General features: G+C 61.4%; 56 protein-coding genes and 1 tRNA gene (2 of these 57 running past the window's edge). 35 read left to right on the forward strand and 22 right to left on the reverse strand.

From position 1 onward, the window contains the following. Positions 1–599, forward strand: partial view of a permease gene (locus tag ACR0FC_RS09645; protein ID WP_170340182.1) — the end only. 667 nt of this gene lie to the left of the window's left edge; 599 of the gene's 1,266 nt are visible here — the last part of the coding sequence; the start codon falls outside the window, past its left edge; it ends in the stop codon at positions 597–599. A 21-nt stretch (positions 600–620) separates the two neighbouring features. Here ACR0FC_RS09645 and ACR0FC_RS09650 read toward each other — a convergent pair whose 3' ends face one another. After that, entirely contained in the window at positions 621–1,505 is an 885-nt protein-coding gene (locus ACR0FC_RS09650; protein WP_170340184.1) for a LysR family transcriptional regulator ArgP, read from the reverse strand. A gap of 84 nt (positions 1,506–1,589) precedes the next feature. On the opposite strand from ACR0FC_RS09650, the gene ACR0FC_RS09655 reads away from it, so the two are divergent. The 6 genes from ACR0FC_RS09655 (at position 1,590) to ACR0FC_RS09680 (ending at position 7,422) form a co-directional block, all read left to right on the forward strand. After that, complete coding sequence (locus ACR0FC_RS09655) at positions 1,590–2,189, forward strand: LysE/ArgO family amino acid transporter (protein ID WP_093964771.1); 600 nt, start codon at positions 1,590–1,592, stop codon at positions 2,187–2,189. A 40-nt stretch (positions 2,190–2,229) separates the two neighbouring features. Further along, positions 2,230–3,138: a DMT family transporter gene (locus tag ACR0FC_RS09660; RefSeq protein WP_170340185.1), complete on the forward strand. Its 909-nt coding sequence runs from the start codon at positions 2,230–2,232 to the stop codon at positions 3,136–3,138. 94 nt (positions 3,139–3,232) lie between these two features. Then, entirely contained in the window at positions 3,233–3,805 is a 573-nt protein-coding gene (betI, locus tag ACR0FC_RS09665) for a choline-binding transcriptional repressor BetI (protein ID WP_170340187.1), read from the forward strand. Beyond that, positions 3,802–5,310 carry a choline-sulfatase gene (betC, locus tag ACR0FC_RS09670; RefSeq protein ID WP_170340189.1) on the forward strand — a complete coding sequence of 503 codons (1,509 nt, stop codon included), beginning with the start codon at positions 3,802–3,804 and terminating at the stop codon, positions 5,308–5,310. The genes betI and betC overlap by 4 nt, the downstream gene beginning before the upstream one ends. 86 nt (positions 5,311–5,396) lie before the next feature. After that, the gene (gene betA, locus ACR0FC_RS09675; RefSeq protein WP_170340191.1) at positions 5,397–7,055 is read left to right on the forward strand and encodes a choline dehydrogenase; all 1,659 of its coding nucleotides are present in this window, start codon (positions 5,397–5,399) and stop codon (positions 7,053–7,055) included. 127 nt (positions 7,056–7,182) lie between these two features. Further along, the gene (locus tag ACR0FC_RS09680; protein WP_093964776.1) at positions 7,183–7,422 is read left to right on the forward strand and encodes an HP1242/YdcH family protein; all 240 of its coding nucleotides are present in this window, start codon (positions 7,183–7,185) and stop codon (positions 7,420–7,422) included. A 46-nt stretch (positions 7,423–7,468) separates the two neighbouring features. Here the strand turns inward: ACR0FC_RS09680 and ACR0FC_RS09685 are convergent, their stop codons facing one another. Both ACR0FC_RS09685 and ACR0FC_RS09690 read right to left on the reverse strand, forming a co-directional pair. Then, positions 7,469–8,869, reverse strand: coding sequence for a helix-turn-helix domain-containing protein (locus ACR0FC_RS09685; protein ID WP_093964777.1), 1,401 nt, complete (start codon positions 8,867–8,869; stop codon positions 7,469–7,471). 65 nt (positions 8,870–8,934) lie between these two features. Further along, positions 8,935–10,140 carry a multidrug effflux MFS transporter gene (locus tag ACR0FC_RS09690; RefSeq protein WP_170340193.1) on the reverse strand — a complete coding sequence of 402 codons (1,206 nt, stop codon included), beginning with the start codon at positions 10,138–10,140 and terminating at the stop codon, positions 8,935–8,937. 172 nt (positions 10,141–10,312) lie between these two features. On the opposite strand from ACR0FC_RS09690, the gene ACR0FC_RS09695 reads away from it, so the two are divergent. From ACR0FC_RS09695 to ACR0FC_RS09715, 5 genes are all read left to right on the forward strand, one after another. Then, complete coding sequence (locus ACR0FC_RS09695) at positions 10,313–11,845, forward strand: acyl-CoA carboxylase subunit beta (RefSeq protein WP_170340194.1); 1,533 nt, start codon at positions 10,313–10,315, stop codon at positions 11,843–11,845. Between the two features lie 70 nt (positions 11,846–11,915). Continuing rightward, a complete protein-coding gene (locus ACR0FC_RS09700; protein ID WP_170340196.1) occupies positions 11,916–12,401 on the forward strand; it encodes a DUF6497 family protein in 486 nt (161 codons plus the stop codon). Between the two features lie 127 nt (positions 12,402–12,528). Continuing rightward, positions 12,529–12,882, forward strand: coding sequence for a hypothetical protein (locus ACR0FC_RS09705; RefSeq protein WP_170340198.1), 354 nt, complete (start codon positions 12,529–12,531; stop codon positions 12,880–12,882). A gap of 485 nt (positions 12,883–13,367) precedes the next feature. Beyond that, entirely contained in the window at positions 13,368–13,571 is a 204-nt protein-coding gene (locus tag ACR0FC_RS09710) for a hypothetical protein (RefSeq protein ID WP_093964781.1), read from the forward strand. 117 nt (positions 13,572–13,688) lie between these two features. Continuing rightward, positions 13,689–15,734 (forward strand): acetyl-CoA carboxylase biotin carboxylase subunit, encoded by a 2,046-nt coding sequence (locus tag ACR0FC_RS09715; protein ID WP_170340200.1) that lies wholly within the window; start codon positions 13,689–13,691, stop codon positions 15,732–15,734. A gap of 115 nt (positions 15,735–15,849) precedes the next feature. Here the strand turns inward: ACR0FC_RS09715 and ACR0FC_RS09720 are convergent, their stop codons facing one another. Next, positions 15,850–16,287: a DUF4174 domain-containing protein gene (locus ACR0FC_RS09720; protein WP_170340202.1), complete on the reverse strand. Its 438-nt coding sequence runs from the start codon at positions 16,285–16,287 to the stop codon at positions 15,850–15,852. Between the two features lie 144 nt (positions 16,288–16,431). Between ACR0FC_RS09720 and scpA the strand changes: the two genes are divergently transcribed. The 6 genes from scpA to ACR0FC_RS09750 all read left to right on the forward strand — a co-directional run bounded on the left by scpA (position 16,432) and on the right by ACR0FC_RS09750 (position 21,996). Next, positions 16,432–18,597, forward strand: a complete 2,166-nt coding sequence (scpA, locus tag ACR0FC_RS09725; RefSeq protein ID WP_170340204.1) for a methylmalonyl-CoA mutase — start codon at positions 16,432–16,434, stop codon at positions 18,595–18,597. A gap of 156 nt (positions 18,598–18,753) precedes the next feature. Then, the gene (locus ACR0FC_RS09730) at positions 18,754–19,356 is read left to right on the forward strand and encodes a VOC family protein (RefSeq protein ID WP_170340205.1); all 603 of its coding nucleotides are present in this window, start codon (positions 18,754–18,756) and stop codon (positions 19,354–19,356) included. After that, positions 19,353–19,841, forward strand: coding sequence for a GNAT family N-acetyltransferase (locus tag ACR0FC_RS09735; protein WP_170340207.1), 489 nt, complete (start codon positions 19,353–19,355; stop codon positions 19,839–19,841). Before ACR0FC_RS09730 ends, ACR0FC_RS09735 begins: the two co-directional genes overlap by 4 nt. Positions 19,842–19,886: 45 nt before the next feature. After that, the gene (locus ACR0FC_RS09740; RefSeq protein WP_170340209.1) at positions 19,887–20,567 is read left to right on the forward strand and encodes a molecular chaperone DjiA; all 681 of its coding nucleotides are present in this window, start codon (positions 19,887–19,889) and stop codon (positions 20,565–20,567) included. Between the two features lie 4 nt (positions 20,568–20,571). Then, positions 20,572–21,585 carry an endonuclease/exonuclease/phosphatase family protein gene (locus ACR0FC_RS09745; RefSeq protein WP_170340536.1) on the forward strand — a complete coding sequence of 338 codons (1,014 nt, stop codon included), beginning with the start codon at positions 20,572–20,574 and terminating at the stop codon, positions 21,583–21,585. Between the two features lie 51 nt (positions 21,586–21,636). Further along, positions 21,637–21,996, forward strand: a complete 360-nt coding sequence (locus tag ACR0FC_RS09750; RefSeq protein ID WP_254432848.1) for a hypothetical protein — start codon at positions 21,637–21,639, stop codon at positions 21,994–21,996. A gap of 15 nt (positions 21,997–22,011) precedes the next feature. Here ACR0FC_RS09750 and ACR0FC_RS09755 read toward each other — a convergent pair whose 3' ends face one another. The 5 genes from ACR0FC_RS09755 to ACR0FC_RS09775 form a co-directional block, all read right to left on the reverse strand. After that, a complete protein-coding gene (locus tag ACR0FC_RS09755) occupies positions 22,012–23,547 on the reverse strand; it encodes a Ppx/GppA family phosphatase (protein ID WP_170340212.1) in 1,536 nt (511 codons plus the stop codon). Between the two features lie 49 nt (positions 23,548–23,596). Beyond that, positions 23,597–24,286: an HdaA/DnaA family protein gene (locus ACR0FC_RS09760; protein ID WP_170340214.1), complete on the reverse strand. Its 690-nt coding sequence runs from the start codon at positions 24,284–24,286 to the stop codon at positions 23,597–23,599. After that, positions 24,287–25,360 carry an AI-2E family transporter gene (locus ACR0FC_RS09765; protein WP_170340216.1) on the reverse strand — a complete coding sequence of 358 codons (1,074 nt, stop codon included), beginning with the start codon at positions 25,358–25,360 and terminating at the stop codon, positions 24,287–24,289. It lies immediately after the preceding gene. 87 nt (positions 25,361–25,447) lie between these two features. Beyond that, the gene (locus tag ACR0FC_RS09770) at positions 25,448–26,422 is read right to left on the reverse strand and encodes an isopenicillin N synthase family dioxygenase (protein ID WP_170340218.1); all 975 of its coding nucleotides are present in this window, start codon (positions 26,420–26,422) and stop codon (positions 25,448–25,450) included. Next, on the reverse strand, positions 26,422–27,786 hold the full coding sequence (locus tag ACR0FC_RS09775) for an FAD-dependent oxidoreductase (protein ID WP_170340220.1): 1,365 nt from the start codon (positions 27,784–27,786) through the stop codon (positions 26,422–26,424). The genes ACR0FC_RS09770 and ACR0FC_RS09775 overlap by 1 nt, the downstream gene beginning before the upstream one ends. Before the next feature lie 165 nt (positions 27,787–27,951). On the opposite strand from ACR0FC_RS09775, the gene proS reads away from it, so the two are divergent. Genes proS through ACR0FC_RS09790 form a run of 3 tightly spaced genes read left to right on the forward strand, consistent with a single transcriptional unit; the run spans position 27,952 to position 31,123 of the window. Continuing rightward, on the forward strand, positions 27,952–29,292 hold the full coding sequence (gene proS / locus ACR0FC_RS09780; protein ID WP_170340222.1) for a proline--tRNA ligase: 1,341 nt from the start codon (positions 27,952–27,954) through the stop codon (positions 29,290–29,292). Further along, on the forward strand, positions 29,276–30,184 hold the full coding sequence (locus tag ACR0FC_RS09785; protein WP_170340223.1) for a glycosyltransferase family 2 protein: 909 nt from the start codon (positions 29,276–29,278) through the stop codon (positions 30,182–30,184). Before proS ends, ACR0FC_RS09785 begins: the two co-directional genes overlap by 17 nt. A gap of 30 nt (positions 30,185–30,214) precedes the next feature. Next, positions 30,215–31,123, forward strand: a complete 909-nt coding sequence (locus ACR0FC_RS09790) for an O-fucosyltransferase family protein (protein ID WP_170340225.1) — start codon at positions 30,215–30,217, stop codon at positions 31,121–31,123. Positions 31,124–31,173: 50 nt separating this feature from the next. On the opposite strand, the gene ACR0FC_RS09795 is transcribed toward ACR0FC_RS09790, so the two are convergent. Then, positions 31,174–31,539, reverse strand: a complete 366-nt coding sequence (locus ACR0FC_RS09795) for a hypothetical protein (RefSeq protein WP_170340227.1) — start codon at positions 31,537–31,539, stop codon at positions 31,174–31,176. A 362-nt stretch (positions 31,540–31,901) separates the two neighbouring features. Here ACR0FC_RS09795 and ACR0FC_RS09800 point away from each other — a divergent pair, with 362 nt between their 5' ends. Then, a complete protein-coding gene (locus tag ACR0FC_RS09800) occupies positions 31,902–33,188 on the forward strand; it encodes a lipoprotein-releasing ABC transporter permease subunit (RefSeq protein WP_170340228.1) in 1,287 nt (428 codons plus the stop codon). After that, positions 33,181–33,867, forward strand: coding sequence for an ABC transporter ATP-binding protein (locus ACR0FC_RS09805; RefSeq protein WP_170340230.1), 687 nt, complete (start codon positions 33,181–33,183; stop codon positions 33,865–33,867). Before ACR0FC_RS09800 ends, ACR0FC_RS09805 begins: the two co-directional genes overlap by 8 nt. On the opposite strand, the gene ACR0FC_RS09810 is transcribed toward ACR0FC_RS09805, so the two are convergent. Then, positions 33,851–34,288, reverse strand: coding sequence for a DMT family transporter (locus ACR0FC_RS09810; RefSeq protein ID WP_170340233.1), 438 nt, complete (start codon positions 34,286–34,288; stop codon positions 33,851–33,853). The two genes, ACR0FC_RS09805 and ACR0FC_RS09810, sit on opposite strands and share 17 nt — an antisense overlap. Positions 34,289–34,383: 95 nt before the next feature. Between ACR0FC_RS09810 and ACR0FC_RS09815 the strand changes: the two genes are divergently transcribed. Further along, positions 34,384–34,788, forward strand: coding sequence for a c-type cytochrome (locus tag ACR0FC_RS09815; RefSeq protein ID WP_170340235.1), 405 nt, complete (start codon positions 34,384–34,386; stop codon positions 34,786–34,788). A 3-nt stretch (positions 34,789–34,791) separates the two neighbouring features. Here ACR0FC_RS09815 and ACR0FC_RS09820 read toward each other — a convergent pair whose 3' ends face one another. Beyond that, complete coding sequence (locus ACR0FC_RS09820) at positions 34,792–35,478, reverse strand: hypothetical protein (RefSeq protein ID WP_170340237.1); 687 nt, start codon at positions 35,476–35,478, stop codon at positions 34,792–34,794. Between the two features lie 40 nt (positions 35,479–35,518). Then, positions 35,519–36,181 carry a DNA-3-methyladenine glycosylase I gene (locus ACR0FC_RS09825; protein WP_170340239.1) on the reverse strand — a complete coding sequence of 221 codons (663 nt, stop codon included), beginning with the start codon at positions 36,179–36,181 and terminating at the stop codon, positions 35,519–35,521. A 397-nt stretch (positions 36,182–36,578) separates the two neighbouring features. Here ACR0FC_RS09825 and ACR0FC_RS09830 point away from each other — a divergent pair, with 397 nt between their 5' ends. The 7 genes from ACR0FC_RS09830 to ACR0FC_RS09860 all read left to right on the forward strand — a co-directional run bounded on the left by ACR0FC_RS09830 (position 36,579) and on the right by ACR0FC_RS09860 (position 44,474). Further along, positions 36,579–37,529 carry an ABC transporter substrate-binding protein gene (locus tag ACR0FC_RS09830; protein WP_093964805.1) on the forward strand — a complete coding sequence of 317 codons (951 nt, stop codon included), beginning with the start codon at positions 36,579–36,581 and terminating at the stop codon, positions 37,527–37,529. A gap of 9 nt (positions 37,530–37,538) precedes the next feature. Continuing rightward, complete coding sequence (locus tag ACR0FC_RS09835) at positions 37,539–38,591, forward strand: quaternary amine ABC transporter ATP-binding protein (protein ID WP_093964806.1); 1,053 nt, start codon at positions 37,539–37,541, stop codon at positions 38,589–38,591. Further along, positions 38,588–40,654 (forward strand): ABC transporter permease, encoded by a 2,067-nt coding sequence (locus ACR0FC_RS09840; RefSeq protein WP_170340242.1) that lies wholly within the window; start codon positions 38,588–38,590, stop codon positions 40,652–40,654. The genes ACR0FC_RS09835 and ACR0FC_RS09840 overlap by 4 nt, the downstream gene beginning before the upstream one ends. A 105-nt stretch (positions 40,655–40,759) precedes the next feature. Further along, positions 40,760–41,425, forward strand: coding sequence for an NnrU family protein (locus ACR0FC_RS09845; protein WP_170340244.1), 666 nt, complete (start codon positions 40,760–40,762; stop codon positions 41,423–41,425). Between the two features lie 71 nt (positions 41,426–41,496). Further along, positions 41,497–42,018, forward strand: a complete 522-nt coding sequence (locus ACR0FC_RS09850; protein ID WP_170340538.1) for a DUF2478 domain-containing protein — start codon at positions 41,497–41,499, stop codon at positions 42,016–42,018. A 90-nt stretch (positions 42,019–42,108) separates the two neighbouring features. Continuing rightward, the gene (locus ACR0FC_RS09855) at positions 42,109–43,356 is read left to right on the forward strand and encodes a D-arabinono-1,4-lactone oxidase (protein WP_170340246.1); all 1,248 of its coding nucleotides are present in this window, start codon (positions 42,109–42,111) and stop codon (positions 43,354–43,356) included. Then, complete coding sequence (locus ACR0FC_RS09860; RefSeq protein ID WP_170340248.1) at positions 43,353–44,474, forward strand: alanine racemase; 1,122 nt, start codon at positions 43,353–43,355, stop codon at positions 44,472–44,474. The genes ACR0FC_RS09855 and ACR0FC_RS09860 overlap by 4 nt, the downstream gene beginning before the upstream one ends. A gap of 6 nt (positions 44,475–44,480) precedes the next feature. Here the strand turns inward: ACR0FC_RS09860 and ACR0FC_RS09865 are convergent, their stop codons facing one another. The 6 genes from ACR0FC_RS09865 to ACR0FC_RS09890 all read right to left on the reverse strand — a co-directional run bounded on the left by ACR0FC_RS09865 (position 44,481) and on the right by ACR0FC_RS09890 (position 50,219). Beyond that, complete coding sequence (locus ACR0FC_RS09865) at positions 44,481–45,236, reverse strand: ABC transporter ATP-binding protein (protein WP_093964811.1); 756 nt, start codon at positions 45,234–45,236, stop codon at positions 44,481–44,483. A 9-nt stretch (positions 45,237–45,245) separates the two neighbouring features. Next, positions 45,246–46,001, reverse strand: coding sequence for an ABC transporter ATP-binding protein (locus ACR0FC_RS09870; protein ID WP_093964812.1), 756 nt, complete (start codon positions 45,999–46,001; stop codon positions 45,246–45,248). Between the two features lie 12 nt (positions 46,002–46,013). Next, entirely contained in the window at positions 46,014–47,219 is a 1,206-nt protein-coding gene (locus tag ACR0FC_RS09875; protein WP_170340250.1) for a branched-chain amino acid ABC transporter permease, read from the reverse strand. A 3-nt stretch (positions 47,220–47,222) separates the two neighbouring features. After that, the gene (locus ACR0FC_RS09880) at positions 47,223–48,254 is read right to left on the reverse strand and encodes a branched-chain amino acid ABC transporter permease (protein ID WP_170340251.1); all 1,032 of its coding nucleotides are present in this window, start codon (positions 48,252–48,254) and stop codon (positions 47,223–47,225) included. A gap of 104 nt (positions 48,255–48,358) precedes the next feature. After that, positions 48,359–49,705 carry a substrate-binding protein gene (locus ACR0FC_RS09885; RefSeq protein ID WP_093964815.1) on the reverse strand — a complete coding sequence of 449 codons (1,347 nt, stop codon included), beginning with the start codon at positions 49,703–49,705 and terminating at the stop codon, positions 48,359–48,361. Between the two features lie 430 nt (positions 49,706–50,135). Continuing rightward, positions 50,136–50,219: transfer RNA gene (locus tag ACR0FC_RS09890), tRNA-Tyr, on the reverse strand. A 116-nt stretch (positions 50,220–50,335) separates the two neighbouring features. Between ACR0FC_RS09890 and rlmB the strand changes: the two genes are divergently transcribed. The 3 genes from rlmB (at position 50,336) to ACR0FC_RS09905 (ending at position 52,626) form a co-directional block, all read left to right on the forward strand. Further along, positions 50,336–51,109 (forward strand): 23S rRNA (guanosine(2251)-2'-O)-methyltransferase RlmB, encoded by a 774-nt coding sequence (rlmB, locus tag ACR0FC_RS09895; protein WP_170340253.1) that lies wholly within the window; start codon positions 50,336–50,338, stop codon positions 51,107–51,109. Positions 51,110–51,501: 392 nt separating this feature from the next. Next, a complete protein-coding gene (locus ACR0FC_RS09900; protein WP_170340255.1) occupies positions 51,502–51,954 on the forward strand; it encodes a YHS domain-containing (seleno)protein in 453 nt (150 codons plus the stop codon). A 201-nt stretch (positions 51,955–52,155) separates the two neighbouring features. After that, the gene (locus tag ACR0FC_RS09905; protein WP_093964819.1) at positions 52,156–52,626 is read left to right on the forward strand and encodes a CoA-binding protein; all 471 of its coding nucleotides are present in this window, start codon (positions 52,156–52,158) and stop codon (positions 52,624–52,626) included. A 4-nt stretch (positions 52,627–52,630) separates the two neighbouring features. On the opposite strand, the gene ACR0FC_RS09910 is transcribed toward ACR0FC_RS09905, so the two are convergent. The 3 genes from ACR0FC_RS09910 to hisF form a co-directional block, all read right to left on the reverse strand. After that, positions 52,631–53,206, reverse strand: coding sequence for a hypothetical protein (locus tag ACR0FC_RS09910; protein WP_254436584.1), 576 nt, complete (start codon positions 53,204–53,206; stop codon positions 52,631–52,633). A gap of 85 nt (positions 53,207–53,291) precedes the next feature. Then, positions 53,292–53,609 carry a phosphoribosyl-ATP diphosphatase gene (locus tag ACR0FC_RS09915; protein ID WP_170340257.1) on the reverse strand — a complete coding sequence of 106 codons (318 nt, stop codon included), beginning with the start codon at positions 53,607–53,609 and terminating at the stop codon, positions 53,292–53,294. After that, positions 53,606–54,367, reverse strand: coding sequence for an imidazole glycerol phosphate synthase subunit HisF (gene hisF / locus ACR0FC_RS09920; protein WP_170340259.1), 762 nt, complete (start codon positions 54,365–54,367; stop codon positions 53,606–53,608). The genes ACR0FC_RS09915 and hisF overlap by 4 nt, the downstream gene beginning before the upstream one ends. A 117-nt stretch (positions 54,368–54,484) precedes the next feature. Here hisF and ACR0FC_RS09925 point away from each other — a divergent pair, with 117 nt between their 5' ends. Continuing rightward, positions 54,485–54,835 carry the 5' portion of a DUF302 domain-containing protein gene (locus ACR0FC_RS09925; protein WP_390895973.1) on the forward strand. It continues 96 nt past the right edge of the window, so 351 of the gene's 447 nt are visible here — the first part of the coding sequence; it begins with the start codon at positions 54,485–54,487; the stop codon falls past the right edge of the window.

Consider the following 54,835-nt stretch of genomic DNA (forward strand, 5'->3'; position numbering starts at 1 on the left):
CTCGGGCCATGTTCGAATTCGCCTGGTTCCGGCGGTATCTGACCATGCGGCTGCCGCTGGTCGGGGTTTCTCTGTCGGTGCCGTTCTTTGCATTGATCGCAGCCGAGGCGCATCATGGATCGGCCAAGGGGCTGACGGCGTTGATCATTTCGTCGGCGACCGGCTATCTGGTCGCCGCGCCCCTGTGGCAGCTCGTGAACATGAAATCACACCGGGCGGTCATGGTGGCCGGGTCGTTGATGGTGGGGGTGACAGGCGTCGTTCTGGTTGCGGTTCACTATTTGCATCTTGACCACGACGTTCACCTGCATGCGATCGCCCTGTTCGTGGCGACCGTCGCGACAACCGGCATCGGCAGTGCGCGCAAGCTGTATTTCATCGACACCGCGCCCAAGGAACAGCGGGTCAAGGCGTCAGCCGCGATCAAGAGCATTTGCAGGCTCGTGGCGATTGTCGGGTCGGCCGGGTTGGCGGCGGTTGCGCATATGAACGAGGTCGCACTGGCGGTCGCTTTCCTCACCCTGTGCAGCTTCTGGTCGGCAATCGCATGCTATCGTCTGGTCACGCCGCAGCGGAAGGATGCGGAACGCGCCACCTGAGCCATCGATCACAGCGTGGTGTTACGGGTTTGCCAGCACTTGCGTCGCAACTTTCCGGACCGCTCGCGTCAACGGTGAAAGCGCCGGTGCAAGGATACGCCCGACCTGCCAGGTCAGAGGCACATCCAGCGGGGTGTCGGGCAAAAGCTCGCGCAGACGGCCATCCGCGATCGCGCTTTGAACCAGATGCGCGGGGTTCATCCCCCAACCCAAACCTGCGGCAGCAGCGGCTACGAACCCGTGAGACGAGGGTAGGAAGTGGGTCGGCGGCGACAGCCGGCTACCCGTTTGCGCATGGATCCAGGCCTTTTGCAGGGCATCCTTCCTGTTGAAGGTCAGGCAGGGTGCCTGCGACAGGCTCTGAGCATTCACTCCGCCAGGGAACCAACGAGCCATGAACTCGGGGCTTGCCGTCGGCAGGTATCTGAGCGTGCCGAGGGCAATGGAATCGCATCCCGGGACGGTTTGCCCGCCCACCGAGATGGCGGCGCTGACATCCCCGCGCCGCAGCCATTCAGCCGAGTGATCCTGATCGTCGATCACAAGGTCAAACAGCATATCATCAACGGCTGCCATCGCGTCTATGAACCAGGTGGACAGAACATCCGCCGGAACCGCGATCCTGACCCGGGTGGGGCCTGTGCCCTGTTCCAGCGAAAGCTCGCGATTGAGTTGCGCCTCAAGCAGGCCGATGTCTTCGGCATGGCGGGCAAGCCGCAAGCCAGCCGGGGTTCCGGTGCAGGGCGTGCCGCGGTGAATCAACGATACGCCGACCCGATCCTCCAGCGCTTTGATCCGTTGCGAAATCGCAGATGGCGTTACCGCCAGTTCCGCGGCGGCGGCGTCAAAGCTGCCATGCCGCAGAATAGCGGCCAACGCGGCCAAGTGATGTGGGTCCAAGTGCATTAGAGAATCTAATTATGGCTCATTGTCTTTAATTTGATACATGCGTATCGGTCGCGTAGTCAACGGACCTGAACAGGAGGGTCCATGTCTACATCCGTCATCGCCGGCTTTGCGCTTGGCTTCAGTTTGATCCTGGCAATCGGTGCTCAGAACGCGTTTGTCCTCAGGCAAGGGCTCAGGCGCGAGCATGTTTTTGTGTTGTGCCTGACATGCGCCGTGTCAGACGCCATTCTGATTGCCGCAGGTGTCGCGGGCTTCGGCAGCCTGGCAACTGCGGCGCCGTGGTTCGAGCCGATGATGCGATACGGCGGCGCGCTGTTCTTGACGTGGTACGGACTGCGCAGTCTGGCGTCAGCCTGGCGCGGCGGCGCAGCGCTTGAGGTCGGAGAGGCGAAGCGTACAAGTCTGCGCGCGGCCTTGCTGACCGTTCTGGCCTTCACCTGGCTCAATCCGCATGTCTATCTGGACACGGTGGTGCTGATTGGCTCGATTTCGGCGCAGTATGAAGACCGGATGGGTTTCGCCATCGGTGCCATGTCCGCCAGTTTCGTTTTCTTCTTCTCTCTGGGATATGGGTCCAGGGTGCTGTCTCCTATTTTCGCCCGACCCAGGGCATGGCAGGTGCTGGATGTGCTGATTGGTATCGTCATGTTGGCGATCGCCTGGAAGCTGGTCGCAATGTAGAGGCTTGTTCGTCGCCGGGTTTCGGTGTTCAACCGAACCCATGACAACGATCGCCACCCAATCCCGCCCGCTTGCCGGAATGTTCTGGATGTTCAGCGCTGGGTTGTCCTTTGTGGCGATGACAGCCTTGGTCAAATCTCTGGGTACCTCGATGGATCCGATTGAGGCTGCGTTCCTGCGGTATGCTTTGGGGCTGGTCTTTCTGCTGCCAGCCATGCGAGCGATCCTGACCACGCATTTGACCCGCCGGCATATCGCCTTGTTTGGACTGCGTGGGGCCATACACGCCGTCGGGGTCATGTTGTGGTTCTTTGCGATGACCCGTATCCCGCTGGCGGAAGTGACTGCGATGAACTATCTGACGCCGGTCTATGTGACATTGGGCGCCGCGCTTTTTCTGGGCGAGACGATGGCCTTTCGCCGTATCGCGGCCGTGCTTGTCGCCATCGTGGGCGCTGTGATCATTCTGCGGCCCGGGTTCCGCGAGATTTCGGCCGGGCACCTGGCGATGCTGGGCACCTCGCTGATGTTGGGGGGGTCGTACCTGCTGGCCAAAGCGATGGTGCAGGACGTGCGGCCTTCGGTCGTTGTGGCGCATCTGTCGATCTGGACGACGTTGTTTCTTATCCCTTTTGCAATCGCCGTCTGGACTCCGCCCAGCCTGCGCGACATCGGCGTGCTGTTCATGATCGCCAGTTTTGCAACGGCGGGGCACTACTTCATGACCTTGGCTTTGCAGGCTGCACCTGTCGCGGTGACCCAGCCGGTCACCTTCCTGCAGCTGATCTGGGCCACGCTTCTGGGTGCGCTTGTGTTTCAAGAGGGCATCGATATCTGGGTCGTGGCCGGGGGGGCGCTGATCCTCGCAGCGGTCAGTTTCATAACCTGGCGCGAGGCCGTTCTGAACCGCAGTGGCTTGACCCCTCCAAGCCTTGCCCCCAAGCTGTAAAAGCCCCGGAGCCTACAAGGGCAACGTTATTGATTGACGAGTCAATAAAAAGCCCTTAGCGTTTGTTCTGTTGAGACTAGGTTTGGGGGCGGTTATGCCAAAACTCGGAATGGAGCCGATCCGACGCGATGCGATCGTCAGGGCGACGATTGCCGAGTTGGGGTCCAAGAAGTCTCTGGATGTAACCGTTAGTCAGATCGCCAAGCGCGCCGGCATGTCCAGCGCCCTCGCGCACCATTACTTCGGGGGGAAAGACCAGATCTTTCTGGCGGCGATGCGGCGCATCCTTGGCGATTTCGGCGCCGAAGCCCGGGCTGAGTTGAAAGCCGCGGCGCCGGACCAGCGCGCCCAGGCCATCATCCGCGCCTGTTTCGCGCCGTCCTGCTTTACACCCGACGTGATCGCCGCGTGGATGACCTTTTACGTTCTGGCCCAGACCAACGATGACGCGCTGCGCCTGTGGCAGATCTATCAGGCGCGGATTCGGTCCAACCTGATCCACTCCTTGCGCCCGCTGATGAAGGACCCGGTCGAAGCGGCCGAGAACATGATCGCTCTGATCGACGGTCTGTACATCCGCGCCGCTTTGTCCGCGCCCGAGGAACCGCAACTGGCGGTTTCCCACGCCATGCGCGTCCTGACGACCTTGCTCGAGGCCGAAAAATGACACGACCCAACATTCTGATCCTGATGGTGGATCAGCTCAACGGTACCCTCTTTCCCGACGGTCCCGCCGAGTGGCTGCACGCGCCCAACCTCAAGAAACTGGCGGCGCGGTCAACGCGGTTTGCCAATGCCTATACGGCCTCGCCGCTGTGTGCGCCTGGGCGGGCCAGCTTCATGTCGGGCCAGTTGCCTTCGCGCACGGGGGTCTATGACAACGCGGCCGAGTTCCGCAGCGACATCCCCACCTATGCCCATCACCTGCGCCGCGCGGGCTATTACACCTGCCTGTCGGGCAAGATGCATTTCGTCGGCCCCGACCAGCTGCACGGGTTCGAGGACCGCCTGACCACCGACATCTATCCGGCCGATTTCGGCTGGACCCCGGATTACCGCAAACCGGGCGAGCGCATCGACTGGTGGTATCATAACATGGGTTCGGTCACCGGGGCCGGCGTGGCCGAGATCACCAACCAGATGGAGTATGACGACGAGGTCGCCTATCACGCCAAGGCCAAGCTCTATGATCTGGCCCGCGGCAAGGATGACCGCCCGTGGTGCGTGACCGTCAGCTTCACCCACCCGCATGACCCCTATGTGGCGCGGCGCAGATACTGGGACCTGTACGAGGAATGCGAGCACCTGCTGCCGCCGGTCACGGATCTGGGGTACGACAATCAGGATCCACATTCCCAGCGCATCTTCGACGCCAATGACTGGCGCAGTTTTGACATCACCGAAGAAGACATCCGTCGCTCGCGCCGGGCCTATTTCGCGAATATCTCGTACCTTGACGACAAGATCGGTGAGATCCTCGACGTGCTGGAAACCACCCGGCAAGAGGCGATCATCCTCTTCGTTTCCGACCACGGAGACATGCTGGGCGAGCGGGGTCTTTGGTTCAAGATGAACTTCTACGAAGGCTCGGCCCGAGTGCCGCTTATGATCTCGGCGCCGGACCTGCCGACGGGCCGCATCGACACCCCGGTTTCGACCATAGACGTGACCCCGACGCTGGGCGCGCTGGCGGGTATCGACATGTCGGAGATTGCCCCATGGACGGACGGGCAGGACCTTGTGCCGCTGGCCAACGGCACCGAGCGCACCGCGCCGGTTCTGATGGAATACGCGGCCGAGGCGTCTTATGCGCCCTTGGTGTCGATGCGCTATGGCAAGTGGAAATACAACCGCTGCGCGCTGGACCCCGATCAGCTGTTCGACCTCGAGGCCGACCCGCACGAGTTGGAGAACCTGGCCGACAAGCCCGAGCACGCCGGCACGCTGCAAACCCTGCGCGCCAAGTCCGAGGCGCGCTGGGATCTGGACCGGTTCGACGCCGAGGTGCGCGCCAGCCAGGCGCGGCGCTGGGTCGTGTACGAGGCGCTGCGGCAGGGCGGCTATTACCCGTGGGATTATCAGCCGCTGCAGCAAGCGTCTGAGCGCTACATGCGCAACCACATGAATCTGGACAACCTCGAGGAAAACCAGCGCTTCCCGCGCGGCGAATGACCTCTTTCACATTTTGAAGATACGCCCACCGGTGGCAACGCACGGGACATCCCGCGCCACCGGTCGGGGCCAATGGAGACACGACCATGGAAGCAGATTTCGTCATCGTCGGCGCCGGATCCGCCGGATGTGCGATGGCCTATCGTCTGAGCGAAGCGGGGGCCTCGGTTTTGGTGATCGAGCATGGCGGCACCGATGCAGGGCCGTTCATCCAGATGCCGGCGGCGCTGAGTTATCCGATGAACATGCCGATCTATGACTGGGGCTATCAGTCCGAGCCCGAACCCCACCTGAACAACCGGCGGCTGGCCTGCCCGCGCGGAAAGGTGATCGGAGGGTCGTCCTCGATCAATGGGATGGTCTATGTGCGCGGCCATGCGCGCGACTTTGACACCTGGGCCGATATGGGCGCGGATGGCTGGTCCTTTGCGGATGTTCTGCCCTATTTCAAACGGATGGAAAGCTGGCACGACGGCGGCCATGGTGGTGACCCCAAATGGCGCGGTACCAACGGCCCGCTGCATGTGTCGCGGGGGCCGCGCAAGAACCCTCTGTTCAAGGCCTTCGTCGAGGCCGGGCGGCAGGCCGGCTACGAGCTGACCGATGACTACAACGGCGAGAAACAGGAAGGCTTCGGCCCGATGGAGCAGACCGTCTGGAAAGGGCGGCGCTGGTCGGCGGCCAATGCCTATCTGAAGCCCGCGCTGAAACGCCCGAACTGCGATATCGTACGGGGCCTTGCCACGCGCGTGGTGATCGAGGAGGGCCGCGCAACCGGGGTCGAACTGATCCGTGGTGGCCGAACGCAGATCGTGCGCGCCCGGCGCGAGGTGGTGCTGGCGGCCTCGTCGATCAACTCGCCCAAGCTTCTGATGTTGTCGGGGATCGGACCCGCCGCGCATCTGGCCGAGCACGGCATCGACGTGGTCGCCGACCGGCCCGGCGTGGGCGCGAACCTGCAGGATCACCTGGAACTGTATATCCAGCAGGCCTCGCTGCAGCCGATCACGCTGTACAAATACTGGAACCTGTTCGGCAAGGGCCTGATCGGGGCGCAGTGGCTGTTCACCAAGACCGGCCTTGGCGCGTCGAACCAGTTTGAAAGCGCGGCGTTCATCCGGTCGAAGCCGGGGGTCGAGTACCCGGATATCCAGTACCACTTCCTGCCCATCGCTGTGCGCTATGACGGCAAGGCCGCAGCCGAGGGGCACGGCTTCCAGGCGCATGTGGGGCCGATGCGCTCCCCCTCGCGCGGGGCTGTGACGCTGCGCTCTGCCAAGCCCGAGGACGCGCCGGTGATCCGCTTCAACTACATGAGCACCGAGCAGGACTGGGAGGATTTCCGCACCTGCATCCGCCTGACCCGCGAGATTTTCGGCCAGGACGCGTTCAAGCCCTATGCTGGCAAGGAGATCCAGCCCGGAGCGGACGTGCAGACCGACGAAGAACTGAACGCGTTCATCGCCGAACATGCCGAGAGCGCCTACCATCCCTGCGGCACCTGCCGGATGGGGCGGGCGGACGATCCGAACGCGGTCGTCGACCCGCAGGGCCGAGTCATCGGGGTGGATGGGCTGCGCGTGGCGGACAGCTCGGTGTTTCCGCAGATCACCAACGGCAACCTGAACGCGCCGTCGATCATGGTGGGCGAAAAGATGTCGGATCATTTGCTGGGCAAAGACCCGCTGCCCCGGGCCAATGGCCGGCCATGGATTCACCCCAAATGGGCTGAGGCACAGCGTTGAAGGCATTGCCGGGGAGGGGAACGCGACCGCGAAGATAACATTCCCCTTTCAATTGATCCGAGTCAAAGTCAGCTTTGGTATTAGGGTCTAGCTGTAGTGCGAAACCAAACTGAAGGAGCGAGCAGGAATGTCCCATACCCCGCATGAACTGGCCGAGGAATTCCCGGACAAGGTTGAACTGATGAGCCAGCTCAAGCAGACCGATGCCCATTTCGCCCGGCTTGCGGACGAATATCACGAACTCAACCGTATGGTGCATCGGGCGGAAACCAATGTTGAGCCGATGGAAGACCTGGCCGAGGGCGAACTGCGCAAAAAGCGGGCCGCGCTCAAGGATCAGATCTGGTCGATCCTGAGCAAAGCGTGAACCAAAAAAGGGCGGGAACTGATCCTGCCCTTTTCCGTTTTTCAGCTCAGGTGACTTCGTAGGGCAGCGTGCCGCGCGTATGGGCGTCGATCTTCAGTCGGCGCTCCAGCGGTGGCACGGACCGTTGGTGGCAGGTCTGGCGTTCGCAGATGCGGCAGGAAATCCCGATCGGTTCGTAGGCGCTGGTGTTGTTGATGTCCAAATTGTCGGCATAGACCAGTGCTTCGGCGTGCCGGACCTCGCACCCGAGGGCGATGGCATAGCGGCGCACTGGCGCACCGAAGGACCCGCCAGACTTTGAAACGTCGCGCGCGATTGAGATATAACGAACCCCGTCGGGTGTTTCTGCCAATTGCAGCAGGAAATGACCAGGCGTTTCAAAGGCCCGGTGCACGTTCCAAAGCGGGCAGGCCCCGCCGAACCGCGCAAATTGCAGCCGTGTGGCCGAATGGCGTTTGGTGATCGTGCCCGCCTGATCGACCCGCACAAAGAAGAACGGGATGCCCTTGGCGCCCGGTCGCTGCAGCGTGGACAACCGGTGGGCGACTTGTTCGATCGAAGCGCCGAACCGGTTGCTCAGCAATTCAAGATCGTGCCGGTCTTCCTGCGCTGCTGACAGAAAGGCGGTGTAGGGCATCAGTGACGCGCCAGCGAAGTAGTTTGCGAGGCCGATCTTGGCGATCGAGCGGGCTTCGTCGCTTTGAAACTTGGCAAAGTCCAGCGTGGCCTCGAGCAGTTTGTCCTGGCTGATCAGCGCGACCTGCAGCAGCAGTTGAAACACTTGGGTCTGCGGCGCTGCGCGCGAAGACAGGCGCAATGTTTTTGTAGCGTTGTCATAGCTGCGCAGGGCCGGAATGTCTTCGAACATCACCTGAACCCCGCGTTCCTTCAGGCTGTCCAGTGCTGCCTGTCGGATGCCTCCCGGTCCTTCGGCGCGGGCGGCGAACCGTTCAGCGGCTCGATCGACCGCGTCAATGTAGTTGTCGCAATAGTGAAAGAAATCGCGAACCTCTTCCCACGGGCTGGCCTGGATGCGGGCATCCTCGCGTCCGAGGGCCTCGTCCAGCGAGGCGAGCCTCTCATGGGTCTGGCGGTAGGCTTTGTGCAGCTCGATGAAGGACCGCGCCAATGCGGGGGCATTGGACGCCGTTAGCCGCAGGTCCGCCAGAGGGGGGATGGCATCCGCGAAGACAGGATCGGCCAACGCCTCGCGCATGTCCGAGACCAGACGCTCGCTATCGCCGGTGCTCAGCTCGGTTACATCCATGCCGAATTCCTGCGCCAGCGCCAGAACAACCGTGGTCGAGATCGGCCGGTTGTTGTTCTCCATCTGGTTCAGATAGGGCAGGGAAACACCCAGCTTGGCGGCAAATTCCTTTTGCGTCAGCGTCAGACGCGTCCGCATTTCGCGCAGCTTTGCACCGGCGTAGAGTTTCTGAGTGGCCATCGGGTTTTCTTTGCAGTTATTCCGCCTGCGCAGGCTAACTTTGCAAAGTCCCGGGTGCAAGGTGGCTAGATGCCGAGTTGACGTTCCCGCCAGATCACGCTGCTGATCGCGACTATGGCCAGGACCGATGTGGCCAACATCAACCACAACAGCGGCATGGCGCCGGTTTCATTGGTCAGCATTGCACCGGCTAGGGCGCTGAGAGCTGCGCCGCCGCCCAGCATGATCGCGCCGCTTAGCCCGGATGCGGTCGCAGCCAGATGTGGTCGCACGGACAGCGATCCGGCGGTTGCATTCGGGATCGACATGCCGTTGCCCAAGCCGACGAATGTCATGAACCCGAAAAAGCTGAGCGCCGAGCCCCAACCCGCCAGAAACAGAACCGCGGACAACGCGACGCCGATTGCGTTCAGCCAGCAGCCCCAGCGCACCATCCGGTTGACGCCATAACGCACCGAGTACCGGCCGCTGATGAAGTTTCCGAAGAAGTAACCGACGGCAGGGGCGCCGAAATAGATTCCGACTTCGGCGGCGGTTAGGCCAAAGATCTCGGTGCCGATGAAAGGCGCGCCACCCAGATAGGCGAAGAACGCGCCAGACGACAACGCGGATGACAGCGAATACCCCCAGAATCGCGGAGAGGTCAGCAGTTCGGGATACTCCCGAAACTGTTGGATCAGGGTTTTGCCGCTCTTGGCCGAGGTTTCTCCGAAGTCATGATAGGTCAGCGCCAGCGCGAAGGCGGCCAGTCCGAAAGGCAGCCAGAAATTGGCCTTCCAGCCAAAGCTTTCCTCCAGAATACCCCCGATGGCCGGTCCGATCATCGGCACGACGGCCATGCCCATGGTGACATAACCGATCATGGATGCGGCCTGATCCTGGTCATACATGTCGCGCACCGCTGCGCGGCTGAGGACGATCCCCACGACGATAACGGCCTGCCCCATGCGAAAGGCAAGAAATGTCTCGACGTTTGGGGCGTAGATGCACCCCAGCGTTGCCAGCAGAAACAGCACCAGCCCCCACAGCAGCACCGGCCGCCGCCCGGCCTTGTCGGCGATCGGACCGATCAGGATCTGCAGAACGGCGTTGATCAGCAGATACAACGCAATCGACAGCTGCATGACCTTGTAGTCGGCCTCAAAATAGGCTGCCATGAAAGGCAGGCTGGGAAGGAACAGGTTCATGCTGAGCGCCGACAGTCCCGACAGCAGGACAAGCGTTAGCAGCTTGGGTGGAGAGCGGTGCGTAGACGTGGAACTGAACTGCATGGTTCACTCATAATTCCGGTATTCGGGAAAGGCCATGCCGATGCACAAACATTAACTGATTTGCAATTCTCAGAAATGTAATTGCCAAAAATTTGCAAATTTGCCGAAAAGGCCTTTGGGTGATGCGGAGCAATCTATATTGTCGCGACAAATTTGACAGGGGAAAATCGTGATGAAGGACATCCTTGCCGAGCTTGAGAACCGCCGTGAGGACGCGCGCCTGGGTGGCGGGCAAAAACGGATCGATGCGCAACATGCGCGGGGCAAGCTGACGGCGCGCGAGCGGATCGAGCTTCTGGTCGATGAGGGCAGCTTTGAAGAGTTCGACATGTTCGTGACCCATCGCTGCACCGATTTCGGCATGGAAAAACAGAAACCTGCGGGCGACGGTGTCGTGACCGGATGGGGCACGATCAACGGCCGCATGGTCTATGTGTTCAGCCAGGACTTTACCGTGTTTGGCGGATCTCTGTCGGAAACGCATGCGCAGAAGATCTGCAAGATCATGGATATGGCCATGCAAAACGGCGCGCCGGTGATCGGCATCAACGACTCGGGCGGGGCGCGAATCCAAGAAGGTGTCGCCTCGCTGGCGGGCTATGCTGAGGTGTTCCAGCGCAACATCATGGCCTCGGGCGTGGTGCCGCAGATCTCGGTGATCATGGGCCCCTGTGCCGGTGGCGCGGTCTACAGCCCGGCGATGACCGACTTCATCTTCATGGTCAAGGACACGTCGTACATGTTCGTGACCGGCCCCGACGTGGTGAAGACGGTCACCAACGAGGTCGTCACCGCCGAGGAACTGGGCGGTGCGTCGACCCATACCAAGAAGTCCAGTGTGGCTGATGGCGCATTCGAAAACGATGTCGAGGCGCTGGCCGAGGTGCGGCGGCTGGTCGACTTCCTGCCGCTCAACAACCGGGAAAAGCCGCCCGTGCGCCCGTTCTTTGACGAGCCGGGGCGGATCGAGACTTCTCTGGACACGCTGGTCCCGGAAAACCCCAACACCCCCTACGACATGAAGGAACTGATCACCAAGGTAGCCGATGAGGGTGATTTCTATGAAATCCAGGAGGATTTCGCGAAAAACATCATCACCGGCTTCATCCGGCTTGAGGGGCAGACCGTCGGCGTGGTGGCCAACCAGCCGATGGTTCTGGCGGGGTGTCTGGACATTGACAGCAGCCGCAAGGCCGCACGGTTTGTACGGTTCTGCGACTGTTTTGAGATTCCGATCCTGACCCTGGTGGACGTTCCCGGCTTTTTGCCCGGCACCAGCCAGGAATATGGCGGTGTCATCAAACATGGCGCCAAACTGTTGTTTGCCTATGGCGAAGCAACTGTGCCCAAGGTGACCGTGATCACTCGCAAGGCTTACGGCGGCGCCTATGACGTCATGGCGTCAAAGCACCTGCGCGGTGATTTCAACTATGCCTGGCCAACCGCCGAAATCGCGGTGATGGGCGCGAAGGGTGCAACCGAAATCATCCACCGCGCCGATCTGGGAGACCCGGATAAGATCGCGAAGCACACTCAGGACTATGAGGATCGGTTCGCCAACCCGTTTGTCGCGGCCGAACGCGGCTTCATCGACGAGGTGATCATGCCGCACTCGACGCGCCGCCGTGTGTCGCGGGCCTTTGCCAGCCTGCGCAACAAGCAGCTGAAGAACCCTTGGAAGAAACACGACAACATTCCGCTGTAATCCGCCGGGGCGCTTTGCCCCGGTTCGATCCACGAATGTTCCTGATTGACCGCTGACACAAAACCGTTTCATGATCCCAGCCACCAGATACGGAACAGCGCAGGAGATGATCCTGGCGCCTGCGACCCCGGAAGGAGGAGCCTGCCCGTGGCGGGTCCGGGGTCGCGATCTTGTTCTGGCTTTCATGTGTTTTGGATCGCCCGGTGTCGCGCAGGACGGGAACCTGTTGCCGGTTCCATCCGGCCAGCCGGTGACACTTGAGGACGTTCTGGTCGATACCAACCCGGGCGAACTCTGGCTGCGGTTTCGATTTGTCGCGCCCAAGATTGGCGATGAGGTGGGCGGTATCGGCTATGACGTGGCCGCGACCGACATGGAGCATCTGTGTCAGACACTGGCCATTCCTTATGTCGCGCACCATCAACTCAGCCCGGCGCGGGTCGTGATCTCGCTGTCCGACCGCCCGGTGGAATTCGGCAACTCGTCTCCGGATGCGACGCAGTATTTTGAAGCCTACCGGTTGGAGCAATCCGCATGTATCTGGGAGGGACTCTGAACATGATTTCCCGATCTCATGTCGTCGGAGCATTCCGAGAAACTGATGCGGCTTTGGAGATACGCATGACACATTCATCCCTGCGCGGGTGCCCGTCGCGGACCGGTTTTTTGAACGAGGTGCCGGCATGTTGAAGCACCGTGGCTTCCCCGGACGGCTGCCGGGAACCGATTTCCAGTTCACGATCCGCCGGGCAAACCCCAAGGGCGTGACGCCATTGACCCGCCGTGAACGCTTTCGGGACCGAAAAGCCGCTGACAAGCGTGCCGATACGGCATTCCTCGAAGCTCTGTGGGAGCATTTCGGTGATCAGCCGTTTGAACGCGGAAATCTGGACGCTGGCCGCCTCAGCTGGCTGTTTGGGCGCGAGGTCGTGCCTGCCGAGGATCCGTTCGATCCGGCCAGCTATGATGCGTTGCTGAAGATCGACTTTGAGACCGCGCGGCAATCCTTCCCCGATATCTTCGGTGGGGAGGCATAGTTCGGCATGAGCCTTCAGCCAAATATCATGGGTTCATCTGCTTGGAGCGCGATCCGGCGGCGACCGGATATGCGGTCCAGTCGGCGCCCAGTGATGGCTGAAGTCTGTGCCGGAACCCGTTGCAAACCGGGCTCTTTCGGCACGAACCTGCGCGCCGTTTCTGGGAATGGGCAATTTCCAGCCGGAATTTCCGGCGTTGCAATTGATCCGTTGGCGGCCGCATTTTTGCTGTGCAAGGTGAACGGGCCGTGCGGCTCGACTTTGCCTGCGCCGCACATGCACCTACTATTCCGTACCCCTTCCTTCCGCGGGCAGGACCGTGTTTCCAACACAGACCTGCCCGCGCTTTTCTTTGCCCGAACTGCGGAGCCAGGGCGGCAAAAACCTGCGCAAAGCCCTGTTTCACCCCGTTTGATATTGAATAACAAAGCCCGATTCAGGCATTTGCTGTTCAATTCGACAAGAAACCAAAAGGGGCAGTATACATGCGAATCTCACGAGTTTTCCTTGCGCTCGCAACCTGCGGCGGGTTGGCAGCCTGCGGTGATTCAACCGGGGAACAGGCGCTGCTCGGCGGCGGTGTCGGGGCTGTCGGGGCTGCGGTTCTCAGCGCGGACCCGATCCTTGGGGCTGCGGTCGGTGCGGCCGGCAACGTGCTGTATTGCAAGACGCAAAACAACTGTAACTGATACCGGTTTTCCGGGGCGCGCGCCGTCCCGGCCATCATTTGACGGAACGCCGTTGCGGGGCATCAGCCCGGCAGCGGCGTTTTCGTTTGTCCAGAACACAAAGACAGAGGACGTTCCATGTTCAACAAGATCCTGATCGCCAACCGAGGCGAGATTGCCTGTCGGGTCATTAAGACCGCTCGGAAAATGGGAATCGGCACTGTCGCCATCTACTCGGATGCCGACAAGCACGCGTTGCATGTGGAAATGGCCGACGAGGCGGTTCACATCGGCCCCCCGCCGGCGAACCAGTCCTACATCGTGATCGACAAGGTGATGGACGCCATCCGCCAGACGGGCGCGCAGGCGGTGCATCCGGGCTATGGCTTCCTGTCCGAAAACGCGAAATTCGCCGAAGCGCTTGAGGCCGAAGGCGTCGTGTTCGTGGGCCCCCCGAAAGGGGCGATCGAAGCCATGGGTGACAAGATCACCTCGAAGAAGATCGCGCAGGAGGCCGATGTCAGCACCGTTCCCGGATACATGGGCCTGATCGAGGATGCGGACGAGGCGGTGAAGATCAGCCAGCAGATCGGCTATCCGGTGATGATCAAGGCCAGCGCCGGCGGGGGCGGCAAAGGCATGCGCATCGCCTGGAACGACGAGGAGGCGCGCGAGGGTTTTCAAAGCTCGAAGAACGAGGCAGCGAATTCGTTCGGGGATGACCGGATCTTCATCGAGAAATTCGTGACGCAACCGCGCCACATCGAGATTCAGGTTCTGTGCGACACGCATGGCAACGGCATCTACCTGGGCGAGCGGGAATGCTCGATCCAGCGCCGCAACCAGAAAGTGGTGGAAGAGGCCCCGTCGCCCTTCCTCGACGAGGCGACCCGCCGCGCGATGGGCGAACAGGCCGTGGCGCTGGCCAAGGCCGTGGGCTATGCCAGCGCGGGCACGGTGGAATTCATCGTGGATGGCGACAAGAATTTCTACTTCCTGGAAATGAACACCCGCCTCCAGGTGGAACACCCGGTGACCGAGCTGATCACCGGTGTCGATCTGGTCGAACAGATGATCCGCGTCGCCGCAGGCGAGCCGCTGTCGATCACCCAGGACGACGTAAAGCTGACCGGCTGGGCGATCGAGAACCGGCTGTATGCCGAGGATCCTTATCGCAACTTCCTGCCCTCAATCGGGCGGCTGACCCGCTATCGTCCGCCGCAGGAGGTGGCCGCGGGGCCGCTGCTGGAAAACGGCAAATGGCAGGGCGATGCGCCTAGTGGCGAGACAGCCGTGCGCAACGATACAGGCGTCTATGAAGGCGGCGAGATCAGCATGTACTACGACCCGATGATCGCCAAGCTGTGCACCTGGGCGCCGACCCGCGAACAGGCGATCGAAGCGATGCGCGTGGCGCTGGACAGTTTCGAGGTCGAAGGCATCGGCCACAACCTGCCGTTCCTGTCGGCGGTGATGGATCATCCGAAATTCGTCAGTGGTGATATGACCACCGCCTTCATCGCCGAGGAATATCCCGATGGGTTCAACGGTGTCGAACTGCCCGAAGGCGACCTGCGCCGCATCGCGGCCTCGTGTGCGGCGATGCACAGGGTGGCCGAGATCCGCCGCACCCGTGTGTCGGGCCGGATGGACAATCACGAGCGAAAAGTCGGCAAGCGTTGGGTGGTCACGCTGCAGGGGCAGGAATATACGGTGCAGGTGAATGCAGACCGCGACGGTGCCACGGTCAAGTTCGAGGACGGCGCCGCCCTGCGCGTCAGCTCGGACTGGACGCCAGGTGACCAGTTGGCGGTTCTGGACGTGGACGGCAGCCCGCTTGTGCTGAAGGTCGGCAAGATCTCGGGCGGGTTCCGCATCCGTAACCGGGGGGCGGACCTGAAGGTGCATGTGCGCCGGCCGCGCGCTGCCGAACTGGCCAAGCTGATGCCCGAGAAACTGCCGCCAGACACCTCGAAGATGCTGCTGTGCCCGATGCCGGGCCTGATCGTGAAGATCGATGTCGAGGTCGGCCAAGAGGTGCAGGAAGGTCAGGCGCTGTGCACGGTCGAGGCGATGAAGATGGAGAACATCCTGCGCGCCGAGCGCCGAGGCGTTGTCTCCAAGATCAACGCCGGTCCGGGCGACAGCCTGGCCGTCGATGACGTGATCATGGAGTTCGAATAACGCCCATGTGTGCCTGCCCGGAAAATGTGGGTTTTGCCCGTTCGGCCGCCATCTGCACCTTCGGTGCGGATGAGGCGGGCGTGGCAGACCCCCTCCGCCGGGCGGATTGCGGTCGTCAGCGCCGCTCGCGGACTTCGCGCTCGCGCAGGGGGGTCTTGTCGATGGAGCGGCTGATCTCGCGCACGCTCCACGGCGTGGGTTTGCGCAGTTTCACCACCCCGTCCTTGTCGACGAAGACCATCGCGAACCCGCGCGGGCGCAGTTGCGTCCGGATCGGGGAGCGCGCCGAAGGGTCGGTGTCGGTCAGAACGATGACGTCCCGGTCACGCATCATGTCTTCGCCCTCCAGCAACATGTCGATCTGCTGCTGGAATCTGGGGTCGGCTGGCGTATCGGCGAACACCACTATGGGGCGGTGTGTCCACAGAAACTCGTTCAGATCGCTGTCTCCGGCTGGCCGGATATACGCGGTTTCATCCGAGGCCGCACCGTCGGCGGCGACGGCGGCCACAGGCAAAAAAGCTGACAAAACAAGGGCAAGCGTGCGGGTCATGTGGTCTCCTGTTCCTTTGAATATAGACCCAGTTGCCGCGAATGCGACCGGCGAAATGCGTGCGACTATCAAAAAAATGAATGATCGGATCTGCCGTGCGTCTGGTCGGCCCCTTCATACACATACCCAGCCCCTCGGCGTGCCATGCGGGCCCGCGACGGGAACAGACAAGAGGATTACGCTATGACCAACACGAAGGATTGGCGCGCCCTGGCCGAAAAGGAGCTGCGTGGGCGCTCTGTCGAAGACCTCTCCAAGACGACGCTGGAGGGGATCGAGGTCAAGCCGCTGTACACGCAGGACGACATCGAGAACCTGCCGCATATCGGGTCGTTGCCCGGCTTCGGGCCTTTCACACGCGGTGTGAAGGCCACGATGTATGCAGGGCGTCCGTGGACCATCCGCCAATATGCAGGTTTTTCCACTGCCGAAGAATCGAATGCCTTCTACCGCCGCAACCTTGCGGCCGGTCAGCAGGGCGTTTCGGTGGCTTTCGATCTGGCCACGCACCGCGGCTATGACAGCGACCACCCGCGCGTGGTGGGCGATGTGGGCAAGGCCGGGGTGGCCATCGACAGCGTCGAGGACATGAAGATCCTGTTCGACGGCATTCCGCTAGATCAGGTCTCGGTCTCGATGACGATGAACGGCGCGGTGATTCCGATCCTGGCCAATTTCATCGTCACCGGCGAAGAGCAGGGCCACGACAAATCGGTTCTTGCGGGTACCATTCAGAACGACATTCTGAAGGAATTCATGGTCCGCAACACCTATATCTACCCGCCTGAGCCTTCCATGCGGATCATCTCGGACATCATCGAATATACCTCGAACGAGATGCCCAAGTTCAACTCGATCTCGATCTCGGGCTACCACATGCAAGAGGCCGGGGCGAACCTGGTGCAGGAACTGGCCTATACTCTGGCCGACGGGCGCGAATATGTGCGCGCAGCCATCGACGCGGGAATGGACGTGGACAAGTTCGCTGGCCGTCTGTCGTTCTTCTTTGCCATCGGCATGAACTTTTTCATGGAGATCGCCAAGCTGCGCGCCGCGCGTACGCTGTGGCACCGGGTGATGACCGAATTCGGGGCCAAGTCGGACCGCTCGAAGATGCTGCGCACCCACTGCCAGACTTCGGGCGTGTCGTTGCAGGAACAGGACCCCTACAACAACGTGATCCGCACGGCATATGAGGCAATGAGCGCGGTGCTGGGCGGTACACAGTCGCTGCATACCAACGCGCTGGACGAGGCGATTGCTCTGCCCACCGATTTCTCGGCCCGCATTGCCCGGAATACACAGTTGGTATTGCAGGAAGAAACCGGCGTTACCGATGTGGTCGATCCGTTGGCTGGCTCCTACTATGTGGAAAGCCTGACCAATGAACTGGTCGAAAAAGCCTGGGCCCTGATGGAAGAGGTCGAGGAGATGGGCGGCATGACCAAGGCCGTGGCCAGCGGCATGCCCAAGCTACGGATCGAGGAAAGCGCCGCGCGCCGTCAGGCCATGATCGACCGCGGCGAAGAGGTGATCGTCGGGGTCAACAAGTACCGCAAGGAAAAGGAAGACCCGATCGAAATCCTCGAGGTCGACAACCAGGCTGTCCGCGAGGCGCAGATCGCCCGGCTGGAGCGTATCCGCGCGACCCGGGACGAGGCATCCTGTCAGGCTGCGCTGGACCAACTGACCCGGCGCGCGAAAGAGGGGGGCAACCTGCTGGAAGCCGCCGTCGAGGCCGCGCGTGCCCGCGCAACCGTAGGAGAGATCAGCATGGCAATGGAAAAGGAATTCGGCCGTCATCGGGCCGAAGTGAAAACGCTGGCTGGTGTCTATGGCGCAGCTTACGAAGGTGACGAGGGCTTTGCCGCCATCCAGAAATCGATCGAGGAATTTGCCGAGGAAGAGGGCCGCCGCCCGCGTCTTCTGGTGGTGAAGATGGGTCAGGACGGCCACGACCGCGGGGCCAAGGTGATCGCCACCGCCTTCGCCGACATCGGTTTCGACGTGGACGTCGGCCCGCTGTTCCAGACCCCGGCCGAGGCCGCGCAGGACGCGATCGACAATGACGTGCATGTGGTTGGCATTTCCAGCCAGGCGGCGGGCCACAAGACGCTGGCACCGCAATTGGTGGAAGAACTGAAGAAGGCTGGCGCCGAGGATATCATCGTGATCTGTGGTGGCGTCATCCCCCAGCAGGATTATCAGTTCCTGTACGATCACGGGGTCAAGGCCATCTTCGGGCCGGGGACCAACATCCCCGAGGCGGCGCAGGACATTCTGCGCCTGATCCGCGAGGCGCGCGCCTGAACTGTGACTTTGGGGGGCTTTCTGTCCCCTTGTGCGCGATGCCTGCAGCCTCGGGCATCGCTCGCGGGGATGTTTGGTGTCAGATGAAGTGCCCAAGTCAGGCTTTTCATGGTATCCGACGGCATGAGGTCGGTTTTGGACGCTGGAGGCACAAATATGGAGCTTGATCATCTGGCGGTGGCCGCGTCGACTTTGGACGAGGCGGTCGCGCATGTAGAGCAGGCCTTGGGTATTCCGATGGTGCCCGGTGGCAAACATGGAAAATTCGGCACCTACAACAAGCTTCTGGGCCTAGACGAGGGCCTGTATCTTGAAGCGATCGCAATTGACCCGGACGCCGCCGATCCTGGGCGGCCACGTTGGTTTGATCTTGATCGTTTCTCGGGGCCGCCGAGGCTCAGCAACTGGGTCTGCCAGGTTTCGGATCTGCAGGCCTATGTCGATGGATTCTCAATCGACATAGGCGATATCCATGAACTTGATCGTGGTGCCTTGCGGTGGAGGATGGCGGTGCCGGGATCGGGGCGTTTGCCGTTCGACAACCTGTTTCCCGCCTTAATTCAATGGCAAGGTGACTTGCATCCGGCTGGCATGCTGCGGGCCAGTGGCTGCCACCTGCGGCGGCTGGTGGTCTTTCACCCGGACGCGCTGGATTTGGCGCAATTGCTCGGCCCGCTCGACAGGGTAGTTTTTGATTCCGGGCCTGCGGCTCTGCGGGCTGAATTTGAAACGCCGCACGGACCGCGGGTACTGGAATGATCATTCGCCCGGCTCTGCCCCGGGATGCGGCTGAAATTGCGGAGATCACCAATTCGATCATCCGCGAGACGCTGATCACGTTTACCACGACCGAGCGAAGCCCCGAAGAAATCGCGCGGGATATCGACGAGCGAGGGCTGGCGTTCCAAGTTGCCGAGCTTGACGGCCGTGTCGTGGGATATGCGACTTACGGCGGTTTTCGCTCGGGTCCCGGATATGCGCACAGCCGGGAACACACCATCCTGCTGGCTTCTGAAGGCCGGGGGCGGGGCGCGGGTCGCGCGCTGATCCGAACCTTGGAGGAGGTGGCGCGATCGCAAGGCGTGCATGTTCTGGTCGCTGGAATCTCGGCCGAGAACCCGGGCGCGATTTCCTTTCATGCGGCGGTCGGTTTTGAGGCGGTCGGCCGAATGCCGGAAGTTGGTCATAAATGGGGGCGTTGGCTGGATCTTGTGCTGATGCAGAAAATTCTGGCTCCGGAATGAATGGTCGCACCTGACAGTCCGTACTCGGCGCGCTAGTGTGCGCCCATGTCGATCTGGTCCCGCATATCCGAAGCGCTGAGCGCGCTTGCCAAAGGTGAAAGCCTGACGGCTGTTTTTGAAAAGCTGCGCACGCCGCCCGAACGCTCGGTGGCCTTCGCGATTGCTGTCATCGCTTTGGGCGCAAAGATGGCCAAGGCGGACGGGCAGGTGACCCGCGACGAGGTGACCGCGTTTCGCGAGGTGTTTCGCATTCCGCCGGAGGAAGAGGCCGGCGCGGCGCGCGTGTTCAACATGGCCCGGACGGATGTGGCCGGGTATCAGGAATACGCACGCAAGATCGCGCGCATGTTCGCCGAAGACAGCACCACCCTGTGCGACCTCATGGAGGGGCTGTTTCACATCGCCATGGCGGACGGGTTCTATCATCCCAACGAAAACGAGTTTCTGGAGGATGTGGCGCGGATTTTCGGCCAGACTGATGCACAGTTCAAAGCCCTGCGTGCGCGCTTCGTTCCAGATGCGCCCAAGGATCCTTACACCGTTCTGGGCGTGACCCCTGACACTCCGCTACCCGAGATCCGAAAAATCTGGCGCAGGCTTGTACGTGATACACATCCCGATGCGATGATGGCCCGGGGTGTTCCCGAAGAAGCAATTCGCCTTGCCGAGAAAAAGATGATCGACATCAACCGCGCCTGGGATGAAATCAACGGCGCGCGGGTCTGAGGCGATGCGTCTGGCGACCTACAATATCGAATGGTTCGCCAATTTGTTCGACCGCAATGATGAACTGGTTGTCGATGACAGCTGGTCGGGGCGGCACAATGTCACCAAGGCTCAGCAGATCGAGGCCATTGCGACGGTGCTGACGGCCGTCGACGCCGACGCCATGCTGATCGTCGAGGCGCCGAATACGGGCAAATCGCAAAACACGGTGCGCGCCTTGCAGCATTTCGCCGAGACGTTCGATCTGCGTACATCCAATGCGATCATGGGTTTCGCCAACGATACGCATCAGGAACTGGCACTCTTGTATGATCCCGATGCCTTGACCGCCCGGCACGACCCAAAAGGAGTGCAAGATGGCGGCCACGACCCCGACGATCTTCCACGCTTTGACCGCGAGTTTCGGATCGACCTGGACATTGACGCGACCGAGGATCTGGTGCGGTTTTCAAAACCCCCCATGGAACTGGCGGTCCGCACCCGGGCCGGGTTCGAGTTCCGGTTGATCGGTGCACATCTGAAGTCCAAGGCGCCGCACGGAGCCCAATCACGCGACGAAGCCTTGCGCATCTCTATCGCGAACCGACGCAAGCAGTTGGCTCAGGCCGTCTGGCTGTCGCGCCGTGTGCGCGCGCACACAGCCGCTGCTGAACCGGTGATCTTGCTGGGAGACTTGAATGACGGGCCGGGATTGGATGAATTCGAACATCTTTTCGGGCGGTCATCGGTGGAAATCCTTCTGGAAACCGGCCTGTACGATCCGCATCCCGCACAGGCACTTCGACCTCGGCCGGGTTGGATCCCATCGACCGCGCGCTTTGCCCGCCCGAAGGAAGGCCAATATCTGGAGGCGCTGCTGGACTACATCATGATCAGCGAGGATCTGAGGGTCCGCAATCCGGTCTGGCGCATTTGGCACCCGTTCCGGGACGAGCACTGCTGGACGGTGCCGGAATTGCGCGATGCCTTGGTCACGGCCTCTGATCATTTCCCGGTGACGCTGGACATCGACATCTGACCCTTTCAACAACTGATCGCGCCCCTTATATTTCAGGTCATGAAACGATTGATGCTGATAGGTGCCACGGCCCTTTTTGCCGCGCCGGCCGCGGCCCAGGACGAAGGCGGTAAGTCCCTGATGGAGCAGGGGGCCGAACTGTTCTTCGAGGGCCTGCGAAAGGAAATGGAGCCCGCCCTTGAGGACCTTCTGGGGCTTGCCGAGGAATTCGGCCCGGCCATGCAGTCCTTTATCGAGGAGATGGGCCCGGCCCTTGCCGAGATCGGCGGCAAGGTCAAGGATTGGAGCGCCTATGAGGCGCCCGAGATGCTGCCCAATGGCGACATTATCATCCGCAGGAAACCGGACGTTCCCGACCAGCCCGACGAGGTTGCCCCCAAAGAGGACGACGAAGGCGCAACGGATATCTAATAGTCCAGATCAGCCCTAGATTTTGACGATCGGGCGTGATTTCAGCGCGTTCGCCAGTGACTCGAACCTTGCCTCGGCCACTTCGTTGAACAAGGGGCTGAGCGATTTGGGCAGATAAAACTCCAGTTCGCGTTTCTTGGGGTAGAACCGCAACTTTCCGGTGGCCGCGTCGTTCTGCATCCAGAGCATTGCGCCAAAACGCATGGCCTTTCCCAGAATCTCGGCCTGCTTCTGGTCGCGCTCGTCCAGCAGTTCGTACAGAGGGGCGAACCGGTTGCCCTCTCGCTTGTTCCGGTACCGATGCTGCAGGGCAAGTCCGATGAAGACACGTTCCGAGTGTTTCAGGCCGCCCAGGTTGGCGCGAGTCACATTGTCGAAACAGACCTCGGCCCGATAATCGGGGTGGGCGCGCCAGCTGACATCGTGCAGCAGGCAGGCCGCCTTGATCAGCCGAACTCGGGCCGGAGGGGCGGACCGGAACAGCGGCATCACGAAATCATAAAGATGCGGCCCGAAACCTGGCAGGCGAGCGTCCTTTTGTTCCGAGAACCGGCAGGCCTCGATCAAAGGGTCGCAATCCCGCAGAATCTGGGGCATCTGCTCGTACAACAGGCCCTCGCGGATACCATAGCTGGATATTGCGATGTCTTTGGGTTTGAAGGTGCGGATCAGCCGCGACAGCACGTCCATGGCGTAGGGAATCAGGGCCATCCGCGAGCTTGAGACCCCGGCCTGAGAGCGCAGGTGTTCGTGGTCGCCCTTTTCGATGAACTTGATCGTTTCGCGCACCTGCTTGGTGGTCATGCGGTATTCGTGCAGCACGTTCAGCGGATATCCGCGGCGCAGCATGTCCAACCTTGCAAAGGCTCGCCAGCTTCCGCCGACCAGGAACAGTCGGTCGCGCTGCGGCCCCATCTGGTCACGCAGCGCCTCGAGTGTTTCCTTGATGTGGGCCTTGCGGGCGCGGCGTCCGCCCTTGATATCCCGGAGTTTGAGCGGCCCCAGAGACGAGGACACGCACCGTCCGACCGATCCGCCGCCGATCTCTGCCAGCTCCATGGACGAACCACCGATGTCGCAGATCAGGCCGTAGGCGCCGGGCCAGCCCAGCAGGACACCCTGTGCCGACAATCGGGCCTCTTCCTCGCCGTCGATGACCGAGATATGCAGCCCTGTCTCGGCCAGAACCTCCTGACAGAACTCCGGACCGTCTTCCGCCTCGCGCACGGCGGCGGTGGCCACAACGTGCAGTCCGGGAAGGCCAAGATCGCGGGACAGGTGCTCAAAGCGCCGCAGCGCCGCCAGCGCACGTACGCGACCGCGCGGGTTCAGCCTGCCGGTTTCCGACAGCCCGGCGCCAAGCTCGCACATGACTTTTTCGTTGTAGAAATATGCGGGAGACCGGGCCGCGCCGTCAAAGATAACCATCCGGACCGAGTTCGACCCGACATCCACCACGCCAACGCGCGAGAGATCGCGGATTCCCGGATGGTCGAACAGCGGTTTTCCGAATGGTCCCCAGTCCGGGATCCTTGCAGCGCTCTGTTCCATGATCTCCCCAACGTTGCCTCGCGCAGGATGCGAAATCGGACCCCACGGGTCAATCACCGGAAACCGCCGTGTCGATTTCGTTGTTCAGAACGCGCACGGCCAAGGTCCGTGTGATCTCGCGCTTTTCGGCCAGAGCGACCTGATCCAGTTGGGCCACCACGTCGGCTGCGGTTTCAAACCGGCGATCCATGTGCTTGACGAGGTAGGCGATGACGTCCGGCCCCGGGTTCAACTGTCGGTCGACGAACAGCTTGGCCAGAACCGCGCACAGCAAGGCATCATCGGGCGGATCAAGCGCCACATGATGGGCCCCCTCGACCCGGCTTTGCAGATCGGCCAGCGGAAGTTCCCAATATTTGGGAGCAAGGCGCCCGGTCATCAGCAAGGCATGCCCCTCGGCCAGAACCAGATTGTGCAGGTGAAACAAGGTTTTCTGCTGGTCTATATCCCCGGCGATCATGGGGATGTCCTCGACCGCCACGGGACCTTGCGCAAGTGCGGGAACATCTTCGTGTTTCAGATCAGCGGCCTGCACGATACGCCCGCCTGTCTCGGCGGCCCAGACATGCGCAAGATGGGTTTTACCTGATCCGGCCGGGCCGCTCAGGACCAGCTTATTGCCCGGCCATGAATTGGCCGAGATCATTGCGACGGCCAGCGCATTCGCGGGGGATACGAAGAAATCCTCGCGCCCCAGCGCCGTCATCGCCGGAAGATCAAAGCTCAGCTGTTTGGCCATTCACTCGTTTTCCGGATCCAGCTCGTCACGCCCCGTGTACAGGCGACTTGTCAGATATTGCGAAGTTCCGAAACGTGCAAGCACGCCCAAGGCCGCAGCGACCGGAACAGCGATCAGCATGCCGACAAACCCGAACAGCGCGCCAAAGACGGACAAGGCCAGAAGCAACCAGACCGGGTGAAGCCCGACCGAGTCACCAACCAGCTTGGGGGTCAGGAAATTGCCTTCGACGACCTGGCCGATGGCGAATATCCCGGCCACCAGGCCGATCGAAGCCCAGTCACCCCAGAATTGGAACAGCGCCAGGCCGATAGCCAGCGTACCGCCGATCAAAGCGCCCAGATAGGGAATGAAGGTGACCAACCCGGCGATGAAACCGACCACCAGGCCGAATTGAAGGCCGACGATCATCAAGGCAACGGCGTAGTAAGTACCCAGGATAAGGCAAACCGTACCCATGCCGCGCACGAACGAGGCAAGCACAGCGTCAATATCTGCCGCCAGTTTGCGGATCGTCGGCGCATGGTCCCGGGGCAGTAAATCGTTGATCCGGGCGATCATCCGGTCCCAATCCAGCAAAAGGTAGACGGCCACTACGGGAACAATCACCAAAAGGACCACGATGTTCACCGCTGACCCGACCGAGGCCATGACCGTTTCGAGGATGTCGCCTGTTTTGCCCTTCAGCGTGTCGCCCATTGAAAGAAGGAACTGGTGGGTGTTCGATTCCCGGTCCAGCAGCGACGGGAATTGCCGCTCGACGAAGGCTCGCAATTCCTGGAACAGGCTGGGCAGTACGTCCACCAGATCGATCAGCTGAGTGATCAGGGCCGGAACCACCATCAGGATCATCAAGGCAAAGGCAAGAATGCTGAAGACGGTAATGATCGCCGTCGCAGCCGCGCGAGAAAGCCCCATGTTCTCCAGCCTGTCGGCTACGGGATCCAGGAAATAAGCCACTGCGCCGCCGATCACGAATGGCAGCAGAACGTCGCCCAGCAGCCACAACAGCAATATGAATATCGCAGCGGCGATGCCCCAATATCTGAATTGATCCCGAACCGGCAACGCCATCGCGGCCTCCTGACTGCGTCGTTGCCCCTGTTCTTGGCTGATGAAGGCCCGCGATGCAAGCGGTTCATGGATCAGTGTTTTTGTGTCTCAGTCGTGCAGAGTGCCCAGTTCCGGCGTGTCTTCAGCGGCGGTCTCGTCGGACCAGTTGGTGCGCCAGATCTCGGCGGACCAGTGACCGCAATGCACAGACGGGCGGTCAAATCCCGGCAGCGGCGGCAGCAGCGGAGAAACCACAACGTCGTGCCGTGGTACCGCGAAATAGGGAAAGGAGTAGCGCTCCTTTCCGGATCGGTTGACCACGCGGTGCGGGGTCGATTTCAGGCGACCACCGGACCAGAGCTCGAGCATGTCCCCGATGTTGACGACAAACCCACCGTTCGGGCAGTCGGGAGTGATCCAGCCGCCACCCCGCGTCTGGACCTCCAGCCCACCCACCGGGTCGGGGGCGATGATGGTCAACGCGTCAGTGTCTTTGTGGGGGTGGATGCCATAACCGCCTTCTTCGGGGGCCTGCGGCGGGTAGTGCAGCAAAGTCATGTTGGTCAACGGGTCGCAGAAGGCATTCCGCAGGCTGCCCGCAGGCAGTTCCAGCCCGGCCTCCAACGCGCCCAGCAAGCTGTCGGCCACCTGATCCAATCGCGCCCAGTATTCAAGGATGATGTCCTGCGAATCCGGTACTTCTGCGGGCCAGAGGTTGGGTCCGTACAGCGCGCAATCCCGGCGGATGGGCGCATCCTTGGCCACTTCGTTGTGCAGCTTGTAGCCCTCATACTTGTCCGCATGTCCCGACCCGTCATTGGGCGTGAAGAACCCCATCGGGATATATCCGCGATAGTTCTCGCGGGTGATCGCCTGCTGCCATTTGCTGGCTTCGTCCACGTCGAAGATTGCGCGAACGCAAATCCGGACCCTTTCTACAAGCTCTGGCGGGATGCCGGTGCCGGTGATCGAAAGGAAACCTATCCCGGTGCACGTATCCATGACCTGCTGGACGATTTTCCCGCGGTCAGGGTGGTTCTCCTGCATCAAAGGCGCAATGCCGATCGTCGGGATGCGTTCCATCAGTGGATCCTCACGCCCTGTCTGTCCAATTCGGAATGAACCGGGGTCAGGTTCAATTCGGACAGCTCCTGATTGCTTTTGAGTGCGATGGCGGCCGCGATGCCGGCCCCTTGGCCCATCACAGCGCAGCAGGCCATGTTGCGTGTCGCCGCGTGGGCGATGCGGTCGGCCCCGTGAGACCGGCCAGCCACAAGCAGCCCACGCACCCCCTCGGGCAGCATCGAACGGTAGGGTACCTGCATGTAGCGCCCGGTGGTGGGCAGGATCAGGACGCCGTAACCGTCGATGAACTCGGGGTAGATCCCGATCGTGTCCTCGAACCGGCCCTGATGGCGCACGTCGTCTTCGGTCATGTTGTAGACCGCGTCGATCTTGCGGGTGTCACGGATGCCGATGGTCATGCCGAAGTTGCGCAGCCGTGCGTTTTCGCATCCGGGCATGAACCGGCGCAGAGCGTCAATCGCCAGCATGGTCTGGCGGCGGCCCTCGATCTCGCCCCTGGTCAGGCTGTCCGGGTCTGTTCCGTCGATCCCGGCCAAGTGGATCAGGTTCATGTAGGTCAGCTCGCCCGTGTCGTGCATTGCACCCCAGGTGCCCGCGATGGTGTTGAGATGCGCCGGGATCAGGCCCTGGTCGATGGCTTGCTGGAACGGCTTGTAGACGAAGGGCGAAAACATGTCGTCCTCTTTGCCGCTGGTTTCGATGTTCCATTCGCCGCCGCCGCCCCAGTCCTTGTAGGTCTGCGGGTCGGCCTTTACGCCCTCCATGAAGGCGCGCTTGTCGACCCCGGCCAGGTGGAACATGACCGAGGCCGCCATCATCTTTTCCGGCTCGGTCTTGCGGGTCGGGGCGCCGGCACGGTGGGCCACGTCGGCATCGCCGGTGGCGTCGATCACGATACGGGCAACGATCGCCTCGCGCCCCGCCTTCGACTCGGTGATCACACCGGTGATCCGGTCGCCGTCCATGATTGGGGCCACGAACTGGCGATGCAGCATCGGGCGGACACCGGCCTCTTCCACCAACCGGTCAGCCACCAGCTTGAACCCCTCACTGTCCAACTCGTAGCTCAGCGATTGGCTTTCCGGGACCGCCGCGCCCATCTCCTTGGCGCGTTGCTCGAACTCCCATCCGATGCCGCCGGCCTCGATGGTCTTGTCGTGTCGGTACCAGGCAAAGCCCTCGACACCGACGGCGGTGATATTGCCGCCCATGCAGCCGAAACGGTCCAGCAGAGCGACTTCGGCCCCGGCGCGCGCGGCCGCAAGCGCAGCGGCCAGCCCTGCCGGGCCAGAGCCCACCACCAGTACGTCAGTCTTGTGCACCACGGGGATGTCTCGGGCGGGTTCGCGGATGGTCTGCATTGGGGCCTCGTCTTCAGAAGTTTTCCCACTGTTTCGAGACCTGATTGGCGGGTCAATCAAAATTCCGACTGACCTGAGGTCGCAAATCCGCCATTGCCCGATTGCCCCCGGCGGGGCTTTCGCATAATCACGTGGCCGTGGAATTCTCACCTGCAAGGTAAAAATATGCGCCTCAGCCGTTACTTTCTGCCCGTACTCAAGGAAAACCCGTCCGAGGCCCAGATCGTCAGCCACCGGCTGATGCTTCGCGCCGGGATGATCAAGCAGGCTGCCGCCGGGATCTATTCGTGGCTGCCGCTGGGTTTCAAGGTGCTGCGCAAGCTGGAAAACATCGTGCACGAGGAGCAGATCCGCGCCGGGCACATCCCGATCCAGATGCCGATCCTGCAATCGGCCGATCTGTGGCGGGAATCCGGGCGCTATGATGATTACGGTCAGGAAATGCTGCGTATGCAGGACCGCCATGGCCGCGATATGCTCTATACCCCTACCGCCGAGGAACTGGTCACCGACATTTTCCGCGGTCACGTCAGCAGCTACAAGGACCTGCCGCTGACGCTCTACCAGATCCAGTGGAAGTTCCGCGACGAGATCCGCCCCCGTTTCGGCGTGATGCGCGGCCGCGAGTTCTACATGAAGGACGGCTACAATTTCGATCTGACGAAAGAGGACGCGCTGCACGCTTATAACCGCCACCTGGTCAGCTATCTGCGCACCTATGAGCGCATGGGCCTGCAGGCGATCCCGATGCGCGCCGACAGCGGCCCGATCGGCGGGGACGACACGCATGAATTCCTGGTGCTGGCCGATACCGGCGAATCCGAGGTGTTCTATGACAGCGCGGTCACTGACATCCGTCTGGGGCAGCGCGACATCGACTATGACGACAAGGCCCAGTGCCAGGCGATCATGGAGGAGTTCACGTCGCTCTACGCCCGAACGGATGAGACCCATGACGAGGCCCTGTTCCAGCAGGTGCCCGAGGAACGCCGCCGTAGCGCGCGTGGCATCGAGGTGGGTCAGATCTTCTATTTCGGCACCAAGTATTCCGAGCCGTTGGGCGCCACGGTACAAGGCCCCGACGGCAAGCAGGTTCCGGTGCACATGGGCAGCCACGGCATCGGCGTCAGCCGCCTGATCGGCGCGATCATCGAGGCCAGCCACGACGACAAGGGTATCATCTGGCCCGAGGGCGTGACCCCGTTCCACTGCGGCATCGTCAACCTGAAACAGGGCGATGACGAGGCCGACGCGGCCTGTGACAAGATCTACAAGGCGCTGACCGCGCTGGGGCTCGAGCCGCTCTATGACGACCGCAACGAGCGGGCAGGGGGCAAGTTCGCCACGATGGATCTGATCGGCCTGCCCTGGCGCATCACCGTCGGCCCGCGCGGGTTGAAGAACGGAGTGGTCGAGTTGACCAGCCGCCGCACCGGCGAAAGCGAAGAACTGAGCCCCGAGGCCGCCGTAACCCGCATTGCCGAGATCTATGAGCGCACCGTCTGAAACCGGTGACGCGCCGCTGATCTCGGTGATCACGGCAACTTGGAACCTGCTGTCCCAAGGGCGCCAGGACACATTTCGCCGCGTCATCGAATGCATGGCGCGGCAGAATTGCGACCGTTCCGAGCACATCATTCAGGACGGAGCATCAACGGACGGGACGGTCGAATTCATTCAGGACTTGATCGCCGACGCGCCGCGTACACGCCTGATCAGTGAACCGGACCAAGGCCTGTACGACGCGATGAACCGCGGCGTCGAAGCGGCACGCGGCGAATACGTTCTGTTCCTCAATTCCGACGACTCGTTGGCCGCGGATGATGTTCTGAACCGGGCGGCAGACGTTTTGGTTAGAAGAGGACCGGACTTTGCCTACGGCTCGACAGTCGAGCGCGGCTCAGACGGCCAGATCTTAAAAGACCGCCGTCCCGATCCGAATTCAGTTCTTCAGCGGATGCCTTTTTCACACAACTCGGTCTTCATCCGAAGCGACTTGTTTAATAGGCTTCGCGGGCATGATCTGGGTTTCGCAGTCGCATCGGATTATGATTTGGTGCTTCGTATGTTTGCGGGCGGCGCTAAGGGGGTCGATCTAGAAATGCCAATCTCGGAGTATTCATCGCGCGGGGCGTCGGCAGACGATGCGCGCGTTGCGCGAGATTACGCTATGGCGTGGTACACTTTCATAAACGGTTTTGAATCACTGTCGAGGAACTACACAGTCGCGGATTGCCTGAGTTGGTACTATCAGGGAAACATGCCCCTCAGCTTGTGCCGGACATTACAATCAATCGACGAATTCCCCGAAGCCCTCAGACCGGCTCTTAGGCAAAGTCTTAAGAAGGCGCGCCGTCGGGCATGGCAGTTCTGGCGAAAAAGCAAGGCGTCGTTATAAATAGATTCCTCTTGGTAAGGTGGTGGGAATTTGATCACTAATGCGGAAATCGGTGGCAACGGTCGATTTGGGAATCAGATTTTCCAATACATGTTCCTGTCTTTCCATGCCGCCAAATATGGTCTGGAGTTTGCAAATCCGCCTTGGGACGGAGACGTCATTTTCAAGATTCAGCCGGGCCGCAACAGTCTGCCCGAACAGGATCGGAAGTTGGTTGAGGATATTAAAGACCCGCAGCATTGCCCCATTCGGAATGCGACTGGCCCGTTGGATGGCGTAGATGTGTCTGGATATTTTCAGTATCCAACGAGTTTCTACTCCCCGCAACGGGATCGATTGTGTGGAGAGTTTTCGTTCAAACCGCCCTATTCAGACTTTGCAAAACGACTACAGGGCTGGTTTTCGGAATTGCCAGGAACCGTTGTCGCGGTACATATGCGGCGGGGCGACTACGGGACTGGAATTTTCTTTCGTGCGCCTTCCGAATGGTACACGGCTTGGCTTGCTACTCTGCAGAAAAGGGTCGGAGAACTTACGGTTTATGTTGCCAGTGACGAACTAGATGAAGTGTTGGGAGGTTTTGATGCCTTCAGAACGGTTTCTGCAAAAGATGCCCCTCACCCGCTTCCGTCTCCGGAATTTGTAACGGATTTCATGGCTTTGTGCGTTGCTCCGCATGTGGCCATATCCAACTCGTCCATGTCCTTCGCCGCGACCATGTTTAACGCGGTCGCAACATCGTTCTACCGGCCCTCTCTCAAAGAACGGAGGTTGATAGAGTATGATCCTTGGGACGCAGAAGTATTACTGACTGATGTCATAGCCGAAGATGCGGGTGAAGAGTTCATGAGCGAACGCGCAAAGTCGCGCACCAAATACAAGATAAGAAAGTTCTTTCGCAGGAATGCGTGGCAACACCAAAGGACAAACCGAACCTGAGTGCAGGACAATGGTCGGATTGCGTTGCTCGACTTGTCGGCCTCGTATGTTTAGCTTTCCCGCAGCTTGGGATCAGGGCTGGAGATGATCAAGTCGCCATCCGCGTTAGCACCGCGGGCGATCACCATCGGGCGACCCATTCGCCGCACCAGTTCGCGCAGTTCAAATCCCAGAAATTTCAGCCCGCACACCCGGTCACCTGTCGCCTGATCGATCAGGCACAGACGTCCATCCCGAAACGCAAGGCTGTATCCCTTTTCCCGAAGGATGCCAGACAATGCGCCCCAGTCTAAGGCGTTTGTGAAAAGTGGTCTGATGGATGCCCGTAGCAACGCAGCGCTTTCGCTATCAAGCTCAGTTGATTTGTTTTTGATCCCGGCCGTACCAAGACTAAATAGTTCCTTCTGAAAACTCATGAGCGACCCCGCTCTTATACTGGTTAATGTGTCCCCCCACCCGATAGTGTGACAAAGTTTCGCGTAATAAGCAAAACCAGAAACTATATTGCTCCACTTTGGTTGCAAAACGAACTCAGTTGGAGTTCATCTTCTCGTTTTGTTGATATCTTGGAAACAAACTTCCGCGTATTGTGAGGGATTTGGCCTTCATGTCTGTTCCTGTGTATTGCTCGCCTGACGAGTTTTTGGATTGAGTGCGTGCTTTGTCGAACTTGATTTTGGCGCTTTTGGCTTGAAGCTGTTTCATCAATTGGGGTAGTTGATTTGACCGAAAATGCGTTCGGGACAAGGGTCACCCGATCTTATTTGCCGGAGCAGGAATGGCCAGAACACCCCCTCCCTTTGCCGCATTCGAATGGAAGATCGCCTGGCGCTATCTGCGCGCCCGGCGTGCCGAGGGCGGTGTAAGCGTGATGACCTGGATCTCGTTGATCGGAATCACGCTGGCAGTTTTCGCGCTGATCGCCACGCTGGCGGTCCGGTCTGGGTTCCGGTCCGAATTCGTGGGCACCATTCTTGGGGCCAACGCTCATGTAACAGTCTACTCGGCCGGCGAACTGGACGCGCAAGGGCAGGTTGATCGCACCATCGTTGAATACGACGCCATGGCCGAACGTATCGCGCAGGTGCCGGGTGTTCAGCGCGCTGCTCCGCTGGTCAAGGGGCAAGTTCTGATCACCAACCGCGATCGCAGCAGCGGGGTCGAGGTGTTCGGTATCCGCCCTGATGACCTGCACAGCCTGCCCGGTATTGCCGAAAGCGATCAGGCCTACGGCGACCTGTCCCGGTTCGAGGAGGGGATCGCCATCGGCTCGGGCGTGGCCCGCGCCATCGGTGCAACGGTGGGGGATCGGGTCAAGCTGACCTCGCCCAACGGGGTCAAGACCGCCTTCGGCACCTCGCCCCGCGTGAATGCCTATGAAGTCGTCTACGTGTTTTCGGCCGGGCGCTATGACATCGACCGCACCCGCGTCTACATGCCGTTTTCCGAGGCGCAGAGTTTTTTCAACCGCGAGGGCGTCGCCGACGAGATCGAAGTGATGGTCGACCGCCCCGAGGACCTGAACCCGATCCTGATCCCCATCCTTGAGGCGGCGGGAGAACGGTCGCAGATCTGGACATGGCAGGACGCGTCAGGCGGCTTTCTGCGCGCGCTTGAGGTCGAGGACAACGTGATGTTCATCATCCTGTCGATCCTCGTGCTGATCGCCGCTATGAACATCGTCTCGGGCCTGATCATGCTGGTCAAGAACAAGGGGCGCGACATCGGCATCCTGCGCACTATCGGGCTGAGCGAGGGGTCGATCCTGCGGGTGTTTTTCATCTGTGGTGCCTTCACCGGGATCATCGGCACCGCGATGGGCGTCATCCTGGGCTGTCTGTTCGCTCTCTATATCGACCCGATCTTCTCTTTCGTGAACTACGTGATGGGCGGCGGCGTCTGGGATCCGACGATAAGGGGCATTTATGCCTTGCCGGCCGAGCTGCACCTGTCGGACGTGCTCAAGGCGGTTGGGCTGTCGCTGGGTCTGTCCTTCTTCGTCACCTATTTCCCGGCCCGCCGTGCGGCACGGCTGAACCCGGTCGAGGCGCTGCGATATGAATGATGTCACCTTGCGTCTGACCGGCCTGACCAAGACCTATCTGAAAGGCACGCCCGCCAAGGTGCAGGTGCTGCGCGGCGCCGATCTGGAGCTGCGCGCGGGCGAGGCGGTAGCTCTTGTGGCGCCCTCGGGGGCGGGCAAGTCGACCCTTCTGCATATCGCCGGTCTGCTGGATACACCGGATTCCGGGACGGTCGAAATCGGCGGTCAGGACGCGACCGGCAAGGGCGACCGCACCCGCACCGCGATGCGTCGGCGGGATGTGGGTTTTGTCTATCAGTTTCATCACCTGCTGCCGGAATTCACCGCGCTGGAAAATGTCGTGCTTCCGCAATTGGCCAACGGGGTGTCCGACAGGGCGGCCAAGGCCCGCGCGATGGATCTGCTGGGACGTGTCGGCGTCGCCGAACGTGCCGACCACCGCCCGGCAGCTTTGTCGGGGGGCGAGCAGCAGCGGGTGGCCTTCTGCCGGGCCCTAGCCAATGAACCGCGTGTCCTGCTGGCGGACGAGCCAACAGGGAATCTGGACCCGGGTACCTCGGATCAGGTCTTTGCCGCGCTGATGGATTTGGTGCGCGAGTCCGGCCTGTCGGCGTTGATTGCCACGCACAACCTTGACCTTGCGGCGCGTATGGACCGGATGCTGCGGCTGGATGGGGGTGTGCTCAGGCCAGCTGAGTGATCGCGACGCCTACGGCCATCACCGCGATCCCGCCGGCGCGCATCAGGGTCAGCGGTGTGACCTGCGCGCCGAAAAGGCCGAAATGGTCGATGGCCGCGGTGCTGATCAACTGCCCCAACAGCACGAAGAACACCGCGTTGCCGACGCCGAAATGCGGTGCGACGTGGGTAATGGATAGCACGTAGAAGGCAATCAGAACCCCACCCAACAGCAGATGTTTCGGGGTCTGCGCAACCTTTGCCAAAGCTTGTGTTCCGGGGAACAGCAGCATCACCAGCGCCGAAGATCCAAACGCCACGGCAAACAGGATGACCGCAGCGGTGGTGGGCGAGCCGATCAGCTTTCCGAGCGCCGCATTCAGCGCGGCGAGAATCGGAACTCCGATCCCGGCGGCGAGCATGATGGCTGCATAATGTGTCATGGCCCGGACCCCTTAGCCGATTTCGTTGATCTGGATCATTGCGGGTCGTGACGGTTCGGGCAACCCTGCTTTTGGCGTTAGAACGGAGGAACGCAATGAAACTGTTGACGTTTACGGCCTTGGCCATGGCAGGTGCGATTGCCGCCACAGGTGCTGCAGCCCAGGATGCCGAAGCCGGCGAGCAGCTTTACCTGCACCATTGCGCCACCTGTCATGGACTGGACGCGACTGGACACGGGCCAATGGCCGGCGTGCTGTTAATCCAACCGACCAATCTGAAGACGCTCGGTGACGCGGGCGGAAAATTTCCGACCGCGCGTGTGGTGCAGCGGATAGACGGCCGCGATCCTCTGGTCAGCCATGGCAGTCCGATGCCGGTCTACGGGCCGTATTTCGAAGGGCAGGACACCGCCATCAAGACAGATGCCGGCCAGCCGATCCTGACAAGCAAGCCGATTGCCGATCTGGTCGCGTATCTAAAGACCTTGCAAGGCAAGTGAACCTCATCTGCAGATGCCTTCCACCTTGGCACCGCTCCAAGGGATAACCACGTCGCTTTCTCGCCGGGCACCCGGCAGTTTTTCCGGGTCGAAATGCTTGGCCAGCATGTCATGCAAACGCTGGGTCCGCGGGGCGTCCGGATCCAATGCGCGGCAGCAGACATATTCCTCGACGATGGCGCCCTGCTGTTCAAACCCGTAGTCCAGGAAATCGGCCGAGTTATCCAGATCGAACAGGTAAGGATCCTTGCGGCCACCATGTTCGGCGGCCGCCCGCAACGGGTGATAGCCGGTGGTTTTCCGGTTCTGCCATTGCCAGACATGGGTCAGTTCATGGGCAAAGATCATGGCGGCCACCAGGTTCATCTGGTCGGGGTACCGCGCCATGTAGTCGTCAAGATACCAGTCCTTGGTGAAGTAAACCCGGTTGAACAGAGCGATCGCCGCCGGTTTTCCGGTTACGATCTCGTCCTTGACCGGCGGCAGGATGCGCTCGCGGCAAGCCAGCCTCGGTCTGGCCTTTCGTTCGTAGGTTATGGAGGCGACTGGCGCGCCCTCGACCAGCCGAACCCGGTCAAGATCCAGCGTTTCGCCCTGCACCTTGCTTGCAAATGCGCGCTCGTTCTCGGTCAGAGGGCGACCGCAGGACAGCAAGGCAAGAAACAGCAGGATCGAAATCAACCGGACCATGAACAAACCCTAGCCCGCTGTGGTTCGGTCGCAAGCGATTCTAGAGGCTCATCGCAAGCACCCGGCTGATTTCGGTCAACGACCTGCCGGATTGATGCATCCAAGTGTTGAAGGCGTCCTGCACCGCAGCCATCGCTTTCCTGGAGGTGGCTGGCTTGTCTATGACGCCTTCGGCGATCAAACGGGCCGTCACGTCGCGTGACAGGATAAAGCTGTCTCGCCCGGCAAAGCGCATCGCATACTGGGCTGAAGCCCCGCCCAACCGAGAACCACGTTTTGCGAGCATGTCCAAAAGTCCGACATAGTCGGTCGATGGCCAGCCGCCCAACACTTTGCCAACGCCGCCTTCCGTGCGGAGTTCCAGAAGAAACGCTGCGTTGTCGCGCACGGTGGCGATCTTGGTGCCGTTGCGCACGATGCGCGTGTCTTGCAACAGCGCGTCGAATTTCTCATCATCCATGAAGGCGCAGCGCCCGACGTCGAACCCGTCAAAGGCCGCCTCGAAACCGTCCCACTTGGCCTCGATGACCTTCCAATTGAAGCCAGCCTGAAAGATGCACTTTGTGATTGTCGAAAGCCACCGATCCTCTGGCAGGGCGGCCAATTCCTCGGCGGACTTCGGCTTGGACAGTTTGTCTTCAAGCGCGTGCGGTCCGCCGTGCCGGTCGGCCGCCAGCCCATAGATCTCATCGAAATGGTGCATCGAAAAGCTCCCTTCGCCTTAAGTGTTGCCAATTTGTTCTGGCCAATGCAAGGGCGGCGGCTGAGTGCGGTCTGCCTTTTGGGCAAAACAATCGGAAAATCAGGAATTTGCCCCATCGTTACAAGAAATACTCGACAAACGACCCCAATTGGGTTTGTGATTGACTCGTCAATCAATGTCCGGTCCGCGAACCCTCGGGCAAGGCGCCCCATGACACGAGGGCGCAAGAGGAATGAAATGCGGTACCAAGGCCGTTTGTTGGGAATGACGCGAACTGTTCGCTTTCCTTTTCCGGCCAAATTTGTGCATGTTGCGACATGGTATTGTCGTTAGACAAGTCAGCCGGCGGGCATGTTTCCGCCGGGGTGGGCAAAACAAAGAAACAGGGAGAAAATCCATGAAAAAACTGAATGTAAGCCTTCTGGCGATCATGGTCGCCGGCGCCGCGCACGCGGCTGACATGGGCGCGGTGGACGAGCCGATTAAACTGGCGATCAACGAGTGGACGGGCCAGCACGTCACCACGCATGTCGCCGCAGAGATGCTCAAGGCCGCCGGTTACCAGGTTGAATTCGTCACCGCGGGCATGTTGAACCAGTTCCAGGCGCTGGCCGACGGAGACATCGACGCCACGCTCGAGATCTGGTCGTCGAACGTGTCGGACGAATACGCCAAGAAAATCGAAGAGGGCACCGTGGTCGAAATCGGCGACCTTGGCCTCGATGCCAAGGAAGGCATCGCATATCCGGCCCATGTTGCCGACCTGTGCCCGGGTCTGCCCGCGTGGGAAGCGCTGAAGGACTGCGCGCAGAATTTTGCGACGGCGGAGACCCTGCCGATGGGACGTCTGGTCGACTATCCGGCTGACTGGGGTACGCCCGGGGCAGACCGCATGGTGGGGCTTGAACTGCCGTTCAAGGCTATTCCTGCCGGGTCCGAGGGCGCGCTGATCGCCGAACTCCGCGCTTCGACCGACCGCAAGTCGCCCCTGCTGATCACCTTCTGGCAGCCGCATTGGGCCATGTCGGCCTATGATGTGAAATTCGTTGAGTTGCCGCCGGGCGAAGACGCCTGCTTCAATGATCCGGCCTGGGGGCCGAACCCCAATGCCGTCAACGACTGCGATTTCTCGCCCTCGCGCATCTTCAAAGCCGGGTGGAGCGGTCTGGCGGACAAGTGGCCTGCCGCGTATGAAATCCTGAGCAACTATCAACTGGCGGTCGAAGACCAGCAGCCGATGATGGGTGCGATCGACGTTGACGGCGGCAAGGTCGAAGAGGTTGTCGCGGCCTGGATGGCGGACAACGAAGACAAGTGGCGTCCGGTCGTGGACGCGGCAACGAAGTGAGCCACCTAAGTGACTGACGCGAATACGCCAGCCATTGCCTGCCAGTCTCTCTGGCAGGTTTTTGGCCAAGGCGCAGAAAAGGCCCTGACCGACGCGTTGTCTCGGTCAGGGAACGACGCCGACAAGGCCGCTGCCGATTTGCGCGAACAGGGGTTCATCCCGGCTGTTCAGGATGCAAATTTCGAAGTCCGCGATGGTGAATTGTTCGTCATCATGGGGCTGTCGGGGTCCGGCAAGTCGACCCTGATCCGTTGCATCTCGCAGCTGTTGCCCGGAACGGGTGGCGAGATCCGCATCGACGGCGACAACGTGATGGGTGCCCCAAAGAAGCAGCTGACCGAACTGCGCCGCAAGAAACTGGGCATGGTGTTCCAGCATTTCGGACTGTTTCCGCACATGACGGTGGCGGAAAACGTGGCTTATCCGCTGCGCGTGCAGGGGGTGGGGCGCAAAGAACGTCTGGCCCGCGCGCAGGAAGTCATTTCTTTGGTGGGGCTTGAGGGCCGCGAGGACAGCTTTCCTCGGCAACTTTCGGGCGGTCAGCGTCAGCGCGTGGGCATCGCCCGATCTTTGGCAGTGAACCCCGATATCTGGTTCTTGGACGAGCCGTTCTCGGCCTTGGACCCGTTGATCCGGCGGCAGCTGCAGGACGAATTCCTGCGCATTCAGGCGACGCTGAAGAAATCCATCGTCTTCATCACGCATGATATTCAAGAAGCGCTAAAGCTGGCGGATCGCATCGCAATCATGCGGGACGGCAAGATTGTGCAGATCGGCACGCCGACGGATATCGTTCTGCGCCCCGTCGACGACTATGTGCGCGAGTTCTCAAAGGACGTGGCCAAGGGCCAGCACGCCAAAGTCGCCTCGGTCATGCAAGCGGGCGAGGCCGAGCGCGGTCCCGATGACCCTGGCCTGACAACAAAGATGACATTGGACGCAGCGCTGGCGCGCTGTATGGCATTGTACGAGCCCGTGCCGGTGCATGACGAAACCGGCGCGATCGTCGGCACCGTGCACCCCTCGGATCTGGCCGCAGCCCTGCAGGTGGATGACGCATGACCGTCGTCGCCGATGTTCCCACACCCACTCGGATTCACCTGACAGCCGGCGCGCAGGCGGCCCTGATCACGCTGATCGTGGGCGCGCTGTGCCTGGCGCTTGAGCCGCACGCGCCTTGGCTCGTCAAATGGCCTGCGTCATGGGAAGTGCCAGCCACGCAATGGGTGGGCGCCTTCCTCGACTGGTTTCTGAACGCGATCAAACCGGCGGCCCGGCTGTTTTCCGACCTTATGACCTATCCGATGAACTGGGCCAATTTCGTGCTGGGCCACACGCCTTGGCCCATCCTGATCGGGCTGGTGACGGCACTCGGTTGGTATCTGGGCGGACTGCCCATGGCGGCGCTGGGCTTTCTGGGCCTCAGCTTCGTGCTGGCCTCGGGTTATTGGGCCGAGAGCATGAATACATTGGCTCTGGTGGCCGTTTCGGTCCCCGTCGCGCTGATCGTCGGCGGAGCGATCGGCATTCTGGCCAACGAGGTGCCGCGGGTGAAATCGGCCGTTCAGGCAGTATTGGACATCATGCAGACGGTACCGACCTTTGCCTATCTGACGCCGCTGTTGTTGCTGTTCGGGTTTGGCCCTGTGGTGGGGCTGATTGCCTCGGCCATCTATGCGGCGCCGCCGATGGCGCGCAACGTGATGCTGGGCTTGGAGCGGGTGGAGCCCGAGATCAAGGAAGCCGCCATCATGTCGGGCGGCACCCGGTTCCAGCAGCTGTTCCAGGTGGAAATCCCGGCGGCGGCGACACAGATCATGGTGGGTGTGAACCAGTGCCTGATGGCGGCCCTGTCGATGGTGATCATCGCCGCGGTCATCGGCGGGTTCAACGACATCGGCTGGGAGGTCCTGCTGACCATGCGCAAGGCGCAGTTCGGTGAATCGCTACTGGCCGGCATGGTGATCGTGGTCTTTGCCGTGGTGATCGACCGCATGAGCGGCACGCTCGCCACTGAACGCAAACGCCACGACAACCGCGTCGTCTGGGCGGTTCTCGGCTTTGCGGTCTTGTTCACGCTGCTGTTCTGGGCGCGGCTGCCCAATCCGTCCGAACTGACACTGCTGGATCCGGTCGCGCAGGCGGTGGACAGCGGCCTCACCACCTTTACCCAGAATAACGGGCCGTGGCTGGATTCGCTCAAGAACAACTCGATGTTCTATGTGCTGCTGCCGCTGCGGATTGGTCTGAGTCAGGCGGTTCTGCCCTTCACCTGGGGGTTCCAGTGGACCCCGGCCATGAGCTTTGGCCTGTTCGCCGCCGGTGCGGTGATCGCCTTGCTGATGGCTTGGCGCGGGCACCTGACCGGTGGACTGGTCACGCTGATCCTGATCGGCATGCTCGAGACGGGCATCGCGAACCTGCCATGGCCCTTCGTGCTGACCGGCGCGGCGGCGCTGGGCTGGGTGGCAGGCGGTTGGCGTCTGGCGGCGTTATCTGTGGCGCTGCTGAGCACGATCCTGATCTCGGGCCTGTGGGAGAGGGCGCTGCTGTCGCTCTATCTCAGCGGTGCGGCGGTGTTCTTCTGCGCCGTCGTAGGCGGGCTGATCGGCCTCGCCAGCGCGGTCTGGTCGCCGGTCTGGAAGATCGTGCACCCGATCTGCGACATGCTGCAGACAATTCCCCTGTTCGTGTTCCTGATCCCGGTGCTGATGGTGTTCCAGATCGGCGAGTTCTCGGCCTTTCTGGCGATCTGCGCCTATGCGATCGTGCCGATGATCCGCTACACCCGTCACGGGCTGGTCAACACCCCGGACGAGATGATGGAGGCCGCGATCTCAAGCGGCGCGACCGAGTGGCAGATCATGCGCGACGTGCGTGCGCCTTATGCTGCGCCCACGATCCTCCTGGGGCTGAACCAGACGATCCTCTATGCCTTTGCGATGCTGGTGATCGCGGCGCTGATCGGCACGACCGGTTTGGGCCAGTCGATCTATCTGGCGCTGGGGCAGGCGGATGTGGGGCTGGGCATTTCGGCCGGGGCGGCGATGGCCATTCTGGCACTGATCGCCGACCGCATGGTTCAGGGCTTTGCCGAGGAACGCCGCAAGGCGCTGGGCCTGTAACGTTGGATCGGGGGCGGAGCAGCTGCCCCCGACCACACTTGATTTCGGACAAGGACCGGGGCCGTTTCCCCCGCTATCTCGGGCGCAAAACAGGCGGAGATGACCATGGCCGGTTGGGGCGCTTTTGTTGCTGCACTTCTGATCTTTCTGCTCAGCCACGCCATTCCGGCGCGTCCGGCAGTGCGCGGGCGGCTGATCGGGCTGATGGGGCGCGGTCCCTATTTCGCGGTCTATTCGGCGCTGTCGCTGGCGGTTCTGGCCTGGCTGATCGTGGCGGCGGCCAACGCGCCCTATGTCGAGGTCATCCCGCCGCTGGCGATCCTGCGCTGGGTGCCGCTGCTGGTGATGCCCGTCGTCTGCTGGCTGGCGGTGGCCGGGCTGGCGGCGACCAACCCGTTTTCCTTCGGAGGACTGGGACGCCGCCCGTTCAACCCCGAGCAGCCCGGCATCCTGCGGACCACCCGGCACCCGATCCTGTTGGCGATGATGCTGTGGGCGCTGGCGCATCTGCTGGCCAATGGCAGCCTGGCGCATGTGGTTCTGTTCGGCCTGTTCGCGGGTTTCGCATGGATTGGCATGGCCCTGATCGACAGACGCAAGGCGCGCGAGATGGGGTCCGATTGGCCCCGCCTGTCGCGCAGCACCGCACGCCTGTCGCTGCGGCTGCCACGTCCATGGCCGCGGCCCTGGGTCTGGTTGGTGGCGGGGCTGGCCTATGCCGCGCTGTTGCACTTGCACGCGCCGGTGATCGGGATGTCTCCGCTGCCGTGATGCGGGCGCTGGAAGGGGCGCCCCATGCGTGCTAATTGAAACAACAAGATGAAAATCCGAAAGGTCTGCCGATGCACCTGGCCTATGTCACCTCCACCGATCGCGGCGCAACCGACCGCCTGCTGAGCGCGGTAGCCGAACGCCTGCTGGCCAAGGGCGCCTGTCTGGCCGGTGTGGTTCAGACCAACACAGAATGCGCCGACAGCAGCAAATGCGACATGGACCTGCGCGTGCTGCCGGATGGCGAGACCATCCGCATCTCGCAATCGCTGGGCAGCCAATCGCGCGGGTGCCGGCTGGACCCGGCTGCGTTGGAGCAGGCGGTGGGCTATGTGACTGCTTCGCTGGCCGACCGTCCGCAATTGCTGATCGTCAACAAGTTCGGCAAGCACGAGGCCGATGGCCGCGGGTTCCGCCCCGTCATCGCCGAGGCTCTGGCGCTCGATGTCCCGGTGCTGGTCGGGGTCAACGGCCTGAACCGTGACAAGTTCGTGGATTTCACCGCCGGCGCGGCGCAGGCGCTTGAGCCCCGTCTGGACGCCATCGAGGACTGGTTCGACAGCGTTGCCAACCTGCGGCCTGCGGCCGAATAACAGCTTTCCCGACGTAACGTCCTGAAAACTGGGCTTGTTCCCTATCGCCCCGGCTGCAATCCTCTGCCCCGGATGGGAGGAGGATCAGCCATGTGGCAGAACTGGGCAGGCAACCAGACCAGCCAAATACGGCCCAAGCGGCCGATAACGTTCGAGGACCTGCAGCAGCTGATCGCCTCGGCCGAAACCCTGCGTCCAGTCGGGGCAGGGCATTCCTTCACCCCGCTCGTTCCGGGGGCGCAACACATCATTGACCTGACCGCCTTGGACCTGCCTGCCGTGACGCGGGTCGAAGGCGGGCGGGCCTGGATCAACGCCAATGCCCGGCTGCGCGATCTGTCGCCGGCGCTGGCCGAGCATGGCATGGCCTTCCGCAATCTGGGTGATATCAACGTGCAGACTCTGGCCGGCGCGGCGGCCACGGCGACCCATGGCACTGGGCGCACCCTGCCGTGCCTGTCCGCCGAAATCACCGCAGCCCGGCTGATCGGCGCGGATGGGCAGACCCTGACCACCGACGACATTCCGCTGAACATGGTGCAGGTCTCGCTGGGTCTGCTGGGCATCCTAACCGAGGCACAGATCAACGTCGTGCCGAAATACAACCTGCGCCGCCGGGTGCGTCTGTCGGACCTGCAGGACAGTCTGGAGCGCATGCACCAGCATTGGGACGAGAACCGGAATTTCGAATTCTTCTACATCCCGTTCACCGGGAAGACCGTAGAAATCCGGCATGACATAACCGACGCGCCCCAGACTCGCGCGCCGCGCGATCTGGACATGATCGCCGTCAAGGTTCTGAAGCTGGCGCGCAATGCGGGTCGGCTCAGCCCCGGTTTGCGGCGCGCCCTGCTGCGTCTGCTGACCTTGGCCCAGTCCGACGAGGATTACGTCGGCGAAAGCTGGCGCGTTCTGTGCAGCGACCGGCATATCCGGTTCAAGGAAATGGAATATCACATGCCGCCGGAAAACGCCCGGGACGTGCTGTCCGATCTGATCCGGCGGTTGGAGCGTGACCATGCCGACATCTATTTCCCCATCGAGGTGCGCCAGACCGCAGGCGACAACGCATGCCTATCACCGTTCCAAGGTGGCCCACGGGTATCGGTTGCCATCCACACCGATGCGAAGGAAGGCCATCTGCGCTATTTCGAGGCGATGGAGCCGCTGTTCCTGCAGGCCGGCGGCCGGCCCCATTGGGGCAAGTTGCACAGCCTGACCTATTCCGATCTGTCGCGCCTCTATCCCGATTTCGATGCATTCTGCGCATTGCGCGAAAAGCTGGACCCAACGGACAAGTTCCTGACACCCGCGCTGGCCCGGATGTTTCGCCCATGACTGCAGAGTATCGTGAACAACTCGCCCAAGCGCTGCGCGATCATGGCGTCGACCGGCCGGTTGCCGTCGTCGATCTGGACCGGGTCGCGGCGAATTGCGACGCCGCCCGCGCAGGGTTGGGCTACGGCCTGCAGGCCCGGTTGGTGGCCAAGTCTCTGCCGTGCCTGCCTCTGCTGGACCATATCCGCAGCCGGCTTCCGACATCGGGCTTGATGAGCTTTTCCGAACCGATGCTGTCGGCCCTGCTGGCCGCCGAGCCGGACACCGATCACCTGCTGGGCAAACCGCTGCCGGTGACGGCCGCCCGGCGGATTCTTGAGACGCATCCCGACGCCGCCCGGAGGGTGCAGTGGCTGATCGACACGCCACAACGGCTGGACGCGTATCTGTCGCTGGCCGCTGACACGGGCGAAACCCTGCGCCTGTCGCTCGAGATCGACGTGGGCCTGCACCGCGGCGGCTTGACCGCCGATCAGGTCGCAGGCGTCGCGGCAAGGATCGCGGATCATGCCCATGCGGCTCTGTCGGGCGTGATGGGGTACGAGGTGCATCTGGCCAAACTGCCTGGGCCGCTCCGACGCCGCGCGCGGCGAGCCAGTGCCAAAGCCTTTGGGCAAGCGGTCGCTGCGCTAGGGCAGGGGGCGCAGGGGCTGTGCCTGAACACCGGTGGCAGCCTGACCTTTCAGGACCCGGCCACGCGAACCCCGGCGACCGAGGTTGCCTTTGGGTCGGTTCTGGTGAAACCTTCGGATTTTGACCATGCATCGACCAAGGCGTTTTTGCCCGCGCTGTTCTTGGCCACACCGATCCTCAAGGTCATGCCGCGCAACCCGGTGCCGGGGATTGACCTGCCCGGACTGCGCCGGACCAACCTTGCCATTTCCGGTGGGCATTACTTGGCCAGCCCCGTCTGGCCTGACGGGTTCGGCTATTCCGGCGTATTCGGGCGTTCAAGCAACCAGGAGGTTTGGGTGGGTCCGAAAACGACAAAGGCGCAGCCCGGCGATATCGCCTTGCTGCGCGCCAGTCAGAGTGAAGCGGTTCTGAACCAGTTCGGCACGGTTCTGGCCTTCCGGCAGGGGCAGGTCGTGGCCGAATGGGCCTGCCTGCCCAACTGACACGGGTCAGATCGCCAGATATTCCTCGCGCAGCTGGGTGTTTTCCAGCACCTCGTCGGCGGTGCCGTCAAACACGATGCAGCCGGTGTCCAGAATGATTGCCCGGTCGGCCAGTTGCAGCGCTCGCACTGCGTTCTGTTCGACGATGATGGTGGTCATGCCCTGTTGCTTGATGTGGATCAGCGTCTTTTCGATCTCGTCCACGATCACCGGGGCCAGCCCCTCGTAGGGTTCGTCCAGCAGCAGCACCTTGATGTCCCGGGCCAGCGCGCGGGCGATCGACAGCATCTGCTGTTCGCCGCCCGAAAGAGTCACACCCTCTTGCTTGCGCCGTTCGCCCAGACGCGGGAACAGCTCGTAGATCCGTTCCAGCGACCAGCCGATCGGGGGGGCGATCTGGGCCAGCTGCAGGTTCTCCTCGACCGTCAGGCCGGGGATGATCCGCCGATCCTCGGGCACAAGGCCCAATCCGGCGGCGGCGGCCTCGTAGCTGGTCATGTTGTGCAGTGGCTTGTGGTCCAGCCAGATTTCGCCGTGGCGCACCTCGGGCTCGCCCACGCGCGCGATCGAGCGCAGGGTCGAAGTCTTGCCGGCCCCGTTGCGCCCCAGCAGGGCCAGGATCTCGCCCTCGTGGACGTTGAAGCTGACGCCTTGGACGATGTAGCTTTCGCCATAGTACGAATGCATGTCCCACACCGACAGGAACGCGGGCGCGGTGCTGGCCATATTGGCGTTTTTCGAAAAGTCAGGTTTCTCGTTCATAGCTTTTCCTCACGCCGCCTCGCCCAGATAGGCCTCTCGGACCTTGGGGTTTCCGCGGATGTTTTCGGGGGTGTCCTCGACCAGCGGCGTGCCCTGCGCCAGAACGGTGATCCGCTCGGCCAGGCTGAACACCACATGCATGTCGTGTTCGATGATCGCGATGGTGATGTCGCGCTCATCCTTGATCTGTTTCAGCAGGTCGATGGTGTTGTTGGTGTCGGCCCGAGCCATACCGGCCGTGGGCTCGTCCAGCAGCAGCAGGCGAGGCTTCTGGCTGAGGCACATGCCGATCTCGAGCCGCCGCTTGTCGCCGCGCGACAGCGAGGCTGAATGCATGTGCCGCTTGTCGGCCATGTTCATCTCTTCCAGCATGGCTTCGGCCTGTTCGACCACCTCTTTTTCGTTGGCGATGGTCTCGTAGGCGTGCATGCGGAATGCCCCGTCGCGCATCGCGAAGATGGGGATCAGCATGTTCTCCATTACGGTCAGCTCGCCAAAGATCTCGGGCGTCTGGAACACCCGGCTGATGCCCATCTGGTTGATCTGGTACGGCTCGCGCCCCAGCACAGACTGGTTGTCGAACAGGACAGATCCGGTATCCGGGATCAGTTTGCCCACCAGGCAGTTCAGCAGAGTGGACTTGCCCGCCCCGTTGGGGCCGATGATCGCATGCACCGAGTTTTCCTCGACGCTCAGGTTCACGTCCGTCAGGGCCTTGAGGCCGCCGAAGCGCTTGCTGACATCTTTAACTTTCAGAATTGCCATTGACGCGTTTCCTTATTCTGCCGGCTCGGTTTTGCCTTCACGGGTGTCATCCCCGCCAACGCTTTTGCGGCGGATCCAGTTCAGCAACCGCTGACCGCCCTCGACCAGCCCGCCAGGCAGGTAGATCACCACCAGCATGAACAGGATGCCCAGGGTCAGATGCCAGCCCTTGCCGATGAACGGGTGGATGATGAACACCACCGCGTCTTCGAGCCCGTCAGGCAGGAAGGCGAACCAGCTGTGCAGCACGTTGTCGTTGATCTTCGAGAAGATGTTCTCGAAATACTTGATGAAGCCCGCGCCCAGAACCGGCCCGATCAGAGTACCGGTGCCGCCCAGGATGGTCATCAGCACGACCTCGCCCGAGGCGGTCCATTGCATCCGTTCAGCGCCGGCCAGCGGGTCCATTGCGGCCATCAGGCCACCGGCCAGACCGGCATACATGCCCGAGATCACGAACGCGGCCAGTGTGTAGGGTTTGGAATTCAATCCGGTATAGTTCATCCGCTGCTGGTTCGACTTCACCGCCCGCAGCATCATGCCGAAAGGCGAGCGGAAGATGCGGATCGCCAGGTAGAACACCACCATCATGATCACCGCGCACAGATAGTAGCCCGCGTTGAAGTCAAAGCTCCACGCTCCCACATCCATCGTATAGGTCGCGCGCATCGGCAGGCCGAACAGATGCGGCAGATCGGGCGCATTGGCCCCCTGCAGGATCTGCGGGTCATCGGCATAGACCTGCAGGCCGGTTTCCCCGTTGGTCAGGTTGAACTTGGGGTTCGACAGCACCGAATAGGCCAGCGCAAAGCTCATCTGCGCGAAGGCTAGCGTCAGGATCGAGAAGTAGATCCCCGACCGGCGCAGGCTGACATAGCCGATCAGCACCGAGAACAGCCCGGCGACCACGACGCTCAGCGCGATGGCGGGGATGACGTTGTAGCTGAGCAGTTTGAACATCCAGACGGCCGAGTAGGACCCCACCCCCAGAAAGGCCGCGTGGCCGAAGGACAGGTATCCGGTCAGGCCGAACAGAATGTTGAACCCGATGGCAAAGATTCCGAAGATCACGAACCGCTGCATCAGGTCCGGATAGCCCGCGTTGAACTGCGCCATGGCGCTGTCAGTGGGGAAGGGGTTCAGGATGAAGGGGGCCAGCAGCGTCAGCAACGCGACGACGATCAGCAGGCTTGTGTCTTTTTTGTTCAGTCCCAGCATGGGTTATTCCTCCATCACGCCTTTGCGGCCCATCAGACCCCGCGGACGGGTCAGAAGAACGATGATGGCGACAAGGTAGATGATGATCTGGTTGATGCCCGGGATCGTTGTGGTCGCCCAGGTGGTCGAGGCAAAGCTTTCAAGGATGCCCAGAAGGAACCCGGCCAGAACCGCGCCGGGCAGCGAGCCCATGCCGCCGACTACGACGACCACGAAGCTGAGCACAAGGAAATCCATGCCCATGTGATAGTTGGGCGGGTTCAGCGGCCCGTACATCACGCCCGCAAGCCCAGCCACCGCGGCTGCGATGCCGAACATGATGGTGAACCGTCGGTCGATGTTGATGCCCAGAAGGCCCACGGTCTCCCGGTCGGCCATTCCGGCGCGCACGACCATGCCGAAGGTGGTGAACTGCAGGAACGAGAACACGCCTCCGATGATCACGACCGCGAACAGGAAATAGACCAGACGCCAGATCGGATAGATGATCGCGTTGGGATCGAACCCCAGCGCCACGCCCAGATCGACCGACCCGCTCAGTGCCGCAGGCGGCGGGGTCTGGATCGGGTTGGCGCCGAAGAAATACTTGATGATCTCTTGCAGAACGATGGCCAGGCCGAAGGTCACAAGGATCTGATCTGCATGGGGACGCTTGTAGAAATGCTTGATCAGGCCGCGTTCCATCACGTAGCCGACCATAAGCATGATCGGGATGGCGAAGAGGATGGCCAGCGGCACGGACCAGTCGATGATGGTCGCGCCCAGCTCGGGGCCGAACCAGCTTTCGACATAGGGGGTCTTCACCTTCAGCGGGTTGCCCAGAAAGTCGGTCTGGGTCTCGTCGACCACCTCGTAGCTGAGGTTGAAGATCTTCTGAAGCGTGACGGCACAGAAGGCGCCGATCATGAACAGGGCCCCGTGGGCGAAGTTCACCACGCCGAGCGTGCCGAAGATCAGCGTCAGCCCCAGCGCAATCAGCGCATAGGCCGAGCCCTTGTCCAGCCCGTTCAGAATTTGCAGTAGGATTGCGTCCATTGTCCTTACCTTTGACTGGTCCCGGCAGCTCTCCCCGGTCGTCTGACCGGAGAGAGCCGTTTTGAGGACTCAGGGGTTTTCTTGCGAAAAACCGAGTGTCGGGGTTACGCGCCCGGGTTGCACTTGCCCAGTTCGCCGCCGGCGAACATCGGGTGATCCGGATCGTACTCGACCTGCGCCCGCGGAGTGATCTCGACGATCTCCAGCGTGTCATAGGCGTTGGTCGGGTTTTCGTTGCCGCGCACGACCAGCACATCCTTGAAGCACTGGTGGTCGGCACCGCGATACCAGGTCGGGCCGTTGCCCAGACCGTCGAACTCGAAGTCCTCGAGAGCTTCGACCACGCCGCACGGGTTGAAGGTGCCTGCGCGCTCGCAGGCATCCGCGTACAGCAGTACCTGGGCATAGCAAGTCTGAGCCGAGTTCGACGGCGGCTTGCCGTACTTCTCGCCGAAGGACTTCACGAAGGCCTTGGTGCCCTCATCCTGCAGCTGCCAGTTCCAGTTCATCGAACCCAGAACGCCTTTGATGTTCTCGCCAGCGCCGGCGGCCATCAGTTCCGAGTACAGCGGAACGACGATCTTGAAGTCCTTGCCGTTTACGACCTTGTCCAGCAGGCCGAACTGGATCGCGTTTGTCAGCGAGTTGACCATGTTGCCGCCGTAGTGGTTCAGAACCAGCACGTCCGCGCCCGAGTTCAGAACCGGCGCGATGTAGGACGAGAAGTCGGTCGAGGCCAGCGGGGTCTTGACAGTGTTGACCGTCTCCCAGCCCATCGCTTCGGTCGAAGCCACGATCGACTCTTCCTGGGTCCAACCCCAGTTGTAGTCGGCGGTCAGGTGATAGGCACGGCGTTCGGTGCCCATTTCCTTGGCCAGCACCGGCGCCAGAGCGGCACCCGACATGTAGGCGTTGAAGAAGTGACGGAAGCCGTTCGCCTTCTTGTCCTTGCCGGTGGTGTCGTTGGCGTGGGTCAGGCCGGCCATGAAGATCACGCCCGCCTCCTGGCAGAGGCCCTGAACCGCAACGGCCACGCCCGAGGACGAGCCGCCGTTGATCATGATCGCGCCGTCTTTTTCGATCATCGACTTGGCCGATGCACGGGCAGCGTCGGACTTGGTCTGCGTGTCGCCGGTGACGAACTCGACCTTCTTGCCAAGGATGCCGTTCCCTTTCAGCGCCTTCGACGTGAAGGTGTTCAGGCAGCCGCCGTCGCCTTCGCCATTCAGATGCTCGACCGCCAGCTGCTGTGCCAGCAGTTCGTCATTGCCTTCTTCGGCATAGGGACCGGTCTGCGGCACGTTGAAGCCCAGCGTGACTGATCCGCCAGTGGGTTCGTTGGTATAGGCCGCGGCCGACGAGGCCGTGAAGATCGTCGGCAATGCCAGACCGGCGCTTGTGACGGCACCAGACTTCAGCACGCCGCGACGCGTGACAGATTTGTTTGACATGAATTCCTCCCAATTAGCAGGCTACGCCCTCGGGCTCCTCTTCCGTCGGGTAAAACGCAACCTGCGCAGGGCAAGTATGAGGGGCAGAATGAAAATTCCCCAACAAGTCCCTAGAAATGAAATATTATTTTGTAAATTCTTGAACTCTTATATTTATGGAATTGTAAATTTTTGGAATTTGAAGCAGCTAAGCTGCTCATTGGAAAGGATGAGTCAGAAAATCCCGTTTCGATACGAGCATTGGGTGTCGGGACGCAACCGCCATTCCCAAGCCGTCCGATGTCCGGCCGTTGATGCTCGGGGCATCGCATGATCTCCGGGCACTCAACCTTTGCCTGAATTTCCTTGCAGAATCGAGGGCAAGCGCAAGGGACCACCCGGACAAACCCGGTGTGCGCCATCTATCTGCGTTCTGATTTGCGGAAGAAGATGGTGGGCGACCCTGGAATCGAACCAGGCGTGCGTCTCCGCGAGGGAGTTACAGTCCCCTGCCACACCTTGCGGCCTGTCGCCCACTGTCAGGCGTTGCACCTGACGTGGAGGCGTGATTACTAGCGCTCAAAAGGAGCGTCAACAGGAAAATTCCGCTTTGGCGCAGGAAACATTGTTCCCGGCCCGGAGGCCAGTAAAATGAAGAAACCGAAGTGGGTGATTGAGAAAGAGCAGGCGCGCAAAGCGGCGACTTCCGAAACCGTCTGGTTGTTCGGATTGCACGCCGTGCGTGATGCGTTGATGAACCCCAAACGGCAGAAACTGCGCCTGATCGTGACCCGCAACGCACAGGACAAGCTGGCGGATGCGATCGCGGAATCCGGCATGCAGGCTGAACTCGTCGATCCGCGAAAATTCAACGCGCCAATCGACCCGGGCTCGGTGCACCAAGGCGCGGCGCTTGAAGTCAAGCCGCTGGAGTGGGGCGGTCTGGCCGAGAATTGCATCGGGCGCGAAAACCCTCGGGTGCTGCTGTTGGACCGCGTGACCGATCCGCACAATGTGGGCGCGATCCTGCGCTCGGCCGAGGTTCTGGGCGCCAGCGCGGTCATCGGCACGCGCCACCACTCGGCGCCGGAAACCGGTGCGCTGGCCAAGACCGCCAGCGGTGCGTTGGAGCGCCAACCCTATCTGCGGGTGCGAAACCTGGCTGACGCGATCGTCGAGTTGCAGAATATGGGATTCCTCGTTCTGGGCCTGGATGGTGAGGCCGATCAGACCATCGAGGCAACTTTGGACGGCAAGCGCGATCGTCCGGTTGCGCTGGTTCTGGGCGCCGAGGGGCCGGGATTGCGGCAAAAGACCAAGGAAACGGTGGATATGCTTGTCAAAATTGACGCAGCGGGCGGTTTCGGATCCCTGAACGTCTCAAATGCCGCGGCGATTGCCCTATATGCTTCTCAGCCGCATTGAGAGGAGAGACCCATTCCCGCCCCGTCCAAGATTGCTACGTGCTGCTACTGCGGCACCCGCGCGGCGCTGGTCCTCACGGGTTGCCAGCGGCACGAACTTAGCTGTTCCAGTTGCGGTGCCCCGCTGCATAACCTGAAGATGATCCCTGTCAAAAAGGCTTCAGATCCACAGCCGCGACACAGCATTCCGATGCAAAAGCCCAAAAAGAAGAGCTACAAGAAAAGGAAAAAAGGCCTTTTCTCGCGCGTTCTGGACGAAGCTTGGGATGTGATCGAGGACGTGTTCGACTGAGCCCTTTCCGACACGACCCTTCACAACTGCGTCAAATGGGTTTCGCGGCGCGTCAAAAGTTGCATCTTATAGCGTCTGTAAAACTCAACCCGTGAAATCTGATGCTATCCCGACGCTCCATACTTGCCGGTCTTACCTTTTCAATCGCATGTCCGCTGACATTGCGGGCGCAGACCGCCCCGGTCTTCTATTCCGCAAAAGGTGCGGCCATTACCGGTTATGACGCGGTCAGCTATTTTCGCGATGGTGGCCCGGTTCAAGGGCAACCCGACATTGCGGTGATGTGGAAGGGCGCTACCTGGCGGTTTGCCTCGCAGGAGAACCGAGAGGAGTTCGAACTTAATCCGCGCGCCTACGCGCCGAGGTTCGGCGGTTATTGCGCCTATGCCATGGCCTATGGCGAGCTCACCAGCACGGACCCGATGGCGTGGAAAATCGTGGGCGGCAGGCTGTATCTGACGCATTCCCTCGAGATCGAAAAGATGTGGCTGACGGACACGACCGGCTTTATCCAGAAGGCCGAGAAGAACTGGCCGGCGATCCTATACGGTTGACAGGCGAATTCCCGCTTATCCGCTCGTGTCATCACAAAAATGCGCGCGGCCTCTTTTTTTTCCGAAACTCGTGCCTAAATGTCACGGTGACCGCGGAACGGAACTGCCGCGGGTCATTTCACTGTCCCTCGTTCCAACAACTGGCGCCCAAGGTATACTTGGGCGCTTTTTTCTTTTCCAAGTCACGGCTAGGCTGCAGCCATGACCGACTATTCCGATGACTTCCTCAGATCCGTCCTGAAACGCACCAAGGTGGTTGCGGTCGTTGGCGTGTCGATGAACCCAGTACGGCCCAGCTACTATGTTGCGCGCTACTTGTCGCTCAAGGGGTACAGGGTGATTCCGGTCAATCCCGGCCATGCCGGAGCCGATCTTTTTGGTGAAACCGTTCGGGCTTCGTTGTCCGAAATCAGTGAACCCGTTGACATGGTGGATATTTTTCGCAGGTCCGAAGCCGTTCCTCCGATCGTGGACGAGGCGTTGGCTGCATTTCCCGACCTGCGCACGATCTGGATGCAGATCGGAGTCGAAAACGCCGAGGCCGCCGCGGTGGCGCAGGCGCGCGGTGTCGATGTCGTCATGAATCGCTGCCCCAAGATCGAATATCAGCGACTGTTCGGCGAGCTGCGCATGGGCGGGTTCGCCACCGGCATCATCTCATCAAAACTCTGACCGCTCAGTTCACCGCAATGGCGTTGATTTCCGCAAGCTGCTCTTGCCGCCGTTTCTCCAGCACGATGTCGCGCGGGACCCAGTCATAGCGTGTGTCCTCGCGCAATGGACTCCAAAACAGGACCCCTCCATAACGCCATGGGTCCAGAACGACACCGTCGTACATCGAATCACCGCGTCGGCTGATTATTGCCGTGCTGTGATCGATTCGGAACGGGTTGTCGGCGTTGGCGATCGCGCGGTGCAGGGTCAGCGTGCGAAAGTTCTCCTGTTTCAAGCGCCGTTCGATGTCTTCGGCCCAGTGCCAGCACAGCCCGCGCGGGCGCACCCCTTTGTTGACCTTGGCGTTATGGATCAGAGGGGGGTCTGTGATCTGGTATTCCTGCGCCAGCTGCGCGGTATAGGCATAGGTGACGCGGGCCGCGCGCTGGGCCTCTTCCGGGTCGACCTCGGGCCCCAGCGCCTGGATCTGGGCTGCAAGCCGCGCGACGTCGTCGCTGCGAGCGGGCGGCGCGGATGAGCATGCGCCAAGCCCCAGAATGGCCAGCGTCGTCAGTGCCCAGATCATGGGTTTGAACATGCCTGTGTCCCTCGTCGCCCCTGCGCCCAGCAGGCGCTTCGGTCAATCAGTATAGGGCGCGGACGCTATTGGTGAAAGCCGGGTCTCAGCCCCGGTCGCGTGCGGCCTTTTCGGCGATGCCGCTGGTGCCCTGCCGCTTGGCAAGCTCGGCCAGAACGTCTTCCAGCGCCACGTCGCGCGCGGCCAGCATGACCAGCAGGTGATACAGCACATCGGCGGCCTCGGATGTCAGCCGGTCGCGGTCACCCTTCACGGCTTCGATGATCGCCTCCACGGCCTCTTCGCCAAACTTCTCGGCGCATTTCTCGGGGCCTTTGGACAGCAGCTTGGCGGTCCAGCTTGATTCGAGGTCCGCGCCCTTGCGGGATGCGATCGTGGCGGCCAGCTCGTTCAGTATGCTCATGTCAGCCTCATGGGGATACCCGCGGATGCCATGTGCTCTTTGGCCTCGCGGATCGTGTATTCGCCGAAGTGAAAGATCGAGGCCGCAAGCACCGCGCTGGCTCCGCCTTCGGTCACGCCTTCGACCAAATGATCCAGATTGCCCACGCCGCCCGAGGCGATCACCGGCACGTCGACCGCATCCGAGATGGCGCGCGTCAGCGGAATGTTGAACCCCGCCTTGGTGCCGTCGCGGTCCATCGAGGTCAGCAGAATCTCGCCCGCGCCCTTGGCGACGACGGTCTTGGCGAACTCTACCGCGTCGATGCCGGTGGGTTTGCGTCCGCCGTGGGTGAAGATCTCCCATTTGCCGGGGCTGACGGTTTTGGCGTCGATGGCGCAGACGATGCACTGGCTGCCGAACTGGTCGGCAGCCTCGGCGATCACGTCGGGGTTGGCCACGGCGGCCGAGTTGAAGCTGACCTTGTCGGCCCCCGCCAGCAACAGCGCGCGCACGTCTTCCTTGGTGCGCACGCCGCCACCCACCGTCAGCGGTACGAAGCACTGCTCGGCCGTGCGCTGAACCACGTCAAACATGGTGCCGCGGTTTTCGTGGGTGGCGTGGATGTCGAGAAAGCAGATCTCGTCAGCGCCGGCGGCGTCATAGGCCTTGGCCGATTCCACCGGATCGCCCGCGTCGCGCAGGCCCACGAAATTCACGCCCTTGACCACGCGGCCATCGGCGACATCCAGACAGGGAATGATGCGGGTTTTCAGCATGGTTTGTCCTTTGTTGCCGCACCTCTACCGGCAAAGCCCCGCCGATGCCAGAGTTGTGATTGTCCTGCGCCCGGAACCTCGTGAAACTGAAGCGGATTTCAGCAGGAGGTGAAAACCATGCGCAACTTGTTTCTTACAACCGCTTTCATTCTGTCCGGTGCGACCTGGGCAATGGCTGACGACATCATCAAGGTCCCGACCGACAAGTCCGTGACCGAGGCCATCGACGCGCTGCAGGCTGCTGTCGAAAATGCAGGCGCGACTGTATTTGCCCGCGTTGACCACGCGGCCGGTGCGCACAAGGTCGACATGACGATACCGCCCAATCAGGTTTTGATCTTCGGAAACCCGGCCCTGGGAACGCCCGCCATGCAGATCGACCCGCGTGCGGGATTGTTCCTTCCGCTCAAGGTGCAGGCCTATGAGGATGCCGACGGCCAGGTCTGGTTGGCCTACGAGGATCCCAAG

The organism is Ruegeria sp. BB9, assembly GCF_056539345.1.

Bases quoted from the DNA above. Each gene is read 5' to 3' on its own strand.
- ACR0FC_RS09650 (WP_170340184.1), bottom strand. From the start codon at position 1,505: ATGCACTTGGACCCACATCACTTGGCCGCGTTGGCCGCTATTCTGCGG.
- ACR0FC_RS09655 (WP_093964771.1), top strand. From the start codon at position 1,590: ATGTCTACATCCGTCATCGCCGGCTTTGCGCTTGGCTTCAGTTTGATC.
- ACR0FC_RS09660 (WP_170340185.1), top strand. From the start codon at position 2,230: ATGACAACGATCGCCACCCAATCCCGCCCGCTTGCCGGAATGTTCTGG.
- betI (WP_170340187.1), top strand. From the start codon at position 3,233: ATGCCAAAACTCGGAATGGAGCCGATCCGACGCGATGCGATCGTCAGG.
- betC (WP_170340189.1), top strand. From the start codon at position 3,802: ATGACACGACCCAACATTCTGATCCTGATGGTGGATCAGCTCAACGGT.
- betA (WP_170340191.1), top strand. From the start codon at position 5,397: ATGGAAGCAGATTTCGTCATCGTCGGCGCCGGATCCGCCGGATGTGCG.
- ACR0FC_RS09680 (WP_093964776.1), top strand. From the start codon at position 7,183: ATGTCCCATACCCCGCATGAACTGGCCGAGGAATTCCCGGACAAGGTT.
- ACR0FC_RS09685 (WP_093964777.1), bottom strand. From the start codon at position 8,869: ATGGCCACTCAGAAACTCTACGCCGGTGCAAAGCTGCGCGAAATGCGG.
- ACR0FC_RS09690 (WP_170340193.1), bottom strand. From the start codon at position 10,140: ATGCAGTTCAGTTCCACGTCTACGCACCGCTCTCCACCCAAGCTGCTA.
- ACR0FC_RS09695 (WP_170340194.1), top strand. From the start codon at position 10,313: ATGAAGGACATCCTTGCCGAGCTTGAGAACCGCCGTGAGGACGCGCGC.
- ACR0FC_RS09700 (WP_170340196.1), top strand. From the start codon at position 11,916: ATGATCCCAGCCACCAGATACGGAACAGCGCAGGAGATGATCCTGGCG.
- ACR0FC_RS09705 (WP_170340198.1), top strand. From the start codon at position 12,529: ATGTTGAAGCACCGTGGCTTCCCCGGACGGCTGCCGGGAACCGATTTC.
- ACR0FC_RS09710 (WP_093964781.1), top strand. From the start codon at position 13,368: ATGCGAATCTCACGAGTTTTCCTTGCGCTCGCAACCTGCGGCGGGTTG.
- ACR0FC_RS09715 (WP_170340200.1), top strand. From the start codon at position 13,689: ATGTTCAACAAGATCCTGATCGCCAACCGAGGCGAGATTGCCTGTCGG.
- ACR0FC_RS09720 (WP_170340202.1), bottom strand. From the start codon at position 16,287: ATGACCCGCACGCTTGCCCTTGTTTTGTCAGCTTTTTTGCCTGTGGCC.
- scpA (WP_170340204.1), top strand. From the start codon at position 16,432: ATGCGGGCCCGCGACGGGAACAGACAAGAGGATTACGCTATGACCAAC.
- ACR0FC_RS09730 (WP_170340205.1), top strand. From the start codon at position 18,754: ATGGAGCTTGATCATCTGGCGGTGGCCGCGTCGACTTTGGACGAGGCG.
- ACR0FC_RS09735 (WP_170340207.1), top strand. From the start codon at position 19,353: ATGATCATTCGCCCGGCTCTGCCCCGGGATGCGGCTGAAATTGCGGAG.
- ACR0FC_RS09740 (WP_170340209.1), top strand. From the start codon at position 19,887: ATGTCGATCTGGTCCCGCATATCCGAAGCGCTGAGCGCGCTTGCCAAA.
- ACR0FC_RS09745 (WP_170340536.1), top strand. From the start codon at position 20,572: ATGCGTCTGGCGACCTACAATATCGAATGGTTCGCCAATTTGTTCGAC.
- ACR0FC_RS09750 (WP_254432848.1), top strand. From the start codon at position 21,637: ATGCTGATAGGTGCCACGGCCCTTTTTGCCGCGCCGGCCGCGGCCCAG.
- ACR0FC_RS09755 (WP_170340212.1), bottom strand. From the start codon at position 23,547: ATGGAACAGAGCGCTGCAAGGATCCCGGACTGGGGACCATTCGGAAAA.
- ACR0FC_RS09760 (WP_170340214.1), bottom strand. From the start codon at position 24,286: ATGGCCAAACAGCTGAGCTTTGATCTTCCGGCGATGACGGCGCTGGGG.
- ACR0FC_RS09765 (WP_170340216.1), bottom strand. From the start codon at position 25,360: ATGGCGTTGCCGGTTCGGGATCAATTCAGATATTGGGGCATCGCCGCT.
- ACR0FC_RS09770 (WP_170340218.1), bottom strand. From the start codon at position 26,422: ATGGAACGCATCCCGACGATCGGCATTGCGCCTTTGATGCAGGAGAAC.
- ACR0FC_RS09775 (WP_170340220.1), bottom strand. From the start codon at position 27,786: ATGCAGACCATCCGCGAACCCGCCCGAGACATCCCCGTGGTGCACAAG.
- proS (WP_170340222.1), top strand. From the start codon at position 27,952: ATGCGCCTCAGCCGTTACTTTCTGCCCGTACTCAAGGAAAACCCGTCC.
- ACR0FC_RS09785 (WP_170340223.1), top strand. From the start codon at position 29,276: ATGAGCGCACCGTCTGAAACCGGTGACGCGCCGCTGATCTCGGTGATC.
- ACR0FC_RS09795 (WP_170340227.1), bottom strand. From the start codon at position 31,539: ATGAGTTTTCAGAAGGAACTATTTAGTCTTGGTACGGCCGGGATCAAA.
- ACR0FC_RS09800 (WP_170340228.1), top strand. From the start codon at position 31,902: ATGGCCAGAACACCCCCTCCCTTTGCCGCATTCGAATGGAAGATCGCC.
- ACR0FC_RS09805 (WP_170340230.1), top strand. From the start codon at position 33,181: ATGAATGATGTCACCTTGCGTCTGACCGGCCTGACCAAGACCTATCTG.
- ACR0FC_RS09810 (WP_170340233.1), bottom strand. From the start codon at position 34,288: ATGACACATTATGCAGCCATCATGCTCGCCGCCGGGATCGGAGTTCCG.
- ACR0FC_RS09815 (WP_170340235.1), top strand. From the start codon at position 34,384: ATGAAACTGTTGACGTTTACGGCCTTGGCCATGGCAGGTGCGATTGCC.
- ACR0FC_RS09820 (WP_170340237.1), bottom strand. From the start codon at position 35,478: ATGGTCCGGTTGATTTCGATCCTGCTGTTTCTTGCCTTGCTGTCCTGC.
- ACR0FC_RS09825 (WP_170340239.1), bottom strand. From the start codon at position 36,181: ATGCACCATTTCGATGAGATCTATGGGCTGGCGGCCGACCGGCACGGC.
- ACR0FC_RS09830 (WP_093964805.1), top strand. From the start codon at position 36,579: ATGAAAAAACTGAATGTAAGCCTTCTGGCGATCATGGTCGCCGGCGCC.
- ACR0FC_RS09840 (WP_170340242.1), top strand. From the start codon at position 38,588: ATGACCGTCGTCGCCGATGTTCCCACACCCACTCGGATTCACCTGACA.
- ACR0FC_RS09845 (WP_170340244.1), top strand. From the start codon at position 40,760: ATGGCCGGTTGGGGCGCTTTTGTTGCTGCACTTCTGATCTTTCTGCTC.
- ACR0FC_RS09850 (WP_170340538.1), top strand. From the start codon at position 41,497: ATGCACCTGGCCTATGTCACCTCCACCGATCGCGGCGCAACCGACCGC.
- ACR0FC_RS09855 (WP_170340246.1), top strand. From the start codon at position 42,109: ATGTGGCAGAACTGGGCAGGCAACCAGACCAGCCAAATACGGCCCAAG.
- ACR0FC_RS09860 (WP_170340248.1), top strand. From the start codon at position 43,353: ATGACTGCAGAGTATCGTGAACAACTCGCCCAAGCGCTGCGCGATCAT.
- ACR0FC_RS09865 (WP_093964811.1), bottom strand. From the start codon at position 45,236: ATGAACGAGAAACCTGACTTTTCGAAAAACGCCAATATGGCCAGCACC.
- ACR0FC_RS09870 (WP_093964812.1), bottom strand. From the start codon at position 46,001: ATGGCAATTCTGAAAGTTAAAGATGTCAGCAAGCGCTTCGGCGGCCTC.
- ACR0FC_RS09875 (WP_170340250.1), bottom strand. From the start codon at position 47,219: ATGCTGGGACTGAACAAAAAAGACACAAGCCTGCTGATCGTCGTCGCG.
- ACR0FC_RS09880 (WP_170340251.1), bottom strand. From the start codon at position 48,254: ATGGACGCAATCCTACTGCAAATTCTGAACGGGCTGGACAAGGGCTCG.
- ACR0FC_RS09885 (WP_093964815.1), bottom strand. From the start codon at position 49,705: ATGTCAAACAAATCTGTCACGCGTCGCGGCGTGCTGAAGTCTGGTGCC.
- rlmB (WP_170340253.1), top strand. From the start codon at position 50,336: ATGAAGAAACCGAAGTGGGTGATTGAGAAAGAGCAGGCGCGCAAAGCG.
- ACR0FC_RS09900 (WP_170340255.1), top strand. From the start codon at position 51,502: ATGCTATCCCGACGCTCCATACTTGCCGGTCTTACCTTTTCAATCGCA.
- ACR0FC_RS09905 (WP_093964819.1), top strand. From the start codon at position 52,156: ATGACCGACTATTCCGATGACTTCCTCAGATCCGTCCTGAAACGCACC.
- ACR0FC_RS09910 (WP_254436584.1), bottom strand. From the start codon at position 53,206: ATGTTCAAACCCATGATCTGGGCACTGACGACGCTGGCCATTCTGGGG.
- ACR0FC_RS09915 (WP_170340257.1), bottom strand. From the start codon at position 53,609: ATGAGCATACTGAACGAGCTGGCCGCCACGATCGCATCCCGCAAGGGC.
- hisF (WP_170340259.1), bottom strand. From the start codon at position 54,367: ATGCTGAAAACCCGCATCATTCCCTGTCTGGATGTCGCCGATGGCCGC.